Source organism: Pseudoxanthomonas sp. 97-1-1, from assembly GCF_057773125.1.
The window spans coordinates 57,672-115,342 of sequence record NZ_JBYMTJ010000003.1 but is presented as its reverse complement, the minus strand read 5'-3'; the positions used below and the strand labels follow the sequence as shown (position 1 = coordinate 115,342).

The following is a 57,671-nucleotide window of genomic DNA, read 5'->3' as shown; positions in this document are numbered from 1 at the left end:
ACCCCATTGCCGTACTTTTGCCAGCGGACAAGACCGGCATCATCCTTCAGAGCGGCGGCGCCACGCAGATTCGCTACCAGGACCAGCGTTGACTGGCTGATCCTGGAGGGCGGTGTCCAACGCGACAACCGGACGGTGCGTTGTGGTTGCCTGGGACCATGGTCCGCGCCCGCACTTGTGGACGCGGGACGACGATTCGGCAGTTCGTTGCCCGCCCGCGGAGCCGACCACTGCAAGAAGATGCATCTCAATATCCATCTAGCAAGCGTTGGACAGGGATCAACCCCTTGCAGCATCACGCCACTTGATCTGGGTCAATGGCGGGAGCGCTGGAGCTCCCTAGCATGGAGCGCAGCCGAGTCACTTGCATAAGCTGCGTTTCGCCATGAGCACTTCTCTCCCCACGAATGAAGCGGGCGTCAGCCGGTGATGCGGCTCGATGCGCTGGCCTTGGCCGGGACCCGATTCGCGATCGATCACGTCGATGACCGCATGGTCGCGCTGTTCTCCCGACGCCAAGGGCTGGCAGCCTTGGCGGGGAGGATCAAGGCACGTGCAGGCATCCCTTCCCTGGACGCTGCTCGCGAGCAGCAGGTGATCGTGCGGGCACGCGCCCGGGCACGGCGCTGCGGGCTCGATCCCGATCACGGCCAGATGCTGATGTCCTTGCTCATATCGCACGCCCATCAGCGGCAACGCGCTCCGGAATTCCAGGCATCCACTCCACAGGCGCCCACCATGTCCACATCCGACCTTCCGCACGTCACCGATCCCGTGCTGCGCCTGCTGCCGCCGCCGCGCTACTGGCGCCTTCTGCTGACACGTGTTCCCGACCCGTTGCAGCACATCGCGGTGCTCCGGCTGCTCACGCAGGCCCTCGCATCGCCCGACGCCAGGCGCACCCTCGCGCCGATCGCGGGGCGTCGCATTGGCATCGAGGTGAGCGATCTCGGGCTGCGGTGGGTTCTCACGCTGGATGGCGAACGGCTGCAGCCCAGCACTGAAGCCGCAGAAGCGACCGTTTCCGGTTCGGTCACCGATCTGCTGCTGCTGGCGAGCCGGCTGGAAGACGCCGACACGCTCTTCTTCCAGCGACGGCTTACCCTGACGGGCGACACCGAACTCGGCCTGCTACTGCGCAACCTGCTTGATCGTATGCCGTGGGAGAGCTTTCCGCTCGGGCCGCGCATCCTGCTGCAGCGGGGCGCCCGCCTGCTGCAGCGGGCACGCAGCGCCCACCGATCCCGCGAGGTGGCTGCATGAATGCGGCCGTTCGCCCGGCGTGGTCGCCCGACCTCGAGGAACGATACGCCGACGTGATGGAACGCGCTGGCAGTGGTGTGCCCTGCTTGGAATGGCCGCTCCATCTGCCCTGGATCGACGCCATTCGCAAGCTGAAACGCGAGCGCGGCGCGGTGATCATGGCGCACAGCTACCAGTCGCCGGAGATCTTCCATGGCGTGGCCGACATCACCGGCGACTCACTGGCCTTGGCGGAGGCGGCCGCCACCGTCGACAGCGACGTGGTCGTCATGTGCGGTGTCCACTTCATGGCGGAGACGGCGAAGATCCTCGCGCCGGAGCGGACAGTGCTCATTCCGGATCCCGAGGCCGGCTGCTCGCTGGCCAGTTCGATCACGCCCGAGGATGTGCGCGCCCTGCGCGCACGCCATCCTGGCACGCCGGTGGTCACCTACGTCAACACCAGCGCCGCCGTGAAAGCCGAGTCAGATGCCTGTTGCACGTCGGCCAACGCGCTGCAGGTGGTCGAATCGATGGGGGCCGACAAGGTGATCTTCCTTCCCGACCAGTTCCTCGGCCGCCATGTCGCTTCGATGACCTCCGTGGAATTGGTGCTGTGGGAGGGTCGGTGCGAGGTGCACGAGCGGTTCACGGCGCAACAGGCGAGGCATGCGCGCGCGCGATTCGACGCGCTGGTCATCGCCCACCCCGAGTGCCCGCCGGAAGTGCTGGAGGAAGCCGATTTCGTCGGCTCCACCACCGCCATGGGCAACTGGCTCGAACGCGAACGACCAGCCCGGGTCGCCCTGATCACCGAGTGCTCGATGGGGGACAACCTGCGCACGCGCTTCCCGGACATCGAGTTCGTGAAACCCTGCAACCTGTGCCCGCACATGAAGCGGATCACGCTGCCCGGGATCTTCGACTGCCTGCGCAACCTGCAGCACCGGGTGGAAATCGACGCGGAGACATCGCGCCGCGCCCGCGCCGCACTTGAGCGGATGCTCGCGGTGGGCAGGCGGGACCGACTGTGAACCCGTCCGCCAGCCGACTGGTCGTCGTCGGCACCGGTGTCGCCGGGCTGGTCACCGCGCTGTCCGCCGCGCCCAGGCCGGTGCTGCTGGTGGGCGGCTCGCCCCCTGGAAGCGGCGGTTGCACCGCATTGGCGCAAGGTGGGATCGCAGCGGCCATGGCGTTCGATGACTCCCCCGCCGAGCACGCGCGGGACACGATGACGGCTGGCGCGCATCACAATGACCATGATGCCGTTCACTACCTGGTGGGTGAAGCCGGCCTGGCGGTCCGCTGGCTACAGGCACAGGGCATCGCCTTTGATCGCGACGGTAACGGGCTTCAACTGGGGCGGGAAGGCGGCCACGGCTGTTCCCGCATCGTGCATGCCGGTGGCGATGCCAGTGGGCAGGCATTGTTGCAGGCGCTGACGAATGCAGCACAGCGGGCACACCACATCACGTGGCTGGCACCAGCTTGGCTGGAGGCCATCCGGCTATGCGAAGGGCGCGTGTCAGGCGTGGTTTTGGTCGTTCCCCATACTGGCTCGGCGCTGGAACTCGAATGTGCCGAACTGGTCCTGGCCACAGGTGGCTGCGGCGCATTGTTCGCGGCGACCACCAACCCGCCTACCGCCGACGGCAACGGACTCGCGCTCGCGCTCGCCTGCGGTGCACGCCTGCGCGACGCGGAGTTCATGCAGTTCCACCCCACGGCACTGGACGTGGAACAGGAAGGCGCGCTGCCCCTGATCACCGAAGCCCTGCGCGGTGCAGGCGCACGACTGGTGGATGACGAGGGATGCGCGCTGATGGATGCGCGCCACGCCATGGGGGACTTTGCACCGCGCGACCACGTCGCGCGACGGGTATGGGAATGCCGGCAGGCAGGTCGGCGCGTCTGGTTGGACGCCACCGCGCTGAAGGGCGACTGGGCGCAGCGGTTTCCCACGGTCTTCGCCCTGTGCGGACGGCACGGCATCGATCCGCATCATCAGCGCATTCCGGTGACGCCGGCCGCGCACTTCCACATGGGCGGCATCGCCGTGGACCTGGACGGCAGCAGCAGCGTGCCGGGTCTGTATGCCGTCGGCGAAGTGGCCTGCAACGGCGTGCATGGCGCCAACCGGCTGGCGAGCAATTCGTTGCTGGAGGGCGTGGTGTTCGGGCGCCGGCTGGGCCGTCGCCTCGCCGACATCCGCCTGCATGTCCCTGCGCACGGGCGCCAGCGCTGGGTCGATCGCGGCCCTGCCGCGGACAAGCACGCACTCGGCGAACTCCGGCAACTCGCAGGCTCGGCCCTGGGCCCGATGCGCCAGCGCGCGCGCATGAGCGACGCCATGGAACACCTCTCCTTCCATCCGGGGCTTCATCAGGCGTGGCAGGGAAAGCTCGTGATCCGTTTCCTGCAGGCGGCCCTGCAACGCCGGAAGAGCGTGGGCGCGCACTTCTGCGTCGATGACGCTGGCTGATCCCGACCCGCCTTTTCGGCAAGCTCCCGGTGCCGTCGCTCAGTCGAGCGCCGGTCCCGCCAGCGACGCCTTGCCCGGACGCCCGTGCCAGTAACCGTTCCGCGCGCCCAGCCGGGGCGGTGGGACCGGTGATCGCAACATCGCGTGGAAGTGTTCCACCACCCCGGCCATGTCATCGTGCTGCGGCGACAGGCGCAGGATGCCGACGCCACATTCCGCCAGTTCATCGCGTTCGGGCGCCATGTCGACGGTTTCCATGCCCTGCACCTGGATGCCGTTGATCACCATGAAGGGTTCGCCCTCGCGCGTGTCCAGCGGCAGCCCGTCCGGATGCTCGATGCAACGGAATCCGCACTGGTCCTTGGGGACGTCCGCGGCGCGTGCGGTGAAACACCTCGCCGAATAGGCCAAGGGCAACCGGCCCCATGCCATCGCTTCGAGCTCCGGCATCGGCTGTCCGTCGGCGTCCATGGCCGCGCGCAACGCCTTCAGCAGGTCCTGCCCTTGCTCGATGCCGGGCACCCAACGTCGGAGCCCGTCTTCGACCAGGAGCTGCAATGCGCGGTGGTTATAGACATTCAGCGTCGGCCCGCCCACGAAGGAGATGCCGCGCTCGCGACACACCTGCACGGCCGACAGGTCGTTCGCCTCGAGCAGGAAGCGGCCGTTGTCGGCGAGGCGCTGCACCACTCCCAATTCGGACTCGGCCTCGATCAGCGCCAGCGTCGACAGGACGACTTCCTTGCCGCTGTCGGCGAGTTCTTCCGCCAGCGACAGCCAATCGCGCGTGCGAAGCTCCCGTCGCTTGCTGCAGATGGTCTCGCCCAAGTAGACGATGTCGACGGGCCAGCCGGCGGCCTCGCGGTAGAAGGACAGCACGCGCTCGCGCGGCCAGAAGTACTGCAACGGGCCAAGGCTCAGTTTCATCGATTCAGTGCCATGCACGGTGGTAGGGCCCCAGAGTGGTCTGCCGCCCTTCCGCGTGGGACGCCAGGGTGTCCTGCCATTGCGGGCTGGCTTGCCATCCCTGCAGTGCACGCTGCTGCTGGTCGATCGCTTCGCGCCATACGCGGGTGACGGAGCCCACGTACGCGGCGCCGCGCTGGCGGCCCTCGATCTTCAACGCCGCCACCCCCGCCTGCGCCAGGCGCGGCAGCAACTCCAGGGTGTTCAGGCTGGTGGGTTCCTCCAGTGCATGGAAGATCTCCCCACCCACGTCGTAGCGCCCCTTGCACACCGTCGGGTAGCCCGCGGGCTCGGCGGGCGCGAACCGATCGATCAGCACGCCATTCAGGCGCACGGTGCGCCCCGCCTCGCCCTCTTCCCAGCGCACGAACGACGCTCGCGCTTCCTGCCCCTTCCCTTTTTGCACTCAAGCCTTGAACTCGCCAGTACCGCACCTTCGGAACCCTACCTGCACACGCAGGCGCTACGCAGACTCAAGAGCGCACGCATCGTGTACCAAACAGCTCGTACAGGATCGCACCACGTTGCGAGACAGCGCCGCTAAGAACCTTTGCCACTCAGGCACTGTTCGCGCGGCCAAAGCCGACAGCTGTGCCTCGATGACGATCGTCCAGAAGAAGAAAAGAGATATGCAGCCCAGCAGCGATGCCGGTGTCCGGAATCTCATAGCCAAGTCTCAGCTGAGTACTTATCGCCAAACGTTCCTGGTCTTGGCATCAACCCCTTGGATACCTTCTCTTGTCGTTGATCAGCGTGAGGCCAACTGACCGAGTTCGTCTCTCCGCTGCGGGTGGATAGGCGAGCCGCTTCCTTCAGGAAGTGGAGGCTGCCTGCTCAACACTTACTCACAGTCACAAAAAAATGGCCGCACGTTGTGCGGCCCTTTTCTGAAACGGCTTGAAGGTCTAGCCCCTTACAAGACCTGTACGGCGAACATTGACGAATCGCGATGCTCAGCTCGTGCCATCGGCAGCATGTCTACCCCTCCGTCGGAACCAAAGCCCGCCATGGCAGAAATGAGCCCTTCGAGTTGCCGGATATCGGGACTCGGGTCGCCATGCACGACAGGAATGTCACGCCTCCAATGCTCGCCCCAGCCGACATCGCCCGAGAATTGCCTATCCCACAGCGTTTCCCTATGCTCCCAACGCTCCAGCAGCGGCACCAAACCGCCTCCCGTCGTTGCCGGCGGATCCACGAGAGTCGGCTGACCGGTGCCACCCGTGATTGCTGGCTTACGACCTGTGTCAGCTGCGACGAGCGGAACTTCCTGGATGACGGCAACCCGCTGAATACCAATTTGGCCGTCCATACGGGCAGGCAGGCTTTGCGTCCCGCGGCCATGCCCCGGTGCAAGCATGGCACTGGCCGTATTCGACTCTTGGGCGATGAGAGCAGATGAATTACCCGAGGGCACTGCAGCAAAGCCCTGCGGCAGCGACGCGAGCAATCCTGGGATCTCCGATGCAGGAATGGCATACCCACTCCCCGGTTGCACGTAGCTGATGGCCTGATTGCCCCCGAGGAAGTGGCCCAGCACACGGACCTGTGAAGCCGCGCTCGCATCGACGCGGACTAGCAGGTCATCACCATCTTGATGGAAAGACAAGCGCTCACGCGCAATGCCATTGAAGAACACCCAGTCGGTGCCCCCACCGATATTGTCGATGGTGTCGCTACCCGAACCCGCAGAGTAGTAGTAGTCGTCGTCACCCGCGCCACCAATCAGCATGTCAGCGCCATCCTCACCCACCAGCGTGTCGTTCCCGTTGCCACCGATGAGGATGTCGTTGCCCGAGCCACTGAAGGAGCCGTTGCCGCCGGAGATGTAGTCATCGCCATCTCCGCCTTCGAACTTGTCATCACCACCGAAGCCGAACAGCGTGTCGTTGCCCGCCAACCCGCGGATCAGATCGCGCCCCGAGGTTCCGAGCAACTGCTCTCCCGACGCGGTCCCGGTGACTACATTGGAATAGTCATCGTCATTGCCTTCGTTGCCGCCTCCGCCGGGGTTGCCGCCGTCGTCCTCTGCCAAGGCATTGATGGCTGCGGTATTGAGCAGGCTGCCCGAGGCCGGTTGGACGAAGTCGATGGCGTAGTCCCCCCCCAAGAAGTGGTTGGTGACGCGGACCGTTGCACTGGCGTTGCCGTCGATCGTAATAAGAAGATCATCCCCCTCCCTTGAGAAGGCCAGATCGTCCGCCAGGATGCCATTGTTGAAGAAGACGCCGTCGTAGCCGCCGCCGGTGTTGTCGATCGTGTCCTGGCCTCCCCCGTAGACGTAGCTATCGTTGCCAGCACCACCAATCAGAACGTTTGCCCCGTCTTGGCCCGCCAGGGTGTCCGCCCCTGCCCCGCCCTCCAGGCGATCGTTCCCGGATCCGCTGCCACTGCCATTGCCGCCGGCCAAGTAATCGTCGCCGTCGCCGCCTTGGAGGGTGTCGTTGCCGCCCATGCCGAATAGTTGATCGTTGCCCGCCAAGCCCTTGACCAGGTCCTTGCCGGTGCCACCGACCAATTGCTCGCCCGAGGCGGTACCTTCGATCACCTGGTCGTACTCCCCACCGGTGCCACCGCCAGCCACGATCTGGTTGATCTCCGTGGTGGTCAGGTAGAAGCCGCCATCGGGCTGTACGTAGTCGATGGCGGCATTACCACCCAGGAAGTGGTTCAGCACACGCACCGATGGCGTGGTGGCGGCGTCGATGAAGATCAGCAGGTCGTCGCCATCGCGTGAGAAGGACAGGCGCTCCCGGGTCACTCCTCCGGTGAAGAACACGCCATCGAATCCACCATCGCTGTTATCGATGACGTCGCTGCCCGAGGTTTCGTCAAAGACATACTTGTCATCGCCCGTTCCACCGATCAGCGAATCGTCGCCGGCGCCGGCCACGAGTGTGTCGCTGCCGCCACCGCCATCGATCACGTTGGTATCGCTATTACCAGCAATGTAGTTATCCAGCGCATTGCCTGTGCCATCGATGGCACCTGCTTCCATCAGGAACAGGTTCTCGATGTTGGCTGACAGCGCATAGGAAGCGGTCGTCTGTACCTGGTCGGTGCCCGCGCCTGCCGCCTCGATCACGACATCGGCACTGTCATCGACGATGTAGACATCGTTGCCCGCACCGCCTTCGAGGAGGTCCACGCCCGCACCGCCATCCAGGTAGTCATTCCCGATGCCGCCCAGCAGCGTGTCTGTCCCATCACCACCAAACAGCGCGTCATCACCATCCAGACCATGCAGGAGATCATCGCCATCCCAGCCGCCCAGCGTGTTGCCCTCGGCATTACCCGTAATGGTGTTATCCAGTCCGTTGCCATTGCCAGTTGTGATGCCGGAGCCCAGGATCAGGTTCTCAACGTTGCTTTCCAGAACCAGGTTGGTCTCGAAGACGCGCTCCACGGTGTCATCGCCCTCGCCAGCGTACTCGTGGACGCTGTCATCCGAAGATACAGCGACGTAGTAGTCGTCGCCTGCGCCACCAGACAGGGTATCCGCACCTTCACCGCCTTCAATGCGGTTGCTACCCTCGTTGCCTTGGATGACGTTGTCGCCGTCATTGCCCGTGGCATTGAGATCGGCGCTTCCCAGCAGGGTCAGATTCTCCAGCGTCGCGCCTAGCGTGTAGCTGATGCTCGACTCGACCGTATCGGTCCCTCCGTCGGCGTTCTCGATGATCACGTCACCGGTCGAGTCAATGACGTAGATGTCGTCGCCCAAACCGCCGATCAGGGTATCCGAGCCAACGCCACCATCTAAGCGATTCCCGTAGCTGTTGCCGGTCAGGATCTGGCTTCCTGCGCCCGAGATTGCCTCATGGGCGTTACTGCCCTCAACCAGGATCAAGTGCTCGACATTGTCCGACAAGGTGTAGCTATACGCGGTCGATTCGACAGTGTCGGTACCCTGCCCCGCCAGCTCGACCACCACATCCGAACTGTCGTCAACCCGATATCGGTCATCTCCAACGCCACCGATCAGCTGGTCGATCCCGACACCACCATCCAGTACGTCATGACCCTCACCGCCCTCAAGCACATCATTGCCGGCGCCTCCGTCTAGCGTATCGTCGCCGGCAAGCCCGCGCAGGACGTTGTTGCCACCGTTGCCAACTAGCGTGTTATCAGCGCCATTGCCCGTGGCATCGATGGCCTCTGTGCCGATCAACTCAAGCCGCTCGACATGGTCTGGCAGCGCGATACTAATGCTGCTCCGTATGGTATCGGAACCAGAATTGACCATTTCTGTCACGACATCGCCCACGTCATCAACCACATACGTATCATCGCCGGCGCCACCCATAAGCTGATCCGCGCCGGAACCGCCATCTAGGTAATCACTTCCGTCCCCGCCGGACAAGACATCGTTGCCTGTTTGACCATGGAGCGCGTCATCGCCTGCACCGCCATCCAGGCTGTCGTTTCCACCATTCCCATAGAGCGTGTCGTCACCGTCACTACCGCCAATCGCATTATCCAGAGAGTTCCCATGGATAACATCGTTAAGCGCTGTACCAAGCAGCGACGCCTCATCTAGCTCTGCGGAACTGAGCTGCCACGTGATACCAGTTCCGGAATCAAATCGGAGGCCATAACTCGCCAGTTGCGTCAGAGGGTCAAAAAAGTCGGTCAGACGGATATGGTCATCCGGCGAACCCAGGAAGTTGAGTACGAGGGAGGTTCCGTCGCGTCGGAAGTAGATCTGGTCCAGGGGCAGCCCTGACACATAGATCGTACTCAGTCCTTGCGTGTCAGTAATGGTGTCCTGACCGTCTCCGGCGGAAAAATAGTAGTTGTCGTCGCCTTCCCCACCCTCCAGATGGTCATCATCCAATCCGCCGATCAGATGGTCGTTGTCGGCGCCGCCGCGCAACGTGTCGCTACCGGCATCGCCATTCAGAAGGTCGCTGCCAGCCTCGCCGTGGAGCACATCGTTCCCGGCACCGCCACTGATCGTATCGTTACCACTGCCACCATAGACAGTGTCGGTACCGTCTTGGCCAAGAAGCGTGTCGTTGCCCCCATGTCCGTGCAGCGTGTCATTGCCTTCGCCACCAGCGATCGTATCCGCAGTCTCGTACCCGCGCAGCACGTCATCTCCGCTCGTGGGAACGAGCACGAGCGACCTAATCGTTTCGAGGTTCCAAAGGGGTGCGCCTTCACCGAAGAACCTGATTTCATCGACGCGGTATCCCGCGTTGCCGTCATTCTGGAAGTAGTACTGGATGACTACCTTGTCAGAGGTTCCCGCAATGGTTAGTACCAGATCATCGTTGGAGCGGCGAACGGTCACCGCTGAGGGATCTATCCCCTCGCCAAACTGCAAGACGTCGTTACGACCACTGGTTTGATCGTAGTCGAAAATCGTATCTTGGCCATCACCCAAGTTGAATATGTAGGTGTCTGAACCCGTACCTCCTCTCAACGTGTCGTTTCCCGCACCTCCAGACAGCGTATCGTCGCCAGCGCCTCCGAAGAGCGCATCACTACCCGCCCCACCACTTAGAACGTCATCATCGGCGCCGGCATCAAGCGTATCGTCGCCATCTCCACCGTTGAGGACATCGTTGCCCGTGCCGCCCAAAAGATCATCGTTCCCAGCATCACCATGGATGGTGTCGTTGCCACCATAGCCCGCGATCTCATCATTTCCTTCCAGCCCGAAGAACACCTCGTCCGCAGAGGACCCATACAAGCCATCGTTTCCACTGGTGGCTTGCTGCGTGATCGCAGCAAGGATCTGGCTTTGATTCCAGAGCGTGCCGTTCTCGAATCGGAACTGCTCAATCACACCCTCCCGCAGGGCTCCTTCCGTACCTTCGAACACGTTGTTGATACGCAGCTCACTGGAGACACCATTTATCGTGACGCGCACAATAACGCTCGAAACATCGCGCGTCAGCGACAAGTGCTCCGGCAGGATCCCACCCATGAAATAGATCTGATCGCTACCTGAACTATCGAAGATTCGATCATTTCCATCGCCCGGCTTGTAAATATAGATGTCATCACCGGAGTGACCGTATAGGGTGTCGTCGCCCGCCTGGCCATTGATTGCATCTTTGCCGCTGCTTCCATACAGCACATCGGCATCGCTAGTGCCTATTACGGAGCTGACAACATCAATGAGCGGTGCAATTCCGGGGCGCAGCGCAATAAGCCCTAGATAGGCATCCTCGAGCTGGGCTCTCATCGACGGCGAATATGAAGCCAGCGCAGCTGACAATCTCACAAGATCGGTGATCCTCTCGACGTCGGGTTCGTCATGGGCTGCGATCATGTATTGCTTAAAGGCATTCCAGTCGACGACAACATTCCTGTAGCCAGAAGCGAATCCACCCAGGAATACTCCGGTATCTGCGTATTGGCTTTGCGCCTCGATCTGGGCTCCGACGTACTGCAGGAACTCGTTGAACTCGCCAGTAAGCAGGTTACCGGCTTCGGGACGAGGATTGGGGTCGTTGGGTGTGTACTGATTGGTATAAGGCCGTCCAGACAATAACTCTACAACCGCCAGCTCGCGCGCATCCACGAAGCCACCCCGGCTGTTCGCGACGATATCGGTTACGCCGGCCCACTGGAAAATGATACCCCTGAGCAGCGCAGTACGTTGGGCAGAATCCTGTTGATCGACATAGGTCACTACCAAATCGCGCAACGTTGCATCGAGCGCCATGGCTTGGCGAAGATCCATCAAATTGCCAAAAGCCTTCGCATCCGGAAGATCCATCAGTCCAAAAAGCACCTCAGGGGATACATCTACACCATTGATTCGACGTGAAGCATCAGACGTGAACCAGATGTCCGAGATGCTTGCGGTACTGCCATCGCTTCGAATGCCACTTCCAATCTGTCGATGGGCTTGGCCGTTTCCATCAACAAGGTTTGATGTTGTCCATTGGGTCCTGATGCTGGTAAGGCCGGCTTGCCCCAATGTCAGCAGCTCGCCGCTGTCTGTTATGCCGTTGCCATTTGCATCGCGCCACACCCGAAGCTCGGAGAATGCAGCGTCCTGGGAGTCGAGGAGGCCGTCCTGATTCGCATCCAGATCGGAAAGCGCCAAGAATCCATTTCCAGCCAAGCTTCCATTGGCTAGGCGGGTATTGTTGCCAAAGAGCTCACGCCCGCTGTCGATACGGCCGTTACCATTCAGATCACGAACTAGCAGGCCATCGTCACTGCCAGCCCACGCAGTCGACTCTAGCAATCCATTGGCGTCATGATCGAAGTATCGGTCACGGCTGTAGGAAGCGCTTTCGACGCCATCGCCATCCAGATCGATGACAAGCGGAGAGGCTCGGGTTTCAGCGTCACCCATATCCGGCTTCTCTTCATCATCGTCAGGCTCTGTTTCTAGGAAGATGCCAAGATCACCATTGGTGAATTGCTCAAAGGCCAGTCCATTGACTGTCAGGGTCTGCGTCTGCTCGTTGTACACGTAAAGCAGGTTGCCATTGCGGTACTCGTTTTCGGGATCCTCTTCCTTGCGCGTTCCACCCGTTAACTGACGGTTCTCGAAAAATACGGAACCCTTACCATCTTCATCCACAATAAGATCATTGCTGTCGGCCTTGTAGATGTCTGAACCTTCACCGCCTCTTAGCTCATCCTGACCTTCTCCTCCGTCAAGGAAGGTGCGACCGGCAGAGCCGTATAGAACATCGTCGCCTTTATCTCCATAAAGCTTGTCTTCGTCCGTGCCACTGGAACTGTCGGAGTTCTGACCGTAGATAATGTCATCACCATTTCCGCCGTGAATACTGTCTTTGCCGGCATCTCCATAAAGGTAGTCATCGCCCATCCCTCCATGGATCTCATCATCTCCATCGCCGCCACTGATTGAATCAGCGCCACCATTTCCTTCTAAGTAGTCTTTGTCATTCCCGCCATTGATAACATCGTCGCCAAGTCCGCCGTAAAGACGATCTGCAGCGTTGCCGCCGATCATCGCGTCGCTTTCATCGCTACCGAATATGATCCGGCGGGATCCGCTTCCAATGGTCGTTGACCAATTTGCGCGTACATTCGCAACGTAGGCATCTGCCCAACCCGAAGGCGATGATCCGGCCTGCTCCGCGGCGTATATTCCTACCGCCTGCAACGCGTCCTGGATGTACTCTTCGGTCATCTCACCTTCGCCCGTCTCCGGGTCGTAAAGCTCGAGCTGCCCCTCGGAATTCGAACTACTGTAATCAAGGCCATCGATGACAACGAAACGAAGCTGTTGGAGTGCATAGCGATAAGCGATACCTCCCGCACCTGGCAGCAATGCCCCGTACGAGAAAGAATCTACCCCCTGAACTTCCGAGCCGTATCCCGCCAGCCCCAAAGTCGCACCGATACCTTGCGAATTTGCAAGATGATTGATTCCCGCTGTGGTTCCTGGGCCGGGAAGCGGTGTGTAGCTTCTCCCCTGATACATGTCGTTCAAAGACTGCAACATGCTCTCCCCACCTCGATTTGTGTAGGTGACCAATAGAGAGTCTTTGAATACCTGAGGCAGTGAATTCCATTGCCCAGGATAGGCTTGATTGTCTATGAAGAACTTCTCTGCATATTCCTTGATGTAAATTGCATACAGGATTTCTGTGAGATTGGAGGTCTGATCCACAATTTCCGCCACAAGATCGTCATAGTTCCCAAGAAATCTCGAAAGCTGGAACTGCGGATATTTTGAGTGAAACCCAAGAACGATATCTATTGCTGTTTCGATCTTAAAATTTGATGCACCAACGTCGACCAATGCAACGTTTTGGATTCGATCAAGGATCTCGTCGCCAATTGAACTATCAGATTTCACGAGCGCGTAGTTTTCAGCAATTTCTTCATGCGTGTACGTTTGTGCGGCGCCATCAATGATCAGTTCTTGAGCATTTCGCCAAAAGCTTGAGTACGCGCTGTACTCTTCAACCATAGCCCCCGCTATCGCCCCTATCGACACCCCAACGGATTGCGCTGCATCAATGATCTTTTGTGCGTGAGAGCTTATGTACTGAAAGTCGTCTGCATCGTACTGCAGGGTCACGGTTGAATTCAGGTACTTAACGGTCGCCATGTCGATCTCCTATCGTCAGTGTCCATTGCAAAGGTGCATGTACCACGTTGCGTCCAGCTTCTTGTATACGCACTCTCCGGTTTTCCAATCCGAAGGGAAGCGATCCAGTGAGTCAACGATTCTCGAGGCGCTATTACCCCACCGCAGTTGCCCATTCACTACGCGCGGCTCGACAGGGAAGTTCCTGTATCCTTTCCACACGAGAGAGTGAGAAATTGTCAATCTTTCGTACTTTCTGCGCGGATACGGCGTCAGCTTTAGAACCCCATACCTGTCGATGTATTTGTATGAATCTTGGCTGCTTGAGTAGTCTTCTGCTCTCCTCCAGCCATTCATCTCAAGAACGCGCACTGGAATTGAGGGCGTGCTTCCGTCTGCAATTACTTGGTATATCCCAGCCTTCGCCAGCAGCTCCGCAGTGCCGGGCTGACTTCCCCATAAGTACTGGGACTTCCCATCCGGCTCTTCAAAATCTCTGTATCTTCGAGCAATTTCGTTGAACTCTTTCTCATGCTTCCAGAACCGATCAGCCATCTCGCCGTCCGATGGAAGGCCGGTGCGAACAAAGACCAGCAGATACATGCCTAGTGCCGCGACTGCCGACAGTAGCAGCGCACCTATGATGTATTTTTTTCTCACTTCCCAGTCTCCGTTACTCATAGCGAGCGGCGCTTTTGCCTCAACTTGTATTTCACGCAAGTCATGCGCTACAGAAGTATGTTTCGCTAGTCATTCCTTGGGCCAGGCAGTGCTTGGGGTTCTTTTCGACCACCACCATTGACACGGACCTGTCACCTTTCACGTAACGCCTCATTGCTGTGCTGTTTCAACGGGCTTAGCAAATAGTCAATCAGTCGCCGTTTTCCGGTCTTTATTTCAACGCTGAGACTCATTCCTGGTGTCAGCGCTACGCTCACGCCGTCGACCATCAGGCTGGCGTTCGTCAAACGCAGTCGTGCAGGGAAGACCAAGCCAAAATTCTCGTCTTGGGCCGCATCATGAGACACCGTCTCAACCACGCCCTCGAGGTAGCCGTAACGCGTGTAGGGAAAGCTCTCCACCTTGATCGTGGCCCGTTGACCCGGTCGAATGAAGCCGATGTCCTTGTTCAGAAGGGTGGCTTCCACCTCAAGGGATTCCTCGCTGGGCACCACGGCCATGAGTGCCTGTGCAGGCGTAACTACCCCGCCCACGGTATGCACAGTCAACTGCTGCACGTTGCCGTCCACGGGCGCGCGCAACTGCATCAGCCTGTCTCGCTGTTGTGTTTTGGCGACCTGAGGCCGGTACTGCCCCACCTGCTCACGTGCTTGGCGAAGACCTTCGAACATTTGTTGGCGCGTATCAGCCTCCAGCACCTGTAGTTCCTCACGCGCTCCGGCGAGTGCCGAACCTGTCTCCAACAAGGTCGCTCGCTGTGCCGTCAGCGAGCGCTCCATCTCGACCATCTCCTGCTTGCGCGCCAGGAATTCGTGCCGACTGACGTACTGTCCACCCAACAGCTTCTCCAAGTCAGCCACGCGTTCTTTTGAGATCGCCAGGCTTTGCTCCATCGGTGAAATCTGGGAGCGCACCGTGTTCTCCTGTGCCTGACGCTGGGCGATGCTTGCTTGTAAGCTCTGTCGCCTCGCCTGGTACTCCGCCAACTCGCTCGCTGCCAGCAACCACTCAGCACGCACACGATCATTTGGAAGACCCGGCTCCTCAGGAGCACCGGGAAGAAGACCCGAGTCGAGCGCCTTTGTCATTGCCTCAAAGCGAAGCGCAGCCAAGCGGGCATTGACCAGAGCGTCGCCCGCCTGCTCGAAATCTGCTCCGGTCGCGGTTGCATCCAGCTCGACCAGCACATCGCCCTTCCGTACCGCCTGTCCATCCCGTACCAAGATGCGGCGCACCACCGCGGTTTCGGCGGTCTGGATGACCTTTGTACGAGAGTTGACGACGGTCTTGCCAGAGGCGACCGCGACGATGTCCAGCTTTCCAAAGATCGACCAAAGCAGAGCCACACAGAACAAGGCCATGATGATCCGCATCGTCCAGCGCGCTGCTGGCGATGCCGGGCTCTCGACCAGCTCCAGCTGTGCGGGCAGAAAGGCTAGTTCGTCCTCCGACCGCTTCGGTGGGTCCAGTTGTGCCCGCACCTTCCATGCCGCTGAGAATGCCTGGCCATAACGGGCCAGGAACTCATAGGCCGCACCCAGGATGTGTTTCATGCGACACCTTGCTGGAGCTTGTAGAGGTGCGCGTACTGGCCACCCGGGCGGTCCACCAGATCTTCGTGACGGCCTGACTCCACAATCTTGCCTTTGTCTACAACGACGATCCGGTTGGCCATCCTCACGGTAGAGAGACGGTGGGCGATGATGAGAACCGTGCGCCCTTGGCAGATGGCCCGCATGTTCTGCATGACGGCATGCTCGGACTCGTAGTCGAGCGCACTGGTGGCTTCGTCGAAGATCAGGATGCGAGGATTGGTAACCAGGGCGCGGGCAATGGCGATGCGCTGGCGCTGCCCACCCGAAAGCCCCGCCCCGTTGTCGCCCACCTTGGTGTCGTAGCCTTCCGGCAGCTGTGTAATGAAATCGTGCGCACCAGCCAGTTGCGCGGCGTGGATGACCCTCTCCAGCGCCATGCCTGGATCACCCAAGGCGATGTTCTCGCGGATGCTCCGGTTGAACAGGAAGTTCTCCTGAAGCACCACCCCCAACTGCCGGCGCAGCCACGCTGGATCGGCCAGCGCCAGATCATGGCCATCGATCAGGACGCGCCCGCGCTCGGGCACATAGAGGCGCTGCACCAGCTTGGTCAGCGTGCTCTTGCCCGAACCTGAGCGCCCCACGATGCCGATGACCTCCCCCGGCGCGATATCCAGGTCGATGCCCGCCAAGACCTCTGCCGTATCCGGCCGGTATCGAAAACCGACGCCCTCAAATGTGACGCGCCCCTGGATCGCCGGCAGCGTCATGCGGCTACCGGGTACTTCGGTCCGGGTATTGAGGATGTCGCCCAAGCGCTGGACCGAGATTCCGACCTGCTGGAAGTCCTGCCAGAGCTGGGCCAGCCGCAGGATGGGCGCGGCAACCTGGCCGGAGAGCATGTTGAAGGCGATCAACTGGCCAACCGACAGATCCCCTTGGATGACCAAGCGGGCGCCAAAGAACAGGATGGCGACGCCTACCAACTTCTGCACCAGCTGGATGCCCTGCTGGCCCACGTTGGCCAGGCGTGCCACCTTGAACCCGGCACCCACGTAGCCCGCCAACTGCGCATCCCACGTGCGGGTCATACGCGGGTCTACGGCAGTGGCCTTGACCGTACCTATTCCGTTGATGGTCTCGACCAGGAAGGACTGGTTCTCGGCTCCCCGAGCGAACTTCTCGTCCAGGCGCTTTCTCAGCACCGGAGTAATGGCCGCCGACCACAGTGCGTACACGGGAAGGGACAGCACGACGATCAGGGTCAGCCAGAAGCTGTAGTAGAACATCACCGCCAGGAACACGCCGGTAAACAGAAGGTCCAGTACCGAGGTCAATGCTTGCCCGGTCAGGAAGTTTCGAATGTTCTCGAGCTCACGAACACGGGCTACCGTCTCGCCTACCCGGCGTGATTCGAAGTAGGCCAGCGGCAGGCTAAGGATGTGACGGAATAGCCGGGCCCCCAGCTCGACATCGATCTTGCTGGTGGTGTGAGAAAAGACATAGGTCCGCAGCCCGTTAAGAGTCACGTCGAAGACAGCGATCGCCACCAAGCCGATCGCAATGACTTCCAGTGTCGTCAGGCTCTGATGGACAAGCACCTTGTCCATGACAACCTGGAAGAACAGTGGCGTTATCAAAGCGAACAACTGGATGAACAAGGAAACGATGAAGACTTCGAGCAGGATCCGCCGGTACTTCACCACAGCGGGTACAAACCAGCGGAAATCGAACTTGGCAAGTTCGCCCAACACTGAAGCACGGGAGGCGACCAGCAGCAGTTCACCGGCGTAACGTTCGCCGAACTGATCACGCGATAGCACTTGCGGCCGTTGCAGGTTCAGATCCTGGATCAGAATTTGCTGATCGCTAGCTTTGGCAACAATGAAGTGCTGGCCATCAGGCTGATAGGCCATCGCTGGTAGTGAGACCTTGTCCAGGCGCTCTGCGGGGACCTTGGAGATTTTGGCCTTGAGACCCAAACGCTTGGCTGCGAGCAGGAGGCCTGTTTGGTCGGGCGGCTCATCTCCCAGACCATATTCGTGCTTCAAGTGAGCGACATCGGCGGCGATGCCGTGATACTGGGCAAGCAGCACCAGCCCCGCGAGCGCCAAGTCGACGCGCCGATGGCCTTCGTCGTCGGACGCTGGCTCGTCGACAAGAACAAGCGGGCTGCTTCCTTGAGCCATTACGGATTCCCCGAACCCTAAAAAGGCGCTTTCCTTACGCTCTCTGACTGAATCAGCTACCTGAGCGAACCTAGGGATACTGCTCGATCCCTGCGCTCCGTACATTACGTGGAGCTCACGCGGTACATCGTGATTTCTATCACGCTGTTATGTCAACGGTCTTCGCGGCATGCGACGCTAGTAAACGCACTTCCGTATATGTATTTACTTTTGCAATAGATAGCCATCCGCAAAAAAGAGAGAAGCCAACAGTCAGGGAGGGGGCTTACGCCCCCTCCCTTTGATCACACCTAGCAGTTGGCCATTCCGTACTCCACCCACTGGCAGTTCCGCTCCCGCCATGCCTGCATCGTTTGAGAGACGTGCCCCAATACGTTGCCTTGCTGGTCGATGCAGACGATCCCACACGTCATGCCTCCATGCAGGACATCGACGTTCCTGATCACAGTGGTGTGCGCCTTCAGATAGGCCTCATCCACTACCTCTCCATCAGCCAGTTCGCACTCGGCGTGTTCTGGGTAGAAGAGACAGCTTGCCGGATAGATCGGGTAGCCATTGGCGCTCACCTTCGTGGGTACGCCAACCAAGCGCCCAGGACTACCGCTCTGGGTAGCGGCCTTCACCTCCAGTAGATGAGCCTGGTACTCAGGTCCGTCAGGAGGAAACCCAGCAGGAACCTCAACCTGAGGTCCTACACCCGCTGACACCACCACCCTAGGCGCTGCCTGAGCAGGGTTGGCGGCCTCCTTAGTCACCGCGGATATGGCAGGCGCCACCGGTTCGCCGATGATGACCGTTTGCTCCGTGGACGGACTTTCCCGCTGCTCCTTAATCGGCACTCCCAGGCTTGCCGACAGTTGCTCACAGCCCGTAAGCACGAGGAGAGCCGAAGTAATGCAGAGCCTCTGAAGGAGGCCGATCCCCCTCGTTCGCATCAGCCCTGATCCCCGCTCGGCAGGTTGGGGGCGACCTTTTCCTGTATGACCTGGATCTGGCGAGCCTTGATCTGGCCGGACAGCAGTGGACTGATCACCATGTACGCCAGGATGGCCAATGCCGACAACCAAGCCTCGATAGCAAGGGTCCAGAAGAAGAGGAAGACGTGCAGCCCCCAGAAGAGGATCGGCGAAAGGATGCCAATGGCCTTGCGCAGTTTGATCCGGTTGACCACCACGTTGTTCTGGAAGTACGGGAGCGGGAAGCGGCCGTTCTTGAGGCTCAGATAGGCCCGCAGACTTACGGGGATGATGAAGAAGACCAGCGCAAGGCTGTAGATGAAAACGCCCATGTGTTTGCTACTCCTTTGAAGTGTGAAAGGTGAAGGGGCTGTGTCAGAAGCCCATGGCATAGCCGAGGATCGGGTTGAGCATCTTGGTCTGGTACTCAACCAAGACCTCGCCGTCGGCCTGATCGGTGTCGACCCGATAAGTGAAGTCCACGGATCGCTCGAGATCGTGGTAGGTGTAGGTGACGCGGGCATCGCATTGATAGCTGTCGACGTCTTCGTCGTAGGCCTGCGTGCGGATGTTGGAGATCTCGTAGGTGTCCAGGATCCCCATGAACTCCTCAGGCGTTCCCCGCTGGGTCTGAGGGGCGTACTTCTCCACTTCTGTCTCGATGGCTTGATCGAGGATGGAAAGCGTGTCCGCGTCACCGCAGTCTGGCGTGCCTCCTGCACACCCGGTCAAGAGGGCGGATGCCAGCGACAGACCAGCAAATATTGCTTTTTTCATGTCATTCCCCTGATTCGTTGACTCTCAAAGATTACCAATATATTGTGAAGACCGGCTAGCGCCAGCCACCTACGGTTGTCTCCCCCTTTCGGGAGAGCCGGGTTGGAGCCAGAGGTCGCACTGGGCAAAGTCTTGCGAGCGCTTCGCAAGCGGGTAGGGCTGTCTCAGGAGCAGTTGGCATTGGAAGCTGACCTCCAGCGCAACTACATCTCGCTCCTCGAGCGCGGCCTCAACTCAGCAAGCATAAAGACGCTTTTCAAGCTCGCCGCTGTCTTGAGAACAAGTCCATCTCAAATGCTGGCCCAAGCGGAAGAGCTTCTCTGAAGATGAGCCCGGCCCTGAAGCCGGGCTCTATGCTGCGCACCGAGCGGATCTCGACGCTAGATCCACCCCCGGGCCGCCATCGAGACCGCTCTATCAGCCGTTACCACGAAGTGGTCCAGCAGTCGAACCTCCACCATGCCCAAGGCACTCTTGAGCTGGGCCGTGACTGCCCGGTCTGCCGCTGAGGGTTCGGCGTGACCACTGGGGTGGTTGTGGGCCAGCACGACGGCCGCCGCATTCAGCGCCAGCGCGCGCTGGACCACCACGCGCGAATACACCTGTGCTCCGTCCACCGAACCGGAGAACATGCGCTCCACAGCGATGAGGCGGTGGCGGCTATCGAGGAACGCTACCTCGAAGTGCTCCCTTATCTCGCCGCCCAGTCGCAACCGGAAAAACGATTCGCACGCGGATACTTCCCCGAACGATTGGCCGGGACTCCCGGCCCGTCGTTCGAGAATCCGCAACGCACGTGCAATTGCCCGGTCCTCCCGCCTTCGGCTGGCTTCCTCCGGCAGGCCCATTCCGGCATCGGTGAGTGAGCTTGTTGCTGCTCTAGCCGCCGTCATGCCGCCCACCTCGTCACCTCCTCCCACGCGCGCTGTTTGATCCGGGCACCTTCCCCGAACCAGGCCGCATCCCGGCGATGGTCATCGCTCCGGGCCCGCCGATGGTGGTCGACGTACTCGGTGATGCCGTTTAGCAGCCCCCACGCCGTGCCCCGGCTGGATGCCAGCTGAGATCCCCGGCCTCCTCCCTCGATCAGCGCGCGCACGTTGGCTACCGCATGCTCGTTGACCACGGGGGCGGCATTGGGAACGGCGTACGTCAGGATGCGACGAAGCAGGGCCTCGGCCGAATCCGGATCTACAGGCCGTTCGCACAGTGCCTTCATCCGCTCAACGAAGCCGTCCCAGACCGAGACGGTGATCCCAAGCTGGCGCTTGACCCGCTCCGGATCGAACTGGCTGCGGTGCGGCACCTTGATGGCACCCTCCCCTTGGCCCACGGCAATCGCCAACGTGTTGTTGCAGACCACTCGAACCGAGGTGAACTGGGCGGTGGTGGCCAGCGTTCCGTCGCAGGCGGTGGCCAATAGCAGGTAGCCATTCACCCGGTCCCGGCCACGAAGCGTGGCGCTCTGCCCAGTACGGGCCAGTGCCCAGAACTTTCGACCTTCCCGCAGAACCCCGGCCGTCTCCAGCTCTAAGCCGTTGGTGGCGGTCAGGTCCCGGTAGAACTCCAGAATCTCGCCCGGCTGGACGACCCGGAACCGCTTGGAGACCACGGCCAGCGGCTTCTTGGTGTCGGAGCGGTACAGGACCTTGTTCTGGGGGAAGGCATTGATGGTTCCGATGTTGTGGCTGCCGGTGACATACCGGACCTCGGATTCTTCGATCTGCCAGTCCATGCCGGCTTGCTGCTTCCAGACCTCGATCGGCTGATGCCGGGCGAGCTTGTTGCCTACGCCGTGCCAGGGTTTCTGGCCGACGTAAGCCATGGTTTCAACCAAGTGCATTGTCGTTTCCTTGTAAGTGGACGGCATAAACACACAAGGCCCGGACGAGCCGGGCCTTGTGAGGGATGCCAGTAGAAGGGAATGGATCAGGGATCGAGGAAATCACCGCAGTTGCCGCAGGTGGCTGCCGCCGTGCATTTGACGATGCCGGCCAACACGGCCGTGGCTACGACCATGATGCAGTAGATCAGCTCGACCTTGTTTTTCATCATTGCGAACGTCTCTGGTGAGCACTTCGTTGCGGAGTGCTAGACGCGAAGCCAGTACGCACTGGGTTCACCGCAGTGATATAGGTTTGAAATTCCTTTTAATCCCTTTTTTCAAGGCGCGCACCCAACACGCCTTGCCGACATGTCGGCGCGGGACAGATTTCCAGTCTCCTGCGGCTTCTGGGATGCCAGGGCTAGTTTCGTTGTCCAACCCAACCAAGGCGAGCCGGGTGTAAAGTAATAAGGGGGAGATTTCCGGCTAAGGGATAGCAGGAGCCGATGATGGGGCGTCGCAAGGGGAACGGGGGCGGTATAGGCGCGTTGTTGCTGGGCGCCTTGGTGATCCTTTTATTGATCCCCAAAGAGGTCTGGATCGCGCTCTTCTGGGCTGCTGTAGTGGCCCTCCTCGGTTGGGTGGGCTGGCGCCTGTTTCGCAACTGGCAGTCTACCCAACAGACCTCGGTGCTGCCCCCTCCGCCGGAGGACACGGGTAAGACCCTAGCGGAAATCCTTGGGGAGTCATCGGGAAGTAACCCCCCGGCAACACGCCGCGCGGGTGGGCCCGCCCCCGTCCCGAAGGTCTCTGCTCCTCCTCCCTTACCCTCAACGCCCGCGATCACGCCGCCACCGCTCAAGCCGCAAGCCACGGCCGGTGCGCGCGAACCGGCCCCAGTCCGGACGACTCCTCCGCTTGGTGATTGGGCTGACAATCGGAACGCGGTGGCCGCAGCCAACCGTGTGCGCACAGACGAACTGCGCGCCAAGATTGCCGCGAGTGAAGCAAATCACAAGTCCCGGACGACTCAGCCTCCTGTAGCAGAATTCGCACAGTCGCCCGCCGTTGACGATCCAGCGCTGGATGCTGCACCCAGCGTGAGCTTGCAGCAAACACCCTGGGAGATTGAACGAGATCATGTTGCCAGCGAAAATCGCCAACGCGCCGAGAAGCTGCGAGCGAAGTTTCCAGATGTCCGCATCGTGTCGGAGGAATCAGTAAGACCTTCGCCCGCGCCCAAGCCGGACGAAGGCGCCCGAAAGGCGTTGGAGCCAGCCGGCTTTGTTCCGCCGGTGGCGCAGGCACCTTCCCCTCCTCCCCTGCCCTCAAGAACAGTTGAGCCGCCACCGATCAGAAGCCGGGTCACGAACCCTGTCGCTCCAGCCGCAGTTCCTTCCAGCCGTCCTGTTCCTGTGCAAGATCCCGTCCCGGTCCGCACGACCTCACCGTTGCGTGCACTGGTCGATCTGGCCAGCCCCATCCGGCAGCCGGCGCCGCCACGCTGGGTACCTTTTGGCGAGACGATCTCCATTCGCGGGCAAGAAATTGCTGGCGGCGGCTTCTACCTCGGTACACCGCGAAGCTATCAAGACAGCCGCTTGGCCGCGATTGATCCGACCCTACCCTTCTCGGGACAGGCAGATTGGCGAGGCGAAGGATTGGGTTACTGGCCAAGGTACGCCGGACTCAATGATCGCGAGCGCGGTACCTTCCTAGCATTTCTGAACTCAGAGCGCCGAGCAGCTACCGTCGGTATCGGCTACGTGTTCTTGTACTTCTATGGTCTGGAGTATCGTTTGCTGCGTGGACTAGCCGCCGGCGAAGATGGTAGAGCAGAGGGCCTGCGAATCTTGGACGAAGTGGCGCGGCTGCAACAGCACTATGGCAGTCACAGCTCCTTCGGCCCCTACAGCCAAAGACTCTTGACACTGGGACGCTTCAAGTTGGGGGTGCCGGATGAGGTCACCTACCCGAATAGCGGCTGGAGCCTGACCCAGCACATCAAAGCAGCCCGAATGGTCGCCCGCCACGAAGCATTGAGTGCGGATCTTGCTTTCGCTTGGGCTCAAGCATTAACCGATGAGGCACGGTCCACTACGTGGGATGTGGTTCGGCCGGAAATCAAAACCCGCTTTTGCCAACTGTATGCCCAGCGCTTCGGTGAGGGGCTGGTCATCAAGCCTGGACGCTCCAGACTCACCCTAAGTTATCGCTGGGCAGGTCCAGAACTGGGGACAGAGACAATCCAGACCGACCTGCCCGATATCACCCGTAGCCAAGCCCCGATCCGTCCTCTCGTCGCGCTCGTTCAACAGGCCATGGGTGAATTGGAGGCCCTGCGCCGGGTACGGCGTAGCAAGAACGGCACGCCGATGGCCGAACTGGCGGCCATGCCCCATGCACTACGTGGCAGCCAGGTTCCCGCCACGTTCCGCGCCTTGGCTTCAGAACTGGACGGCTTACTGGCAGATCAACCGGTTGCCTCCCTCGCCACTTCGCGACTGATCGCTGGTTGCGGCATGGACGTATCCGAGCGGCTGGGTAAGCGGGAAGCGACGTCCCTCATCCAAGCGTTGGAAGCCTTGGGTTTTGCTATGGAGCCGGATGTGCGATTTCACGGGCATCCACCCGCGCTCGAAGGACAAGTGATGTTGTTCCGCCTGCCGGAACATGCTGCGCGCACCCCCAGTGCAGCCTACGCGGCCGCACTATTGATGCTTCAAGCAGCCGTGGCCGTGGCCGGACAGGGCAGCGAGATCATTCAGTCCGAACTTGATGTGGCGGTAGCGGCCATCGAGCGTCAGTTCGCGCTGCCGGAGAGTGAACGACGACGCATCGAGGCCCATCTGCGGTGGCTGCAGCTCAACCCCATCACGTTGGCGCGTCTTGAGAATCGGGTGCGTCTGCTACCGGCATCCGAGCGCGAAGCTTTCGCGGGCGTGCTCCTGGAGATCGCGGCTGCTGATGGTCATGTCACCCCTGCCGAGGTGCGTGTGATCGAGCGCTTCTACCGGGCACTGGAGCTGGATCCTTCTCGGGTGCCAGCTGATCTCCATCATGCCAGCGTCGGCGGTCGTCCCAAGGCCAGCACAGGCGCTACGCTCAATGCCGATGTGATTGCCCAGAAGCTGGCCGAAACCGGCCGAGTGCAGTCGGTGCTGGCGCAGATCTTCAATGAAGCTGAAACATCGGCGGCCGCGAGTGGACCGTCGCCCACAACGCCGGTGGCTCATACAGCAAGTCCTGCGCCTACCCCGTCCCAGCCGCAGGAGCTGTCGATCCCGGGCCTGGACGCAGAACACATGGCGCTTCTGCAGCGCTTGTTGGACGCGCCCGAAGACCAATGGTCCAGAAGTGACTTCGAAGCTGCCTGCGAGAGCTTGGATCTGTTGCCCGACGGCGCTGCGGAGATGCTCAACGAAGCTGCCTTCTCGGTCGCAGGCGAGCCACTGTTGGACGGAGACGATCCGATGTACCTGAACGACTATGCGCGCGAGCAAATCGTGCAAATCCTGACCGATGAGAAGAAGCCAAGCCCATGACAACCGCCGCCCGAATCCCACCCCGCGACCGCGATGCCGTACTTCAGGCACTACGCGCCGGCGTAGTGCCGCGCCGCGGCCTGCAATACATCCAGGTTGGTCGCGCTCGCGAAGTCGAGGCGTTGATCAAGGATATCGATCGCATCAATGCTGCGGGCAGTGCAATTCGCTTTGTAATCGGTGACTTTGGCGCGGGCAAGACCTTCTTCCTGAGCCTGATACGCGCCGTGGCCCTTGAGAAGGGATTGATCACCATGACCGCGGACCTGAACCCCGATCGCCGCTTGTACGGCAGTGGCGGCCAGGCCCGGTCCCTGTACAGCGAACTCACCCGCAACATCGCCACGCGGACCAAGCCTGAAGGCGGCGCAATGGCCAGCGTCGTGGAGCGTTTCATTACCACGGCACTGCAGCAGTCCAAGAGCACCGGCGAGTCGGTGGAATCGGTCATCCAGCAGCGTCTTCAGTCGCTGACCGAGTTGGTAGGTGGCTACGATTTCGCCCAGGTCATTGAGTGCTACTGGCGCGGTCACGATCAAGGCAACGAGCAGCTCAAGGCCGATGCGGTCCGATGGCTGCGCGGAGAGTTCAACACCAAAACCGATGCGCGCCAGGCCCTAGGTGTGCGCACCATCATCGAAGACGATCAGGTCTACGACGGAATCAAGCTGCTTGCCCGGTTCATCCGACTGGCCGGCTATGGCGGCCTGCTCGTCTGCCTGGATGAGCTGGTAAACCTCTATAAGTTGCCCCACGCCACCGCCCGCAATACTAACTATGAGCAGATCCTACGCATCCTCAACGACACGCTGCAGGGCAGCAGTGAGGGCGTGGGGTTCGTCTTTGGCGGTACGCCGGAGACCCTGTTGGACGCCCGTCGCGGCCTATACAGCTATCAAGCCCTGCAGTCCCGGCTGTCTGAGAATGCCTTTGCCGCACAGCAGGGGCTACAGGATTTCGGTGGCCCGGTGATCCGGCTGGCCAACCTGACACCGGAAGACCTCTACGTGCTGCTGACCAAGCTGCGGCATCTGCATGCCAGCGGGGATGCTGCCCAGTACGCCCTGCCCGATGCCGCCTTGCCGGCGTTCCTGACCCACTGCAACCAGCGTATCGGCGCGGCGTACTTCCAGACCCCGCGCAATACGGTACGTGCGTTCCTGGACCTGTTGAGCGTGCTGGAACAACACGCTGATCTGGACTGGAACCATCTGATCGAGGAGTTGGAGGTCGGTCTGGAGACCAATACAGATCGCGATACCGAGGACGAGGGCGCAAGCCCTGGCCAGGCACGGGCTACCGATCCTGACGATGAGCTCTCATCGTTCCGGCTCTGAGCCTGCGATGGATCCGTTCGAGCTCCTACATCCCGGCATCCAGCGTTGGGTGTGGCAACAGGGTTGGCCGGCACTGCGGCAGATCCAGGCACAGGCCATTCCCTTGGTATTGGGCCGGCAGAGCGATGTCGTCATTTCGGCGCCGACGGCCGGCGGTAAGACCGAAGCTGCCTTCCTGCCGATCATGTCGGACCTTGCCCAGTTCGAGGGTCCTGGACTGCGCTGCCTGTGCGTCTCCCCGCTGCGCGCCCTGATCAATGATCAGACCCGTCGCCTGACCTCGATAGCCGAAGCAGTTGACCTGCGTGTGCAACCTTGGCATGGCGACGTATCCGCCGGGCGTGCCAGTTTTTGGAAGCGCCCAGCCAATATCCTGATCACCACGCCGGAGAGCCTGGAAGCACTGCTGATGCGCCGCGGCGCCCAGTTCGGCGGGCTGCTCGGAGAACTGCGCTACCTGGTGGTGGACGAGCTTCATGCGTTCTTTGGCAGCGAGCGCGGCGCACAGCTGCGCTCATTGCTCCAGCGGGTCGAGCGCCTGGTACCTCATCCCCTGCCCCGAATTGCGTTGTCGGCAACCCTGGGCGAGCCAGAGCGCGCAGGGGCCTTCCTGCGCCCACGCGGTGGCTTTCCCAGCCAAGTGCTGACCTCAGCATCCGATGGCGGCGAGGTGCGGCTGCAGGTACGTGCGATCCAGCAGTACAGGGAACAACAGGACGACCAGATCCCGACGATGGAAGCCGCAGGTCATGCGGTAGAGCAACTCCTGGCGCAGATCGCCCGGCAGCCGGTTAACGAACATGTGGCCCTTCCGGCGCCCCCCGAAACGTTTGAAGAGCTGGAAGACAGCGAGCAGGCCCCGGCCGACCGTTACACGACCGCCCTGAATGAAATCTCGAACCACCTGTTCGAGCGTCTGCGAGGCGAGAGTCACCTGGTCTTCGCCAACGCACGGGCCCAGGTGGAAATCGTCGCGGACCAGTTGCGCGAACGGGCAGAGGCCAAAGCGCTGCCCAACGAGTTTTTCCCGCACCACGGCGCGCTTTCGCGCGAGCTGCGCCTGAGCGTGGAAGAGCGGTTGCGCGATGGCAAGCTCCCTACGACGGCGGTATGTACTTCCACCCTGGAAATGGGCGTGGACCTGGGCGATGTCGTGTCGATAGCCCAGATCGGCCCCGCCCCGTCGGTGGCGGCGCTCAAACAGCGCATTGGCCGCTCCGGACGCCGTCCGGGTCAGCCCCAGATCCTGCGGCAGTACGTTGTCCTGCCCGCACTGTCCTCGCGCAGCCATGCGGTGGACTGGCTGCGCCTGCCTTTGCTGCAGGCCATCGCCGCCATCGAGCTGATGCTGGCTGGTCGATTCGAGCCGCCGACGCAGGGCGACCTGCACCTGTCGACGTTGGTCCAACAGATCCTGTCCTTCATTTCCCAGAGCGGTGGTGGCTGCTCGGCCGCCGAGTTGTATCGTGAGCTATGCCAACGAGGGGCCTTCTCGAATATAGATCAGCCCACGTTCGCCGACGTGTTGCGCTCCCTGGGTAGTGCCCAGCTCATCGAGCAGGTCGACGATGGAAGCCTGTTGCCGGGTGCGGTCGGTGAGCGGCTGATGGAGCACTTCAGCTTCTATGCCACCTTCTTCACTCCTGAGGAGTACCAGCTGCTATGCAATGGCAAACGGCTGGGCACCCTACCGGTGATCGAACCACTGGTGCCTGGACATCTGATGCTTTTTGCCGGCCGGCGCTGGCGCATACTGGAGGTCGATACACAAGCTCGCGTTGTGCTGCTCGCACCCGCCAAGGGCGGCAAGCCACCTACTTTTGGTGGAGGCGGTCTAGCAGTGCACGGTATAGTTCACCAGCGGATGCGTGAGCTTCTGGAGCAGTCCTCAATACCGGTCTACCTGGATGCGGTGGCCCAACAGGGGTTGTTGGATGCTCGGGAGGCCTACAGCCTGTTCGGCTTTGCCGAGAGTCCTCTCATCGCCTCCGGCGATGCAGTCCATCTGGCCCATTGGGCCGGCGACCGTGTTGGTGTGACGATCGCACTGTGGTTTCAATGGCTAGAGATCGAGGCCGTCAATGCTGGGCCTTTTGTCGAAATCAACGGCGTGTCTGAAGTAGACGTGCCGCGCGTGCTCGAGGCCGCCCTTCAGCGTGTTCCGGCCGACACGATGATTCTGGCGGCAGAAAAAGAGGGCTTGGAGCGCAACAAGTTCGATCATTTCCTGCAGCCCGAGCTACTGGTCAAGGGCTATGCGGCTGCCGAGCTCGACCTGGAAGGCGCACTGGAGGTGATCACGCAATGGCATGGCGCAATAGTGCCTGGATCGCCCCACGCGACGTGATCCCTCAGCGCACTCGCCAGATCCGCGCATTGAGCATAGCGACCGCTAGCCATGCTCAATGCTTGTAGGCCAGAATTCTTTCGATCCCATGGAAGTGGAAAACTAAGGATGGCAACTGAAGTTCGACCTTATCTGAAGCTGAGAGTGGCGGAGCTGGAGTCGATCTTTGAGGCTTCGGCTTCAGATCCGGCTATCTGCCGGGACCTGATCGCTGAGCTTCGTCATCGCAAGACGGACAGGGCTGTCGCCCTGCTCGCGCGCGTGTCGATGGCAACCCATGAGACGGCCGCTGCACCTGCACCGCCGCGCGATACTTCCGAGCAGAAGACCCGTCCCCTTCCAGCTCCCCAGCAGCCCAGCGAGCGACCGGCGGCTCCCGAGACCACAACAGCAGTTCCGCCAATTCAGCGCGCGCCAGCACGTCCCGCACCGCCGGTAACGAATTCACCCGGTGCCATCCTGTCCGCTTGGACGGCACTGGAAGCACTGTCTCCGCAAACCTATCGGGAACCGGCCGATCTGGCCAACGGAGACAGATACAACGTCGCGCCACTTGATGCCGGCACGCTGCCCTGGGAGCTTGGCGAGCGATCGCGACCGAACTATCAACTCTATTACCAGATTGTCCTTGGCAGCATTCGCGTGGATCGCGCTACGAATGAGCTGATCAAGACCTTCGGCCAGGACGAGGAGTCGACCAGCAAGGCCCGAGAACGTGCGGCTCTGGCCGCGGTACTTATCGACCGCCAGGGCATGCTGGTACAGGACAATGCCGTAGCGGTATCGAGCTTCGGCTGGGCTCTGCCCATTGCGCTGTCCGGCGATCTAGACAGCCTCGGCAGTTGGCCGGATGCCGAGCGGAACCTGGTGGAGGGACTGACCAAGCAACTGGGCGGCGCCAGGGATTCAGAGTCTTCCTCCCCGCTGGACCTGGCCACCATCAACAAGGCATTCCAATGGCTGGTCCAGACACTGGGACTGCCGCCGGATCTCTATGAGTCGCCACAGTTCGCTGTGCGCGTGTACCACTATTACAAGTCGAAGAACCCTCCCGAAGTCGCGCTGCTCAATTCGTTCTATCTAACCGACCTCACGCGTGCATCGACACTGCTGACCCAAGGCAGGCCGGGGCAGGCGCTCGCGCGTTTCATTGGTCAGCAGACCGTCACGCCCAGTCCAAACCTTCTGGAGCGCCATGATCTGATCGAGGCTTTGATCGCACCCGAGAAGATGCCGCCTGCGCGCTGGCCCGCGCCGGGCGGGCACCCCCTTGTGACGTTGCAACAAGCCGCCGTCAATGCCGCGCGCAGTGAGTTGGCCGGCAAAGGATCCGGCATTGTGGCCGTCAACGGCCCTCCTGGAACCGGCAAGACCACCCTCCTGCGCGACGTTGTCGCCGCGTGCGTCATGGATCGCGCGGACGCATTGTGCAAGTTCGACGATCCATTGACGGCATTCAGGACTACCGGCCAGAAGATATCGGCGGGCGATCGGGCGTTTCTCCACCTTTACAGCCTGGATGACTCTCTCAAGGGCCATGAGGTCGTCGTTGCCTCCAGCAACAACAAGGCGGTGGAAAATGTCAGCAAGGAGCTACCAGCCCTGAAGGCCGTCGGCAGGGACATCAGCTACTTCAGGACGGTTTCAGATGCCCTGCTGGTTGGCCGGAATGAGGATGGTCAACCTGCAGAAGGTGAACCCAGTTGGGGCCTGATCGCAGCCGTGCTCGGCAACGCACTTAACAGAGCTGCATTCCAGCGCGCGCTGTGGTGGGACGATGATCGAAGCCTGCGCCTCTATCTAAAGGCAGCAAAGGGTGATGCTGTCGTTCGCGAAGAGAAGGATCAAGCTGGCCAAGTCATAAAGCGCACGGTGCCGCGCGTGGTCAGCGCCGAAGCTCCACCCTCGCCTGAGCAAGCCAAAGCCAGCTGGCAGGTGGCGCGCAAGCATTACAGCACCCTGCGCAAGGACATCACGCAGCAGTTGGGCGTGCTGGAGACCGTCCGTCAGGCCTGCCTTGCGCTGGAACCGGCCCGCTCGGCCAAGAACGCAGCCCTGAGCCGGCAGATGGCCGCCGCCGAAGTCCATGCCAATTGCGAACTCACTATCCATCGCACGGCCGACAACTGTGAGCGGGCAATCCAGGCCCACGCGATCGCGCATCGCCAGGAACAGAAGATGCTGGTCGACCGTCCGTCATGGTGGCACCGGCTTTTCAACACTCGGCGCATGCAGCAGTGGTATCAAGCACATGTTCCGCTGGTGGCCGCCGTAGCTTTTGCGCGTGATCGTAGGGCAGAAGCCACCCAGGCCCATGAGCGAGCGACCGAGGCATTGCGCGAGGCGAACGCGGCCCTGCAGTCCAGCAAGCAGACGCTTGAGGCCTCCTCCAAAAAGCTCGCAGCACTGGAATCCACCATCGAGGCCCAACGACAGAAACTGGGCGATAGTCTGGTCGATGAAGATTTCTTCAAGCAAAGCCACGAAAGCTGGAATCTAGCCTCTCCCTGGCTCCCGAAGGCACTGCACGAACAACGGGAGAACCTGTTTTCTGCAGCTCTGGCGCTGCAGAAAGCGTTCATCGATGTAACCGCACAGAAGGTATCCCACAACATCGGCGTTCTGATGAGCGCAATGCACACCGGCGCTTTCCAGGACAAAGAAAAGAAGGCGCTGCTTCCCGACCTGTGGGCTACCCTCTTCCTTGTGTGCCCAGTCGTATCGACCACCTTCGCTTCGGTTGCCCGTATGCTAGGAGACATGGCGCCGGAATCGCTTGGCTGGGTCATGATCGATGAAGCAGGACAAGCTACGCCACAATCGGCGGTGGGCCTGCTGATGCGCGCCAAGCGAGCCATCGTAGTGGGTGATCCGCTTCAGATTCCCCCAGTAGTATCACTACCGCATCGACTTACTCTGGAGGTGGCAAAGTACTTCGGCATCGACGCGGGTGAGTGGCTGGCACCGGAGGCTTCGGTACAGACAGTGTCTGACCACGCTTCCCGATTCAGGGCCGTGTTCGGTGCCGATGTGGCGGTCAGGGAAGTGGGTCTACCGCTGCTGGTGCATCGACGCTGCCAGAATCCCATGTTCGATATCTCCAATCAGATCGCTTACGACAGACAGATGGTGTATGCGGCCGGACCGGCGCCGGGTGGACGCGTGCGTGCGGCGATTGGCCCATCTGGGTGGTATGACGTGGACGGCTCTGCAGAAAGCAAATGGTGTCCCGAAGAAGGCGAGCTTGTCGTGGGTTTGTTGCGACAACTGGCCGCAGCGCGCGTGCATCAGCCGGACATCTACGTCATCACTCCCTTCAGGGTCGTGGCTTTCGAGATGCGCAAGCGCATAGCAGCAGAACCAGATCTGCTCAGGTCCCTCGATGCCGATCCAAGGCAGTGGCTGCAGGACCGAGTGGGAACCATCCATACGTTCCAGGGCAAGGAGGCGGAGGCCGTCATCGCGATACTGGGCGCCCCCATGACGGCACAACACGGAGCACGTCGCTGGGCCGCAAGCTCGCCCAACATCTTCAACGTCATGGTTTCTCGTGCCAAGGAGGCGCTGTACGTCGTGGGTTCGCATGCAGCATGGTCAAGTGTGGGGCACGGATCGGCGGTGGCCGCGCACTTGCCCATCACAAAGCCACGCTAGCGGAGTGAACTTAACTCTGCGCTTTAAATAAAGGGACTGCAGGCCGGTGTGGCCCGGCTTCAGGTTGACTTAGGGGGCAACCCATGTCGGGGTTGGATGGGCGGCGATGCGCTGTCGGGCAGCACGATGGTTGCGCGCAGACCGCCTCCCTCTCGCTGGGAAAGCCGCAAGGTGCCGCCCAGCGCCTGCGTGAGCTGCTGGGCGATGGCCAGTCCCAGGCCCGTCCCACCCGTGGAGCGGCCACGCGAAGGCTCAAGCCTGTGGAATGGCTTCAGCGCCGCCTCCAACTGGTCGGCAGGGATGCCAGGGCCACGGTCGAGCACATCGATGCAGGCACGCCCCTCGTCATCGACGCGCAGCTGCGTCTCCGCACTGCCGGCATGGTTCAGTGCGTTGTCGATCAGGTTCTGCAACACACGCCGCAGCACCTGCGGGTGCGTATCGCGTGACGCGAGCGTGCCGTGCAGCAGGTGCACCGGGCGACCCGCATCCTGGTAGTCGCCTGCGATGCTCTCCAGAAACGCCGTCAGGTCGAGACGGATCGCGGGCCCCAGTGCCACGCTCGCGCTGCGCGCATAGTCCAGGCCCTCGCGGACCAACTGGCTCACCTGGTCGATATCACCGAGGAGCTTGTCCTGCGCGCTGCCGGCTTCCATGGTTTCCACGCGCAGCCGCATGCGGGTGATCGGGGTCTGCAGGTCATGCGAGATGGCGGCCAGGATCTGCGTCCGTTCGGTGACGTGCGCCGTGACGCGCGCCTGCAGCGCATTCAACGCCTGTGCCGCCTGCGCGACTTCCCAGGGCCCGTCCTGCGGAAGGGGAACGTTGTTCCCTGCAGGATCCATGCGTTCGGCGGCACGGGCGAGCCTGGCGAGCGGACGCGTCGCCAGGCGCACGGCAACGCCCACGCACAGCAACAGCAACACCACCTGGGCGGCAAGCACCCAGGGCAACCATGTCGCCACCGGCATGGGCGCCGGTGTGACCTCGATGGTCAGCGGCTGCCCGTCGCCCAGCGTCAGCTCCACCTCGTAGCGCTCGGGCGTGGTGGAAACGGCGCGCGGCCGCAGCGCGTAACGCTGGTCCAGCGCATCGTCGATCAGTCCCGTCACCTGGCGGGAGCGCTCCGTGGACAGCGGCGCGCCGGCATGGGCGGGCCGCAGGAGATAACGGTAGGTCCGTCGCTCCAGGCGGGGCGTCCATGCGGCACGCTGGTCGGCAGGGAGATGTTCGAGCAGCGCCACGCTGACGGGTACGTCTTCATACAGGTTCCTGAGCATCATCGAACGCGTGGCGTCCATGCGTTCTCCGAACAGCAGCGCGAACGACAGCGCATGCGCGAGCAGCAGGCCCGCGCCGAGAATGAGGATCAAGCGCGCGCGCAGCGTGCGCGGTAGCCAGCGCGGCGACCGGAAGGCGTCAGGGGTCATGCGTCCCCGCTTTCCAGCACCACGGGCTGACTGAAAACGTAGCCTTCACTGCGTACCGTCTTGATGTAGGTCTGTTCGCGCGCACCATCCCCCAGCCGTTGCCTCAGCCGGCTGACCAGCAGGTCGATGGAGCGATCGAAGACCTCGGCATCCCGTCCCTGCGTGAGGTTCAGCAGCTGATCGCGGCTGAGCACGCGCTGCGGATGGTCGATGAAGACGCGCAGGAGCCTGAACTCCGCGCCGCTCAGCGGATATGCCGTGCCCTGCCCGTCCAGCAGGTGCCGTGCGGCGGTGTCCAGTCGCCAATCGCCGAAGCGGATCCACCGGCTGGCCTCGGAGACCTGGAGATTCGGCGGCAACATGCGCGCGCGCCGGATCACGGCGTTGATGCGTGCGAGCAGCTCGCGCGATGAGAACGGTTTGGTGACGTAGTCATCCGCTCCCATCTCCAGCCCGATGATCCGGTCCGTTTCATCATCGCGCGCCGTCAGCAGCACGACCGGCACGGCGCGGTGCTTGCCGGCACGCAGGTTCCTGCACAGCGCGAGACCGTCTTCGCCGGGCATCATCACATCCAGCACGACCAGGTCGACGTCGCTGGTATCCAGCGTGGCCCGCATCTCGCGACCGTCCGCCGCCAGGCTGACGCGCAGGCCATTGCGCCGCAGGTAGTCACCGACCATCTGGCGGATGTCGCGATCGTCGTCGACGACGAGGATGTGATCGGTGTGGGACGACATGCGTGGGGCTCCGGGACCAGGGCGACGGGATGATCCGCCTTTCGCGACGGATGGTAGCGCCTGCGGGTGGCCGGACAGAGCCCCGGCGACGCCGGCTTTGTATCGGAATGTATCAACCGGATCTTTCGCGGCTTTGGGTGACAAATCGGCGGGCCGCGCGACACGTGGTGGACAAGCGGAAGGCGTGCAATGCACCCATCGCCGGCGGAGCTCCCGCCGGCACCACCCGAGGGACACGATATGCACGCTTCAGACGCTTCTTCACCCAAGGTCGCACTGGTATTCGGCGGCTCCCGCGGCATTGGTGCCGCCATTGCCCGCCGCCTGGCCCGCGAGGGCCACGCCGTCGCGCTGACCTACGCCGCGCGTGCCGACAAGGCGGCGGAAGTCGTGGCCGCGATCCAGGCGGAAGGCGGGCAAGCCATCGCCCTGCAAGCGGATGCTGCGGACCATCACGCGATCACGGCGGCAGTGGCTGATGCCGAGGCCCGGCTCGGCGCGTTGCAGGTAGCGGTCGTCAATGCCGGCATCTACGAAGGCAGTCCGCTGGACCGGTTTCCGCTTGAGACGCTCGACCGGATGTTGGCGGTGAACGTCCGCGGCGTGTTCCTGGCGATCCAGGCGGCCGCGACGAAGATGGCCGATGGCGGTCGCATCATCACGATCGGCAGCAACACCGCGCAGCGCAGCGGGTCGGTGGGCAGCAGCGTCTATGCGATGACCAAGTCCGCCGTGGCCACGCTGGTGCGGGAACTGGCGCTGGACCTGGCGCCGCGCCGGATCACGATCAACAACATCCAGCCCGGTCCCATCGATACCGACATCACGGCCGGTTTTCTCGAACACCTGATCCGGCGCAATCCGCTGAGACGCGTGGGTCGTCCGGAAGAGGTCGCATCGCTCGCCGCGTATCTCGCCAGCGATGACGCCGGCTACATGACCGGAGCCAGCCTGACGATGGATGGCGGCTACGCCATCTGACCCACGCGCGCAGCGCCCTCCCTTTCCTCGACCACTCCCTGGAGGATCCACCATGTCCACGTCCATCCCCTCGCTGCCTACATTTTCCCGTCGCGTCACGCGCCTGCTTCCCTGGCTTCTGGCATCGGGGCTGCTGCTGAGCGGCATCGCCCACGCCGCGCCGCCGACCCGAGCGCCCATGTCGACGCCGCCGTCCGCGCTGGTTGCCAACAAACAGGTGGATGCAGGCGATCTGCGCATCGGCTACGCGGAGCTCGGGCCCGCGAAGGGCGAGCCCGTCATCCTTCTGCACGGTTGGCCGTACGACATCAACAGCTATGCCGAAGTCGCGCCCCGGTTGGCCGCGCGCGGCTATCGCGTGATCGTGCCGCACCTGCGCGGATACGGCACCACCACCTTCCTTTCCCCGGATACGCCGCGCAATGGACAACCCGCCGCGCTCGCTTCGGACGTGATCGCGCTGATGGACGCATTGAAGATCCGGCGTGCCACGCTGGCAGGCTACGACTGGGGTGCGCGCTCGGCGGACATCGTCGCAGCCGTATGGCCGGAACGGGTCAAGGCGCTGGTCTCGGTAAGCGGCTACCTGATCGGCAGCCAGGAAGCGAACCGCAAGCCCCTCCCGCCTTCGGCCGAGTTGCAGTGGTGGTACCAGTTCTACTTCGCGACCGAACGCGGGCAAGCGGGCTACCGCCAGTACACGCAAGACTTCGCGAGGAAGATCTGGGAACTGGCCTCGCCGCAGTGGAAGTTCGACGACGCGACGTTCGCCCGCAGCGCCGTCGCGCTGGACAACCCGGACCACGTGGCCATCGTGATCCACAACTATCGCTGGCGCCTGAGCCTTGCCGAAGGCGAGGCGAAATACGCCGCGCTGGAGCAGCGCCTGGCCCAGGCCCCGGTCATCAGTGTGCCGACGATCACCATCGAAGGCGATGCGAATGGCGCACCGCATCCGAAGCCGGATACCTACGCGACCCGCTTCGTCGGCAAGTACGAGCACCGCACGTTCACCGGGGGCATCGGCCACAACCCGCCGCAGGAAGCGCCCGCCGAATTCGTGCAGGCGGTCGTCGACGCCACGCGGCTGTAAAGGAAGGGAAGTCCCCATGATCGACTATGTCCTGGCCACGCTCGCCGGCATGGCCACCATCCTGTCGCCCTGCATCCTGCCTGTATTGCCGATCGTGCTCGCCACGGGAGCGGGCCGCGACCGTACCGCGCCCGCCTGGATCATCGCCGGTTTCGTCGCGACATTCGCCGCCAGCGGCATCCTGCTGGGAGTGCTGGCGGCATCGTCGGGCGAGCTGCAGGCCAGCATCCGCACCGGCTCCATCCTCGTGCTGTTACTGGCCGGCCTGGCCTGTTTCTGCCCGGCACCGTTCGAGCGCGCCGTCACGTGGGCGCAAGCGCAGTGGCGACAGGTAAGGCCACACGGCAGCGCCTTGCCGCAGGTGGGCGGCCGTCCCGGCGCGCTGCTCGTCGGCGCTTCGCTGGGGCTGGCGTGGACACCCTGCGCCGGCCCGGTACTGGCGTCCGTGCTCGCGCTGGCCGCCAGTTCGCAGGCCCCGGCCAAGGCCAGCGCGCTGCTCGGGCTGTATGCCCTGGGCGCTGGCGTTCCGATGCTCTCGATCGCCTATGGCGGTCGCTGGATCAGCGCACGGCTGCCGTTCCTGCAACGCCATGCCGACCTGCTGCGCACAGGCTTTGGCGCGATCGCCGTCGCTGTCGCCGTCCTGCAGCTGTTCCAGTACGACGTGTTCGTCTCCGCCTGGGCCACGCAGTGGCTCCCTCCCCTCTCGCAAGGACTCTGATCCCATGAAGAAGCTCTCATCGCTCGCCACCCTGCTGGCCGCCTGCCTGTTCGCCGCGGCGTGCTCTCCCGCCGTGCAGGCCGATCCCGTCCAGCCCACGCTGGCCGCGCCCGCGCCGATGGCGCCCGATTTCACCGGCATCGACAACTGGGTGAACTCGCCGCCACTGAGCCTGCGCGACCTGCGTGGCAAGGTGGTGCTGGTCGAGTTCTGGACCTACTCCTGCATCAACTGCGTCCGCGTGATGCCGCATGTCAAACAGTGGCATGCCAAGTACCGGGACCAGGGGCTCGTGGTCATCGGCGTGCACACGCCGGAATACGGCTACGAGAAGAAACTGGGCAACGTCCGGGCAGCGGTACAGCGATTCGGCATCACGTACCCGGTGGCGCAGGACAACGGGTACGAAACCTGGAATGCCTATGGCAACCGCTACTGGCCGGCCATGTACCTGATCGACCAGCAGGGTCGCATCGTCTACCGGCATTTTGGCGAAGGGCAGTACCAGGAAACCGAAGCGAGGATCCGCTCGCTGCTGGGTACCGGGAAGACTGCGCGGTAGCAGGTTGCCGATGCAGGCCGGCGTAAGCGGGCCTGCATCGGCCATGACCGGATGCGTGTGCCGGAGGGACAACGACGGTCAGGATGGCAGTGGAGGTTTCAACGCGGCGCGGTTTCCCGCGCGCGACGCTCTGTCACCAGCTCGCCGCCATGCCCCCAATTGTCGGTATCGATCTCGTCTATGACGATATGGGTCAGGTCGGGTTGCTTGCCGAGCACGCGCTCCAGCGTGTCGGTGATCTCGCGCACCAGTTGGCGCTTCTGCGCCTGCGATGTGCCATCGCGGGTAATGCGGACATGGACGAAAGGCATGACTGTTCTCCTGTGGGAATCATGGGGCCGCGCGAAGCAGCCCCGTCCGGATCACCAACGACCGGTGGACATGCCGCCATCGACCGGCAGCACGACGCCGGTGGTGAAGGTGGCATCGCCCAGATACAGCACGGCCTCGGCGACTTCCTCGACCGTGCCGATGCGCCCGGCCGGCTGCAGTCCCTTCAGGAAATCGTGCATCTCGGGCGCGTAGAGGGGCGTATCGATGATGCCGGGCGCCACCGCATTGACCTGGATGTTGTGCGGCGCCAGTTCCAGCGCCAGCGCGCGCGTGGCCTGGTTGATGCCACCCTTGATCAGTACCGGCAGGACGGCCGGCACCGATTGCAGCGGCTGCCCGGCAATGCTGGCGGTGATGTTGATGATGTGGCCGGCGCGACGTTCGCGCATGTGTGCCGCTGCGGCCTGGGCCGTGAAGAAAAAGCCCTTCAGGTTGGTATCGACCAGCGCCTGCACATCATCGGGCGCGTACTCGGCGAACGGTCGGGCGATGAAGATGCCGGCGTTGTTCACCAGGATGTCGACCTGGCCGAAGCGTTCGATGGCGGCGTCGACCAGGCGGCGGGCGGTATCGGGGGCGGCGATGTCGCCCGGCACCAGCAGCAGATGGGCGGGCTGGCCGAGCTGGGCGGCGGCAGCCTGCAGGCGATCGAGCGTGCGTGCGTTGGCGACGACGTTATCGCCGCGCTGCAGGTAGGCGCGGGCAATGGCGAAGCCGATGCCGCTGGAAGCGCCGGTGACGATGACGGTCTTGGTACTCATGGGATTCCTCGGATGGTGGGGTGCCTTTTCGGCGTGACGGCACTCTATTCCCGCCCCATCCGGCGATAAATCAGCAAGAATGCATTTCACCTGTTACCCGGTGTAAGCAATGCAGCGACGATTCGACGACATCCTGGTCGGCAGCCTGGAACTGTTCTGCCTGGCCGCCGAAACCGGCGGGTTCACCCGCGCGGCCACCGCTGCCGGCGTCACCCCAGCGGCGGTCAGCCGCTCCGTGGCGCGCCTGGAAGAACGGCTGGGCGTGCGCCTGTTCGTCCGGACCACCCGCAGCATCCGGCTGACCGATGCCGGGCGCGCGTATCTGGTGCACTGCCGCCAGGCGCTGGACCAGTTGGCGGAAGCCGACCGCGAAGCCTCCGGCGAGCAATCCGAACCTGTCGGCCGCCTCCGCATCAGCGTGCCGACCACCTATGGGCACTATCGCCTGCTGCCCCTGCTCGCCGAATTCCACCGCCGTCATCCGCGCATCCAGGCCGACGTGCACATCGGCAATCGCAATATCGACTTCACCGCCGAGGGGTTCGACCTCGCGGTGCGCGTACGCAAGCCGCCCGAGTCGGGCCTGGTCGCCCGCCACCTGGAAGATGCCGAGCTGGTGCTGGTCGCTTCGCCGGACTATCTGCGACGGCGTGGTGTGCCGGAGCGGCTGGGCGATCTGGCCGGACACGACTGCATCCAGTTCGAGCTGCCCAGCACCGGGCGACGCATCCCATGGCTGTTCAAGGACGGCGCCACCGAGATCGAGGTGGAGACGGACGGCCCGTTCCTGCTTTCGGAGGATGTGCTGGGTGGCGTCTCGCTGGCATGCAACGGCGCCGGCGTGTTCCAGGCCTATCGCTTCACGGTCGAACGCGAGATCGCGCAGGGTCGCCTGCAGGAACTGCTGCCCCGCCACGGGGGCCGCAGCCGTCCTTTCAACCTGCTGTATCCGCACGGCCGGCACATGCCGCTGCGCGTGCGGGCCTTCATCGATTTCCTGCTCGGATCACTGCGCGCCGGCCCGCACCTGGCTGGATAGCCGCGACGACACGCGGGACGCAGACCGGTTCGTTGCGGCCTGTAAGCGAACCGGGCGCGGACAACTACGCTTACAAAAGTGCCGGTGCGCGGACACAGCCGGGATACGCAAGCGGCGTGAAATGGCCTCCCATCTACCGGAGGCCCACCATGAAGACCACGAAGCACGTCCTGATGACCGCCACGCTGGCGGCGCTCGCCGGCACCGCACTGTGGGCGGCAAGCGCCCAGCCCGCAGGCATCGCTCGACACGAAGCGCTGCGCCATGACCTGGACGTTCCCGGACAGGAAGCGGTGCAGGTCCGCGTCGACTTCGCGCCGGGCGCCGCTTTCGGCATGCACACGCACCCTGGCATCGAAGTCGCCTATGTACTGGAAGGTACGCTCGAGTACACGTTCGAGGACAAGCCGCCGGTCACCCTGAAAGCCGGACAGTCCCTCTTCATCCCGGCCGGCATGCCGCACGCGGCACACAACCCCGGCCAGACCGGCGCAGCGGAACTGGCGACGTACCTGGTCGAAAAGGGCAAGCCGATCGTCGCCCTGCGCAACCAGGCGCGCTGAGCGCAGCAAGCCGAAGCGCCCCATCAACGCGTATCGGAACCCGCACCATGAACACCGCACTGAAACGCAAAATCGCCTTTGCCCTTTCGATGGGCGTCGTCACCACCGGCATCATTTCCTTCGCGCTGCTCGCCCTCAACCTGGGCTTCCCGCAGGGATTCGTGTCCCTGTGGCTGCGCTCCTGGGGCATCGGCTACCTCATCGTGATCCCCGCAATCCTGCTGATCGGGCCGCGCCTGCAGGCGCGCATCGATCGGCTGATCACGTGACCGGACTGGCGCGAAGGCACGACGCGCATCCGCAATCGGGATCCGCTCCAGCACGCACGACATCCCCGTTGCCGGGCAGGCGCCACGCCCGACGACGCTCTCTCCATGGCGCACCTCTCCCCAACATCCAAGGTATCTCCATGATCAACAACATTGAAAACGTCGTTTACACCGGCAAGACCCGCACCACCGGCGGGCGCAAAGGCGCCGCACGAAGCGATGACGGCCGCCTGGCCATCGAACTTTCGCCGCCGGGCAGCAACGGCCCCGGCACCAATCCCGAACAACTGTTCGGTGCGGGTTGGTCGGCCTGCTTCCTCGGCGCGATCGGCAAGGCCGCGCAGGCGGCGAAGATCGCGCTGCCCGCCGACGCCGCAGTGGAGGCCGAAGTGGACCTCGGCCTGACCGGTGACGCGTACTTCCTTGCCGCGCGCCTCAACGTCAGCCTGCCCGGCGTGGATCGCGATGTCGCCCGTTCGCTGGTGGAGACCGCGCACCAGATCTGCCCGTACTCCAAGGCATCGCGCGGCAACATCGATGTCGAGATCAACCTGGCCTGACCTGCCCGCTGCGGTACCCGCACACCGGGTGCCGCGGCCTCGAACTCCTGAAACATGGCGTGGATTCCCGGGACAACGGCGTCGCGGTGATTGCGGTCGCATCGCCCAACATCGGCGCGCGCCGTCTCACCAGATCGAGGCATGATCGGGTCGAAAGCGGACTTCCCTGGCGTGTGGCATAGCCCTATCCGGGCAAACGCATCTCGATCCCTCAGCTTCCAAGCACCGCTCCGTTTGCACGCCAGACGGCGTAATTCAGCGCGGACGCAAAGGTGATCCAGAGCAGATAAGACACCATGAATGCGCCCGCCAAGGCCCTGATCTTCCAAAACGCACCCACCGTGAACGCGACGAGGACCCAGAGCATCACGATGTCCGCGAACGCAAGCGCGCCCTGTTTCCAGCCGAAAAACAGCCAGCTCCACAACGCGTTGAGGAAAAGCTGAATCACGAAGCTCGTCAGCGCTGTCCGATGCCGTGCCCAGCCGCCCTTGCGCCAGACGAGCCAGGCGGCGACCGCCATCATCCCGTATAGGACGGTCCAGACCGGACCAAAGAGCCACGCTGGCGGCGCCCCGGCCGGCAGCGTCAGCGAGGCGTAGAACACGCTCGCCTCCACCGAGGCCAACGCGCCGACGCCTGCGGCGAGGTAACACGCTAGCAGCCAACCCACCAACCCCCATGCTTGCCGGCTACGCGTCATCTGTTTCTCCCTCGTATCGAATGTGTTGAACACTCTGATGGGCATCCTGCGCTAGCAACCCGAGAACACGTGACCGAAGTACCGCCGTCACCGCGTGCTGGCAGATTTACCGCCTGCGTGGTCACGGGCAGAGGCGGCCGCGCTCCACCGCCTCGCCGCCCACAGCAGACCCGGCAGGGCTATCGCCCACGTCACCGCGAGCCAGGCGGTGCCCTTCCCTAACGGGTCTGCGAATCGCACGGCGCCCCACCCTCGTTCGGCGGCCAAGTAGGCCAGTGGTGCGCCGATACCCCCGAAGAGCACGCCGATCCACAGTCGTCGCTGCACACTGCGCATCGCGACGTTGAGAGTGACCGCGAGCGAGCCCCACAAGGCCATTGTCCACGCCGGCGGCAGCACCCCTCCGTTCGGCAGGGGCACGGCATAGCGGAGCCAGCCCTGGGACGCAGCGATGCCATCCACCGCCAAGCCACACACCAGCGCCACGCCGACCAATTTCAGTTCCACGCGCGGATAGCTCGCGGTGACCACATGGAAGCCGACAAACACCGCCGCCGCGAGCACACCCGGCCACCCATGGCCGTGTGATGCAGCGATCACTGCCATGAACCAGACTGCCTGATTGCCCACGACGTTGACTAGCAACCGCGGCCATCGCGTGCCGTCCGTCGGCCGCAATGGCGCTGTCGCCACGCCTGCGTCCTTCACTGGCGTCCGGGAGCGTCGCGCGCCCCGGCCATCACCGCGCACCGATGACTCAAGGTGCCGGCTCGTAGAAGTACGTCTGCACCCGCGCCGTGCCGATCGGCAAGCCTGCCTGGAACGCGTCGACGTTGAAGACCGCATTCAAGGCGGCCGCCGCGTCGGCGTTGAGGGTCAGCTGCACGTTGTCCAATTGTACGGATCCGGCGCGGGCGTGCAGGCCGCGCACCACCGGTGCACTCACAAGTCCGATATCGAACAGAGGTAGCCGACCGAACACACTGTCGTTGACCTTCACCAGACCAGTGAGCACGGGGGCGACACCGGTGGTATCGATGGTGTAGCTGCTCAGGTTGACCTCGGTTCCACCGGCCCGCAGCGTCAATCCGCCGGCATGATCCACTTCGCCCTTCAGGGTGCCGAGATCCAGTTCACCTCCGGGGATGGGGAAGGATGCCTGCGCGCCGCGCAGCCGGGCGGGATAGCTGGCACGCACCGATACGCCGAGCGAGGTAAGCGCACCCACCAGATCACCAGACAACTGGACGCGGGTGTCGCCGCCCAGTGTGTTGACGGTGGGTGCTGCGCTGGCGGACAGGGGAATGAGCGCACCAGCAGCAAGTGTGTAGCACCAGATTCGAAGCGTGGTCATGATCGAGTGTCCTGTGATGTAAGTACTCAGGGGAAGAACCTTCAACACCGGCGCGCGGGACAGCGGTTAGCACGATATGCGGCGCAGACGGCGCGCAGCGTCTGACGAGAGATATACGTCGCCCCATGCACGTCGGATGCGGCAGCCGGAACAAACCGTGGCAGTGCCGACAAACGGCAGATGCGTACAGCAACGTGGACGCGGCGTGAGGAGCTCTGAAAGTGCGCTTACGTCCAGCGCCTCGTTGAATCCACATCCACCCTTCTTGCGTAAAGCACGTGCCTACAGTGGGTAGGCGTCACCCGTTCTGATGGGAGAGGCACATGCAGATCAAACTTCTTGGCGCTGCCTTGCTGATGGCGGCAGGACCGGCATTCGCGGCAGGTCCCGAGCAGGGAAAATTCTCGATGTCGGTATTCGGCGGCGCCGACTTTCCGGTCAGCGGCGACGTCCACTCCGGCGCCGTGGCGCCGGTGCCGGATCTCGGTCCGTTGAATCCCGCACTCGCAGGCGTCAGCGCGGAGTTGCGCATTCGCTCCCGTAGCCACGACCAGATCTACGGCACGGCCAGGTCGTTGGGCCTGGAAGTGGGCTATGGACTGAGTGACCGGAGCGAAGTATTCCTACAGGCTAGGGAAACCAGCGCCGATGATGGTCGCGTGCGCGTCGGTGCCGCCTACGTGCCGGCGCTCGATACCGAGCTCGACGTCTTCGGCAAGTTCTCGAGCTATGACGCGTACACGTGGGAGGTAGGTTACCGGCACTTCTTTGGCGACGGCGGCCGGTTCAGGCCATTCGTCGCGGCGCGACTGGGCGCGACCGAAACCGATGTCATCCGGGCCACCTTCGAGATTCCCGACGCCGCGATCACGATTCCGGATGCGCCGTTCTACGAGAAGGGCTGGGCGCTGAGCGGCGGGCTCGAGGCCGGTGCGCAGATCGCGTTCACCGAGCGCTTCAGCATGACACTCGCCGCAGGGGTGAACTACATCGACGATCTGTCCGACGACGATTCCGCGATCGCCGGACTCGGCCTGGCGGCCATCAACGATACCGGCAGCCGCGTCTCGATGCCGCTGTCCATCACCGGCCGCTGGGACTTCTGAGAACGTCCAACGGCGGGCACGATCACGTGCCCGCCGCCCACGCCTGACGTCAGCAGCGAGGATCAAGCTGCAGGGACTCACCCTGCTGCCAGCGATCCCACATCAGCGCCTTCTGGATGTCGGTGTAGTAGATCCTCTTCCTGCGCTTCATCCGCAAGACTCCTACTGCCTGAGCAGCCCATGTGTTGCATCGATCATATGAATCCGCGGCCACAAGCAGACATCTCCCAACGCCAGAGTGAGCCCACGTCGGGTAGTGGAGGAAAAACAGGGGCGAGCGCATTTGACCGTTTCTACTCCGGAACGTAGCGGCGTCGGCTTTAACCGGCTCCCAGACTGCCAACTGTCTGTTTCCGCAGTGAGCCCGGCGCCCCTCGTACCTGAGCCACAACACTACTCCGGCAGGTTGGAACGGATCAGGTCCACGGTTTCAGCAAGTTGCCTGGTGGAAACCTGAACGCGCTCTCGACGTTGTGCATCCCCGCGGGGATCGTGTGACGTACCCCGTATGCGTCCTGCGCCATCGAAGGTCGCGAGTTGAGGTGGGCCCACGCCCCAGTCACTGCCCTTCTGTCGGGGGACGACATGGAAATGGAAGTGCGGTGTTTCCTGTCCGCTGAAGACTCCGTTGTTCTGGAACGTCAGTATTCCCAGCGGCCGATACGTCTTGAGGAGCGCTTCTGCGACTCTTTTGGCCGAGACCATGATGGCCGCGCATTCCAGGCCAGAAAGATCGAGCAGCGTCGCGACATGCCGACGGGTGATGACGCAGCACTGGCCAACTTCGAATTGCCATGGATTGATCACGGTCAGGGTATGTTCGCTCTCATCGATGACTTTCCATCTTTCTTCGCGCGCCGCCACGCAAAGGTCGCACGGCTCTCTTGTGGGAAGTTCGATCATTTGCCCTCTCCGGTTGAGCTGATGTTTCGCAGGCGGCCGATGCATGGAACAGACCGCACCGCGAGCGGCATCGGCCTGGATGGATCACCAAGCCACACTCCAGCGACGCCTCGGCCTCGCGCTCGATGCGCCGGCACACGGTCTCGAAGCAACCAGCCCCCTGGGTTGTCGGTCCCTTGCAGGACACGTCGGCAACACTGCAATTGGCCGGTTACACGACTTGCCCACAGCGTAGCGCATGGTGGGCTGTGACGAGGACGCGGCTCGATCCTGAGACCGCCGATCCCGACTACCTGCCGTGGCGAGGCGGCAAACGGTAACGGTCCGTCGAACCCCGGTTGAATCCGGTTCCAGGCGTAGATGCCGCACCTGTCCAGTGGGCATTCCAGTCCGACGTCTTCGCGTGCGAAGGCACTCCTGGCCGATCACCGTGCCCCGGGAAAAGGGCCGGCACCGGATGGCGCGAGGTCCCCGCGTTTGCGATGGAGGCGACCGAGCCACATCGCCAGTGCGGCCCATGCCAGCGCCAGTGGGACGGCGACGCCCGCGAGGCCGCCCACGGCCCACCCAGCTCCCGCCAACGTTCTTTCCATCTGCGCGCCCAAGACATCACCCATGCGATACACGAACGTGTCGATGAAGGCCTTCGCCTTGTATTTGTCATTGCGCGGGACCACGGTGAACAGCATCTCGCGCGCAGGCCGGGCGACGCCACGCTGCACTGCCCTGTTGGCGGCATCGAGCAGGAACAGAACGAGGAGGGCGCCCTGCGCCGCCAGGCTCGCGAACCCGAGCGCGGTGGCCAGTGGCAGGAGCACCAGCGCGTGTCCTGTGTCGACACGCCGGGTGAACCGGGTCGCCATCGCGAGCTGCAGCGCGAGGAAGACCACCTGGGTCCACATGTCGATGCGTGCCAGCAGCGCCGCCATCGCATCAGGCTCTGCCGCGACACCCGCAACCAGTTGCAGGCGGGTGAGATAGACGAACGTCGCCATCATCGCCATCAGCATCACATAGCCCGCGATACCAGCGAGGTAGGGCGACCGCACCACCGCATGCAGGCCGTCCCACGCACCGCCGCCGATCGGCGCGAGGTCATGCGATGGGTGCGCCTCCCCCTCCATGCGCGCTTCCATGGGACTTGGCTTGATGCGCGCCAGCCGCCATGCGGCCAGGGCACCCAGCGACAGGAACAACGCCGAAACCGGCAGGAGGTGGATGGCGCCGAGAGGTTCCGCGAGCCGGGACGTCAGCCAAGGACCGAACACCGCGCCCAGCGTGCCGCCGATCGCGATCAGTGCGAACAAGCGAGCGCTTTGCTCGCGGGTGAAGTGGTCGGACACCAGCGCCCAGAACACCATGGTGCCGAACACGTTGATGACGCTGAACCAGACATAGAACGCCTGTCCCCCTCCCTGAGCGATGGCGAACGGGGCGAACGTCAACAACACCCAGAACACCACCAGCGTCAGGCAGAAGAAGCCGTAAGTCGCCGCGACGAACAGCGGCCGTCGAAGACGACCCACCAGGAAACCGAACACGGGATTCAACGCCAGCGTCACCACCGCGGTCGTCATGAACAGCCACCGGATGGTTTCCACCCCGCGCACCATGCCGATGGCGTCGCGCACCGGCCGGAGCAGCATCAGGGCGGTCAGCACGAAGAAGAATCCACACGCGGCGGTCACTACCGGACCGGCTTCGCTCCGGCGTACGTCGAAGAGCGTCTTCATCCAGCGCAGTGGCCGCCCCCACGATGCGCGGGGGATGGACCCGGTCATGCGAACCTCCTGCGACGCCCCGTTGTTCCGTGCGCCCCGTGGATATCCGCGCGGCGCGGCATCAGGACGTTGCGCGGTGTCCGCCACCCTGGTCGAAGACGGATGCCGTCAAGCGTTCCGATGCCTGCCACAAGCGCTCCGCCACGTCGGTGTCCCTGGCCTGCGGAGGAATCGCGGCCAGCCGCGGGTGACCGCGCGTCTCCCCGAGTTTGTCCGGCCCGTAGTACGCGCCCGCTGCCGCACCCGGCGCAGTCGCGGCGAACAGCGGCGGCAAGGCACCCTGTTCGGCGGGCTGGAAGAGGAACCACAGGTATCGCCGCGCCATTCCCGGCACGCTGCGGGCGCCCGCTCCATTGGGTAGGAGGTCCGTGCGCGAGATGCCCGGATGCGCCGCGATGCTCTGGATGCCCCACCCTTCCTTCGCGCTGCGGCGCTGCAGTTCGAACGCGAACATGAGGCAGGCGAGCTTCGACTGGCTGTAGGCCGCCATCGGCGTGTACCGGCGCTTGGATTGCAGGTCGGCGAAGTCGATCGCTCCATTCCTTGCCGCCACGCTCGACAGGCTCACGACGCGCGCTTCGCGACCCTGTCGCAGCAGCGGCAGCAAGTGCGCGGTCAGCGCGAAATGCCCCAGGTGATTCGTGCCGAACTGGAGCTCGAATCCATCGGCGGTTTCCCGCCGTTGCGGCGGTGCCATCACCGCCGCATTGTTGACCAGCAGATCGAGACTGCCGTGCGAGCGGCGCAGGGTGTCGGCGAACGCCTCGATGGACTCCAGGCTCGCCAGGTCCACGGCACCGAAACGCACGTGCGCGAACGGGACATGCTGGCGCACCTGCTCGACTGCCGCCGCTCCTTTCAGAGGATTCCGGCCCGCCACGATGACGTTGGCGCCGGCCCGGGCCAGCGCGAGGGCGACCTGGAAACCGATGCCGCCGGTGCCCGTGACGACGGCGGTCCGCCCGATCTGGGAGGGAATGTCTGATGCTGTCCAGCCTGTCATGTCGATCACCTCGAAGGTTGTTGGGGGTAAGGGGGGGTCGATGCGCGCGCACCACGGCTCCGGGGCCGGCATGGTCAATGGGGACGCATGCCGTACCCCGGCGCGCGACCCTGTCTAGAGCGAAGCTTCCATGAGGCCACTGATCATGCGTCGCCCCCAGGCGCCGTTGACGAAGATCCACGTCACGAACGCGATGAAGATGCTGGCGGCGACCATCAACGTCGCGGACCCGATCCTGGCCAATGTGCCCTGGCTACTGCGATGCGAACGGACGACGTGCTCGGCAACGATGAGGTTGGGGATGTAGAAGAAGAACGCCATGACCATGTCGAACCACCCCGTGAATCCCCTTCCCGTGCCGGCGCCGCCGGCCACGAGGAACCACGCGCCGTATTCCATCCGGTAGAGCCAGGAGCCGACGGTCAGCGCGAACAACCGGATGGCCCAGGCACGGTGCTGCGTGACGCGGCCGGCACGGGCATGGAAGAACGCCAGGCCCGCGCACATCACCATCAAGGCCCCGTAGAGACCGAATCCGATGTCCATCACCGGACCTCCCACCGTGCCTTTCGCGAGGATGAACGCGAGTCCGCCGACACCCGCCAGCGCGGCCGAGACAACGTAGAGACGACCGAGCCAGCGGTGCAGCGCAGGAACGCTCCGCCGCAGACTGCCGATGAACTGCACCGGTCCAAGCAGGAGCAGCACGGCACCCGCCACGAAATGCACGCCGATGGCGCCGATGGCCATCGACGATGCCCTGTCGTAGAGACCGGGCAGGGATTCGTTCCACCGCTCGCCCGCGCCCGCCAGCAGGACGCCGCCGAAGAACGCGACGATATACGCGGCAAAGACAAGGCCACTGACCCAGCTTGTGGTGAACAGCAACGCCGTGCTCCATCGCGATGCGGCGCCCTGCACGACATCGGTGCCAGCGGACCCGAACGGTCTGCCCGATTTCCTGCTCATGTCCATGCGCATGTTCCTGTCGCGTGTTGTGTGCTTGCGAGGCGCAAGGAAGCTGCTTGAGCCTCACCACCCTCGCCATGCGTGCCTGCGCCGCACCGACTGCGTGCTGCCGATGCGTCCGCGATCAGCGGCCGCGCGTCGGGAAACGCGTGCCCGTGATCTCTTCGGTCAGGTCCCACAGACGGGCCGCCGTCGCGGCATCGCGGGCGACGGCCGGAACCGTGGCCACGCCCAGGGGGCCGGCGATTTCGTTGGGGCCCGTCGGTCCGTAATAGACCCCGCCTTGCGCAGTGGGTGCGGTGGCGGCGTACAACGTTGAAATGGCCCCCATCGCTGCGGTCTGCAGATGCGCGCGGTTGCTGGACCACTGGCGTCCCTGTTCGCTGTCGAGTCCGGGGCCGCGGGCGACCAGTTCGGTCACTGCGACACCGGGATGGGCGGCCATGCTCTGGATGCCCCAGCCGCCGGCCTCGCTGCGCCGCTGCAGTTCGAACGCGAACATGAGGCACGCCAGCTTCGACTGGGCGTAGGTCGCCATCGGCACATAAGCACCGGTGGACTGCAGGTCGTCGAGGTTGATGGAGCCGCGATGGATGGCGATGCTCGACAGCGTGACCACGCGCGGCGCGTCGCTCTTGCGCAGCAGCGGCAGCAGCTCGGCGGTCAGGACGAAGTGTCCGGCATAGTTGGTGGCGAACTGCATTTCCAGTCCGTCCACGGACGTGCCGCGCTCCGGCGGCGCCATAATCGCCGCGTTGTTGATCAATCCATCCAGTCGCGGCAGCGTGGCGCCCAGGCGCTTGCCCAGGTCGCGCACCGATGACAGGTCGGCCAGGTCGACGGCTTCGAACTGCACCTGCGCATCCGGAACGTCCTGCTTGATTCTGTCGATCGCTTCGCGCCCGCGCTGCGGGTTTCGTGCGGCAATGACGACACGGGCACCGGACGACGCCAGCGCCTTCGCGTCCTCGAATCCCATGCCGCTGGTGCCGCCGGTGACCAGGAAAATGCGCCCCTTCTGCGAGGGCATGTCGGCCGTGCTCCAGGTCGGCGGCGGCGGCGTTTGCGCGATGGCATCCGTCGCCATCACGCTGCCCAGCAGCAGGCCGAAGGCAGCGAGCCGCCCCCGCCATGTCGACGTGGTGGCGGAGCCGGACGGGACATTTCGTTCAGTGATCATGGGTGTTTCCTTGCAGTGGGGTTGGGGGTGGTCGTGGGAAGGCATCAGAGGTGCCTGCTCAGGTCCGGCACTTCATGAAGGTCGGGGGAGTTGCATCCACCATGTTTCAGCCCTCAGGGTGGGCAGTGGTGGGACGTGGAGCGCGCTGCACAGGAGGCATCGCGTCGTGCTGCGTGGAAGGAGTCGTTTCATCCGCCATCACCGATGCGGCGCGCCGTGCATGCGCGCGCCCCAGCCAGATTCCGATCGCGGCCCACGCAAACGCCAGCGGCACGACCACGCTGGCCAGTCCGCCCAGGGCCAGCCCCAGCCGACCGAGCGCACCTTCGGTCTGCGCACCGACCACATCGCCGGTGCGGTACATGAACGTATCGACGAAGGCTTTGGCCTTGTATTTTTCCTCGCGGCTCACCACGGTGAACAACGCCTCGCGCGCCGGTCGCGTGATGCCGCGCTGCACGGCGCGGTTGGTGGCCTCGAGCAGGACCAGCACGACGAACGACCCGTAGATCGCCAATCCGATGAAGCCGAGCGCGGTGGCGACCGGCAGGATCGCCAGCGCCACGCCGAGACCGAAGCGCTGGATGATCTTGCCGGTCAGCGTGAGTTGCAGCACCAGCACGGCGACCTGGGTCCACATGTCGATGTTGCCGAGGATCGCCGCGCGCGCATCCATGCTGTCCGACACCGCCGCGACCATCTGCAATCGGGTGAAGTAGATGAACGTGGCAAGCACGGTCATCAGCAGAACGTAGCCCGCGATGGCGGTCAGATAGCGCGACCGGAACACGGCCACGAGGCCGGCCCACGCACTGCCGCCGATGCGTTCGGATTCGGCAGCGAACCGGGGCGCGTGGACAGCCGCGTCGGCGGTCGCGCGATCCGGCACCACATGCACCAGCAGCCATGCCGCGAACAGCGCCACCAGGAGAAAGCCGCCGGCGACCAGCAGCAGGCTGGGTGTGCCGAGGGGCACCGCGAGTTGCGACGTGAGCCACGGCCCGAGTATCGCTCCGAGCGTGCCGCCCACCGAGATCAGTGCGAAGAAGCGCTTGCCCTGCTCGCTGGTGAAACGATCGGCCAGCAAGGCCCAGAACACCATGGTCACGAACAGGTTGAACACGCTGAACCACACATAGAACACCTGGCCGCTGCGCTGGCCGATGGCACCGGGTGCGAACATCAGCAGCGCCCAGAACCCGACCAGGCTGGCGATGAAGAAGCCGTAGGTCACGCCGATGAACTGCAGTCGCCGCAGGCGTCCGACCAGCCAGCCGAACAGCGGATTGACCGCCAGCGTCGCCACGGCCGTACCGACGAACAGCCAGCGGATGCTCTCGATGCCGCGCTCCATGCCCAGCGCATCACGCGCTGGCCGCAGCAGCATCAATGCGGTCAGTACACAGAAGAAGAACACCGCGCCGATCAGCACCGGCCCGACTTCCTCGCGGCGGAGATTGAACAGGGTCTGCAGCAGGCGCGGGCGGCGCGATGCGGGCGACGTTGTCGTAGAGGGGGGCATCGAGGGATCCTGGGTCGAGAGTGCCGGATGGCCGGGTCGTCAGCGGGAGGGACGATCCACTACCGGGAGGGACGCGCTCATGCGGTCGGATCCCGAGGGAAACCGGGTGGCGCTGAGGGCTTCGCTCAGCGTCCACAGGCGTGACGCCGCCTGCGCATCCGTCGCCGCCTCGGGCACGCGGGCGAAGCCAAGCGGGCCACGCAGTTCCACCATCCCGATCGGCCCGTAGTAACCGCCGCCACGCGCATCGGGTGCAGTCGCGGCATACAGCGTCGGCAATGCGCCGCGCGCGGCCGGCTGCAACACCAACCTCATCACGCTGCGGCGTACGAAACCGTTGTTGACCTGCAGGTTGGTGCGCGCCACCCCCGGATGGGATGCGATGCTCCGGAGGCCCCAGCCCTGCGCATCGCTGCGACGCTGCAGTTCGCGGGCGAACATCAGGCACGCCAGCTTGGACTGCTGGTACGCGCCCGCGGGATCGTAGTCCTGTTCGAACTGGAGATCGTCGAAGTGGAGCGCGCCGCGGCGGGCGGCGATGGTGGACAGCGTCACCACCCGCGGGGCATCCGACTTCCGCAACAGCGGCAGCAGCTCCGCGATCAATGCGAAGTGGCCCAGGTAGTTGACCGCGAACTGCATCTCGTAGCCGTCAGTGGACGTGTCGCGTTGCGGCGGCTCCATGATGCCCGCGTTGTTGATCAGGCCATCGAGGCGCGGCACCGTCGCATTGAGGCGGGTGGCCAATGCATGGACCGACGCCAGATCGGCGAGGTCCAGTGATTCGAAGCGGATACTGGCATTCGGCGTTTCCTTGCGGATGCCCGCGATCGCGGCTTCACCTCGTTCCGGGTTGCGCGCCACGATGATCACCTGCGCGCCCGCCGCCGCCAGCGCCTTGGCGCTTTCGTAAACGATGCCGCTCGTTCCACCCGTTACCAGGAACACCCGTCCGAGCTGCGACGGCATGTCGGACGTGCTCCAGTCCGGCCCGGGCGCATCCTGTGCGACCGAGCCACTTGCCGCGCAGGCGGAAAGAAGCAGTGCACCGACCGATGCCAGGAGCGTCCGCCACCCGACACGTGCCGGTCGCGACGTGCGCCTGGGCGTGACGATCGCCGTGGTCGTTCGATGGTGAAAGGGAAGACGGGACGCAAGCCGGTTGAACATGGGCGGCACCTCACGGTGAAGAGATGGTTCGGGGAGAGGCCTGCGTGAGAGCAGCAGGCACTGCAGTGTCAGAGGCCGCGATTAAGATGCGTTTAAGGCGCACGGTGGCGTCGCTGCGTCGCGCAATGCGTGCGATGGAACGCTTCGGGGTGGGCATTAATCCGGTCTTAAAACCGGCGGACGACTATCGCCGGTCGCTTCGCAGACCGCCTCCACCATGGACACGATCCTCCTCGTCGAAGACGACCACATGCTCGGCCGGGCATTGACGGCAGCACTCGGGCAGGAAGGGTGGCGCGTGGTGCGCCACGAGGACGCGCGATCGGCGCAGGCCGCGCTCGTCGACCACGGTTTCGTCGCCGTGCTGCTCGATCTCGGCCTCGCGCGCGGTTCCGGACTGGATGTGCTGGCGACAATGCGCGAGCGCCACGACGCGACGCCCGTCCTGATCATCACCGCGCGCGACCAGCTGAGCGACCGCATCCGCGGCCTCGATGCGGGCGCGGACGACTACATTGTCAAGCCGTTCCAGCGCGGCGAAATGCTGGCGCGACTTCGCGCGGTGCTGCGCCGCACGCGCGGCAAGGTGACGCCGGTACTGCGTTGGCGCGACGTCGAGGTGGACCCCGGCGCGAGCACCGCGTATCTCAACGGCAAGCGCATCGGCCTGAGCGCCAACGAGTTCCGCATCCTGCAGGTGTTGTTCGAGGCGCGTGGCCGCGTGCTGAGCCGCGACCAGTTGCAGGACTGCCTCTGCCGCGGTGGCACGGAGGTCGGCAGCAATGTGGTCGCGGTCTACGTGCACCAGCTGCGGCGGAAGCTGGGTGATGGCGTGGTGGTGACAGAAGTCGGTCTCGGTTACCGCGCCGGGGACGAAGCGTGATGCGCGCGCTGCGTACGCGGCTGCTTGTCGCGATGGCTGCCGTCCTGCTGGTTGCCTGGTCCACGGGGTTCGCGCTGCAGTATCTGGACATGTCCGCGCGGCAATGCGGCGAGGCCGATGGCATGTTGCGCAATGTCGCCGAGCAGATCCTGCAATCCCTGCCCTCGGACATCACGGCCGCCGGCCAGCAGGCGCCGTTCGAACTCGATACCGCCTCGATGCCCGCGAACGGCAAGTTCGCCGCGCTCGGCTTCCAGGTCTGGGAGCACGGCACCGGCCGGCGCCTGATGTCGTCGCGACCGGCGCCGGAGCATGCGATGGTCGCGAGCCTTGTGGACGGCTTCTCCGAGGTCACCATCGCCGGTGCCGCCTGGCGCGTGTTCGCCGTCAGCGACGCGCAGCATCGGGTGCAGGTGCAGGTCGGCCTGCCGCAGTCCGCATTGCAGGCGGAGTTGCGGAAGTGGCTGGGCGCGAGCCTGGGCACGGCGCTTCTCCTGCTCTGCGCCATCGGCCTGGCGATCTGGTCGGTGATCCACTGGTCGCTGCGGCCGGTGCTCGTCCTCAGCGACGCCATTGCGACGCGGACATCGCTGGACCTGGCGCCGATTCCCGAACGCGGCCTGCCGGATGAGTTCGCGCCGCTGATCCGGGCGTTCAACCAGTTGATGATGCGGCTGGCACAGGCGCTGCAGCATGAGCGCGCCTTCCTCGGCGAAGCGGCGCATGAGCTGCGCACCCCGCTGGCGGCGCTGCTGGCCCAGGCGCAGGTGTTGCAGAACGCTGACGACCGCGACGACGCGCGCGACGCCCTCGATCACCTCATCGCGGGCATCGAGCGCACCTCGAGGCTCGCGCAGCAACTGCTCGATGCAGCACGGGTGGACGCCGGTGTCGCCAGCACCCGCGCGCAGGACGTGGACCTTGCGCTGGTCGCCGGGATGGTGGCCGATGAGTTCGGCCTGTCTGCAGCGCGGAACGGTCAGTCGATCGAGCTGGATGTGGGCCATGCCCCCGTGCACGGCGACATCGACGATCTGGGGATCCTGCTGCGCAACCTGATCGACAACGCCCTGCGCCACGGCGGGCCGGGTACGCGCGTGCGCGTCGAAACGCGGATCGGGAGCAGTGGATCGGAACATGCGGCCACCCTGGTCGTGGCCGACGATGGCCCCGGTATCCCCGAAAGCGAACACGCGCGCATGTTCGAGCGGTTCTCCCGTGTCGGTCGCGGCCATGGCGTGCAGGGCGTCGGCATGGGCCTGGCGCTGGTGGAACGGGTGGTCGCATCGCACGGTGGCCGGCTGCACTGCGGTACCGGACTGGATGGCCATGGCTTCGGCATCGAGATCCGGTTTCCCCTGGCGGCGACACAACGTCATGCCGCCCCCGCAACCATGTAGCGGACATTCGGATCACCCTGCCCCGTCCCGGGGATGGAACGAGCAGCAGCAGCGGGGCACCCCGCACTCTGGCAAGAATCCCAGCTCGTGGGCGGCGGGGTCCGAGGCCCGCTGCCGCAGCTTCCGCCTCACGCACTGACCCCCTTCACGTCAGCGTCCCGACGTGCATGCAAGGATGGGCTCCACGTCGGTTGCCCCGCCCTCACAGGATTTCCGATGCCCCAGGTCTGGAGGGTCTTCAGCCACTGGTTGCGCCTGCGTCGACGCTTGTGGCGATGGCGCCGCGCGGCCACCAAGAAGCCCCTGGGTGCGGAAGCACCCTTGCGCTCGCAGCTGTTCAACGTCGAGCAGATGGAAATGCACGGCCGCGCGCTGGCGCGCGCGCACCGGATACACACGCGTCCGGGGCCGGAACGGCTACTTGACCGTCTGGGCGAGAACGAAGGCCTGCTGGATGACGTCTGCGCACTGCTCACGCGGATGGTCCAGGACGACATGCGCATCACGCCGGCCGGCGAGTGGTTGCTGGACAACTACTACCTGGTGGAAGAACAGGTACTCACCGCGCGGCGGCATCTGCCCAAGGGCTACAGCCGCCAGCTTCCCTCGCTGAGCCAGGGTCCTTCATCCGGCCTGCCGCGCGTCTACGACCTCTCGCAGGAAGCGATCGCGCACGGCGACGGCCGCATCGATGCGGAAACCCTCAGCCGCTTCTTCGCCGCCTACCAGTCCATCACCCCGCTGAAGCTCGGCGAGCTCTGGGCCATCCCGATCATGTTGCGGCTGGCGCTAATCGACAATCTGCGCCGCATGGCGGTGCGCGTGATGCGCGATGGCGCCGACCACAGGCTGGCCAGCGAATGGGCCGGGCAGCTCAACCGCACCGCAGCGGAGAGCCCCAAGGACGTGGTGCTGGTGATCGCCGACATGGCGCGCTCGGATCCACCGCTGACCGGCGCGTTCGTTTCCGAACTGATGCGCGGCCTGCAGGGGCGTGGCGGCGTGTCGTCCATGCCGATCACCTGGCTTGAACAGTGGGTCGCCGACGGCGGCCAGCGCATCGAGGAACTGGTCCACCTGGAAAGCCAGCAGCAGGCGGCGGACCAGGTGTCCATCAGCAACAGCATCGGCAGCCTGCGCTTCCTGGCGAACATGGACTGGCGGGAGTTCGTGGAGGACATGAGCGTGGTCGAGCGCACCCTGCGCGAAGACCCAGCCCGCACCTATGCGCTGATGGACTTCAGCACGCGCGACAGCTATCGGCATGTGGTCGAGAAGATCGCCCGCCTGGCCGACGTCGGCGAGAAGGAGGTGGCGGACATCGCCCTGCAACTGGCGCAGTCCGCCGCCGCGTCCGATCCGATGGGCTACCAGGCCCATGTCGGCTTCTATCTCGTGGACGACGGCGTTGCCCGTACCCAGGCTGCGGTGGCGGAGTTCCTCGCCGGCGGGCGACGGGTACGCCTGCGTCCGCGCCGCATTCCCCTGCTGGCCTATCTGACGCCCATCGCCGCGATCATCGGACTGTTCACCTACGGTCTGCTGACGGCCGGATCCCCCCTCCAGGGCGTGCCGATCTGGCTGTTGACCGCACTCGCCCTGCTCGCTTTCAGCGAACTGGGCATCGCGCTGGTGAACTGGGCGGCGACCTTGCTCGTACCGCCAAGGCCGTTGCCCAGGATGGATTTCTCCAAAGGCATCCCGGCGACATCGCGCACGCTGGTGGTGGTGCCCAGCATGCTGGGCAGTGCAGAAGGCGTGGACAGCCTCGTCGAGGCGCTGGAAGTGCGCTTCCTGGCCAATCGCGACCGCCACCTGCATTTCGCGCTGCTCACCGATTTCCTGGATGCGGACGATGCCTCGCTGCCGGGCGATGCCGCCCTGGTCGCGCGTGCGGCGGAACGGATCGAACAACTCAACCGGCGCTATGCACCGGAGCGGGCGGAGGTTGGCGGCGGCGACCTGTTCTTCCTGTTCCACCGGCCACGCCAGTGGAATGCGCGCGAGCGGCGCTGGATGGGCTACGAACGCAAGCGCGGCAAGCTGGCGGCCCTGAACCGGCTCCTGCGCGG

At 63.6% G+C, this 57,671-nt stretch carries 47 protein-coding genes (2 of these 47 cut by a window edge); 21 read left to right on the top strand and 26 right to left on the bottom strand.

Annotated features, from left to right (window positions below):
• The 4 genes from AC3DET_RS12355 to AC3DET_RS12340 form a co-directional block, all read left to right on the top strand.
• Positions 1-92: the end of a WD40 repeat domain-containing protein gene (locus tag AC3DET_RS12355; RefSeq protein WP_488391809.1), read on the top strand. The gene continues 901 nt to the left of window position 1, outside the view; the window shows 92 of its 993 coding nt (coding positions 902-993); its start codon lies beyond the left edge, outside the window; it ends in the stop codon at positions 90-92.
• A 337-nt stretch (positions 93-429) separates the two neighbouring features.
• Entirely contained in the window at positions 430-1,263 is an 834-nt protein-coding gene (gene ubiT / locus AC3DET_RS12350) for a ubiquinone anaerobic biosynthesis accessory factor UbiT (RefSeq protein WP_488392150.1), read from the top strand.
• Positions 1,260-2,276: a quinolinate synthase NadA gene (gene nadA / locus AC3DET_RS12345; RefSeq protein WP_488391808.1), complete on the top strand. Its 1,017-nt coding sequence runs from the start codon at positions 1,260-1,262 to the stop codon at positions 2,274-2,276. The genes ubiT and nadA overlap by 4 nt, the downstream gene beginning before the upstream one ends.
• Positions 2,273-3,724, top strand: coding sequence for an L-aspartate oxidase (locus tag AC3DET_RS12340; protein ID WP_488391807.1), 1,452 nt, complete (start codon positions 2,273-2,275; stop codon positions 3,722-3,724). Before nadA ends, AC3DET_RS12340 begins: the two co-directional genes overlap by 4 nt.
• Before the next feature lie 39 nt (positions 3,725-3,763).
• Here the strand turns inward: AC3DET_RS12340 and AC3DET_RS12335 are convergent, their stop codons facing one another.
• From AC3DET_RS12335 to AC3DET_RS12295, 9 genes are all read right to left on the bottom strand, one after another.
• Positions 3,764-4,651, bottom strand: coding sequence for a U32 family peptidase (locus tag AC3DET_RS12335; protein ID WP_488391806.1), 888 nt, complete (start codon positions 4,649-4,651; stop codon positions 3,764-3,766).
• A 4-nt stretch (positions 4,652-4,655) separates the two neighbouring features.
• Positions 4,656-5,057, bottom strand: coding sequence for a peptidase U32 family protein (locus AC3DET_RS12330; RefSeq protein WP_488391805.1), 402 nt, complete (start codon positions 5,055-5,057; stop codon positions 4,656-4,658).
• A gap of 546 nt (positions 5,058-5,603) precedes the next feature.
• Complete coding sequence (locus tag AC3DET_RS12325) at positions 5,604-13,748, bottom strand: calcium-binding protein (RefSeq protein WP_488391804.1); 8,145 nt, start codon at positions 13,746-13,748, stop codon at positions 5,604-5,606.
• A gap of 15 nt (positions 13,749-13,763) precedes the next feature.
• A complete protein-coding gene (locus AC3DET_RS12320; RefSeq protein ID WP_488391803.1) occupies positions 13,764-14,330 on the bottom strand; it encodes a hypothetical protein in 567 nt (188 codons plus the stop codon).
• Between the two features lie 209 nt (positions 14,331-14,539).
• Positions 14,540-15,961, bottom strand: a complete 1,422-nt coding sequence (locus AC3DET_RS12315; RefSeq protein ID WP_488391802.1) for an HlyD family type I secretion periplasmic adaptor subunit — start codon at positions 15,959-15,961, stop codon at positions 14,540-14,542.
• Entirely contained in the window at positions 15,958-18,132 is a 2,175-nt protein-coding gene (locus AC3DET_RS12310; RefSeq protein WP_488391801.1) for a type I secretion system permease/ATPase, read from the bottom strand. The genes AC3DET_RS12315 and AC3DET_RS12310 overlap by 4 nt, the downstream gene beginning before the upstream one ends.
• A 290-nt stretch (positions 18,133-18,422) precedes the next feature.
• The gene (locus AC3DET_RS12305) at positions 18,423-19,067 is read right to left on the bottom strand and encodes a hypothetical protein (protein ID WP_488391800.1); all 645 of its coding nucleotides are present in this window, start codon (positions 19,065-19,067) and stop codon (positions 18,423-18,425) included.
• Positions 19,067-19,420, bottom strand: a complete 354-nt coding sequence (locus AC3DET_RS12300) for a hypothetical protein (RefSeq protein WP_488391799.1) — start codon at positions 19,418-19,420, stop codon at positions 19,067-19,069. The genes AC3DET_RS12305 and AC3DET_RS12300 overlap by 1 nt, the downstream gene beginning before the upstream one ends.
• A 43-nt stretch (positions 19,421-19,463) precedes the next feature.
• On the bottom strand, positions 19,464-19,865 hold the full coding sequence (locus AC3DET_RS12295) for a hypothetical protein (RefSeq protein ID WP_488391798.1): 402 nt from the start codon (positions 19,863-19,865) through the stop codon (positions 19,464-19,466).
• Positions 19,866-19,940: 75 nt separating this feature from the next.
• On the opposite strand from AC3DET_RS12295, the gene AC3DET_RS12290 reads away from it, so the two are divergent.
• The gene (locus tag AC3DET_RS12290) at positions 19,941-20,189 is read left to right on the top strand and encodes a helix-turn-helix domain-containing protein (protein ID WP_488391797.1); all 249 of its coding nucleotides are present in this window, start codon (positions 19,941-19,943) and stop codon (positions 20,187-20,189) included.
• A gap of 56 nt (positions 20,190-20,245) precedes the next feature.
• On the opposite strand, the gene AC3DET_RS12285 is transcribed toward AC3DET_RS12290, so the two are convergent.
• From AC3DET_RS12285 to AC3DET_RS12275, 3 genes are all read right to left on the bottom strand, one after another.
• Positions 20,246-20,713, bottom strand: coding sequence for a JAB domain-containing protein (locus tag AC3DET_RS12285; RefSeq protein ID WP_488391796.1), 468 nt, complete (start codon positions 20,711-20,713; stop codon positions 20,246-20,248).
• A 41-nt stretch (positions 20,714-20,754) separates the two neighbouring features.
• On the bottom strand, positions 20,755-21,708 hold the full coding sequence (locus AC3DET_RS12280; protein ID WP_488391795.1) for a DUF932 domain-containing protein: 954 nt from the start codon (positions 21,706-21,708) through the stop codon (positions 20,755-20,757).
• 86 nt (positions 21,709-21,794) lie between these two features.
• Entirely contained in the window at positions 21,795-21,917 is a 123-nt protein-coding gene (locus tag AC3DET_RS12275) for a hypothetical protein (protein ID WP_488391794.1), read from the bottom strand.
• A gap of 720 nt (positions 21,918-22,637) precedes the next feature.
• Between AC3DET_RS12275 and AC3DET_RS12270 the strand changes: the two genes are divergently transcribed.
• The 4 genes from AC3DET_RS12270 to AC3DET_RS12255 all read left to right on the top strand — a co-directional run bounded on the left by AC3DET_RS12270 (position 22,638) and on the right by AC3DET_RS12255 (position 32,573).
• Positions 22,638-25,235, top strand: coding sequence for a tellurite resistance TerB family protein (locus AC3DET_RS12270; protein ID WP_488391793.1), 2,598 nt, complete (start codon positions 22,638-22,640; stop codon positions 25,233-25,235).
• Positions 25,232-26,572, top strand: coding sequence for an ATP-binding protein (locus AC3DET_RS12265; protein ID WP_488391792.1), 1,341 nt, complete (start codon positions 25,232-25,234; stop codon positions 26,570-26,572). Before AC3DET_RS12270 ends, AC3DET_RS12265 begins: the two co-directional genes overlap by 4 nt.
• A gap of 7 nt (positions 26,573-26,579) precedes the next feature.
• Entirely contained in the window at positions 26,580-28,919 is a 2,340-nt protein-coding gene (locus tag AC3DET_RS12260) for a DEAD/DEAH box helicase (RefSeq protein ID WP_488391791.1), read from the top strand.
• Between the two features lie 108 nt (positions 28,920-29,027).
• Positions 29,028-32,573 carry a DEAD/DEAH box helicase gene (locus AC3DET_RS12255; RefSeq protein ID WP_488391790.1) on the top strand — a complete coding sequence of 1,182 codons (3,546 nt, stop codon included), beginning with the start codon at positions 29,028-29,030 and terminating at the stop codon, positions 32,571-32,573.
• 59 nt (positions 32,574-32,632) lie between these two features.
• On the opposite strand, the gene AC3DET_RS12250 is transcribed toward AC3DET_RS12255, so the two are convergent.
• Together AC3DET_RS12250 and AC3DET_RS12245 are read right to left on the bottom strand one after the other, a co-directional pair.
• Complete coding sequence (locus AC3DET_RS12250; RefSeq protein WP_488391789.1) at positions 32,633-34,003, bottom strand: sensor histidine kinase; 1,371 nt, start codon at positions 34,001-34,003, stop codon at positions 32,633-32,635.
• The gene (locus AC3DET_RS12245; RefSeq protein WP_488391788.1) at positions 34,000-34,743 is read right to left on the bottom strand and encodes a response regulator; all 744 of its coding nucleotides are present in this window, start codon (positions 34,741-34,743) and stop codon (positions 34,000-34,002) included. Before AC3DET_RS12245 ends, AC3DET_RS12250 begins: the two co-directional genes overlap by 4 nt.
• A gap of 240 nt (positions 34,744-34,983) precedes the next feature.
• Between AC3DET_RS12245 and AC3DET_RS12240 the strand changes: the two genes are divergently transcribed.
• Genes AC3DET_RS12240 through AC3DET_RS12225 form a run of 4 tightly spaced genes read left to right on the top strand, consistent with a single transcriptional unit; the run spans position 34,984 to position 38,100 of the window.
• Positions 34,984-35,724 (top strand): SDR family NAD(P)-dependent oxidoreductase, encoded by a 741-nt coding sequence (locus AC3DET_RS12240; RefSeq protein ID WP_488391787.1) that lies wholly within the window; start codon positions 34,984-34,986, stop codon positions 35,722-35,724.
• A gap of 52 nt (positions 35,725-35,776) precedes the next feature.
• On the top strand, positions 35,777-36,817 hold the full coding sequence (locus tag AC3DET_RS12235; protein WP_488391786.1) for an alpha/beta fold hydrolase: 1,041 nt from the start codon (positions 35,777-35,779) through the stop codon (positions 36,815-36,817).
• 16 nt (positions 36,818-36,833) lie between these two features.
• Complete coding sequence (locus tag AC3DET_RS12230) at positions 36,834-37,538, top strand: cytochrome c biogenesis CcdA family protein (protein WP_488391785.1); 705 nt, start codon at positions 36,834-36,836, stop codon at positions 37,536-37,538.
• Positions 37,539-37,542: 4 nt separating this feature from the next.
• On the top strand, positions 37,543-38,100 hold the full coding sequence (locus AC3DET_RS12225) for a thioredoxin family protein (protein ID WP_488391784.1): 558 nt from the start codon (positions 37,543-37,545) through the stop codon (positions 38,098-38,100).
• A 98-nt stretch (positions 38,101-38,198) separates the two neighbouring features.
• On the opposite strand, the gene AC3DET_RS12220 is transcribed toward AC3DET_RS12225, so the two are convergent.
• Both AC3DET_RS12220 and AC3DET_RS12215 read right to left on the bottom strand, forming a co-directional pair.
• On the bottom strand, positions 38,199-38,411 hold the full coding sequence (locus tag AC3DET_RS12220; protein ID WP_192202304.1) for a tautomerase family protein: 213 nt from the start codon (positions 38,409-38,411) through the stop codon (positions 38,199-38,201).
• A 51-nt stretch (positions 38,412-38,462) separates the two neighbouring features.
• Positions 38,463-39,194 carry an SDR family NAD(P)-dependent oxidoreductase gene (locus AC3DET_RS12215; RefSeq protein ID WP_488391783.1) on the bottom strand — a complete coding sequence of 244 codons (732 nt, stop codon included), beginning with the start codon at positions 39,192-39,194 and terminating at the stop codon, positions 38,463-38,465.
• A 109-nt stretch (positions 39,195-39,303) separates the two neighbouring features.
• Here AC3DET_RS12215 and AC3DET_RS12210 point away from each other — a divergent pair, with 109 nt between their 5' ends.
• The 4 genes from AC3DET_RS12210 to AC3DET_RS12195 all read left to right on the top strand — a co-directional run bounded on the left by AC3DET_RS12210 (position 39,304) and on the right by AC3DET_RS12195 (position 41,625).
• Positions 39,304-40,233, top strand: coding sequence for a LysR family transcriptional regulator (locus AC3DET_RS12210; RefSeq protein WP_488391782.1), 930 nt, complete (start codon positions 39,304-39,306; stop codon positions 40,231-40,233).
• Between the two features lie 149 nt (positions 40,234-40,382).
• Positions 40,383-40,796, top strand: a complete 414-nt coding sequence (locus AC3DET_RS12205) for a cupin domain-containing protein (RefSeq protein ID WP_488391781.1) — start codon at positions 40,383-40,385, stop codon at positions 40,794-40,796.
• A 47-nt stretch (positions 40,797-40,843) separates the two neighbouring features.
• Positions 40,844-41,065, top strand: a complete 222-nt coding sequence (locus AC3DET_RS12200) for a DUF2798 domain-containing protein (RefSeq protein WP_337731783.1) — start codon at positions 40,844-40,846, stop codon at positions 41,063-41,065.
• Between the two features lie 140 nt (positions 41,066-41,205).
• Entirely contained in the window at positions 41,206-41,625 is a 420-nt protein-coding gene (locus AC3DET_RS12195; protein WP_337731784.1) for an organic hydroperoxide resistance protein, read from the top strand.
• A 211-nt stretch (positions 41,626-41,836) separates the two neighbouring features.
• Here AC3DET_RS12195 and AC3DET_RS12190 read toward each other — a convergent pair whose 3' ends face one another.
• The 3 genes from AC3DET_RS12190 to AC3DET_RS12180 form a co-directional block, all read right to left on the bottom strand.
• The gene (locus AC3DET_RS12190; protein WP_488392149.1) at positions 41,837-42,328 is read right to left on the bottom strand and encodes a TspO/MBR family protein; all 492 of its coding nucleotides are present in this window, start codon (positions 42,326-42,328) and stop codon (positions 41,837-41,839) included.
• 87 nt (positions 42,329-42,415) lie between these two features.
• A complete protein-coding gene (locus tag AC3DET_RS12185) occupies positions 42,416-43,174 on the bottom strand; it encodes a DUF2878 domain-containing protein (protein ID WP_488391780.1) in 759 nt (252 codons plus the stop codon).
• On the bottom strand, positions 43,086-43,682 hold the full coding sequence (locus AC3DET_RS12180) for a hypothetical protein (protein WP_488391779.1): 597 nt from the start codon (positions 43,680-43,682) through the stop codon (positions 43,086-43,088). Before AC3DET_RS12180 ends, AC3DET_RS12185 begins: the two co-directional genes overlap by 89 nt.
• A gap of 323 nt (positions 43,683-44,005) precedes the next feature.
• Here AC3DET_RS12180 and AC3DET_RS12175 point away from each other — a divergent pair, with 323 nt between their 5' ends.
• Positions 44,006-44,788: an autotransporter outer membrane beta-barrel domain-containing protein gene (locus AC3DET_RS12175; RefSeq protein WP_488391778.1), complete on the top strand. Its 783-nt coding sequence runs from the start codon at positions 44,006-44,008 to the stop codon at positions 44,786-44,788.
• A 393-nt stretch (positions 44,789-45,181) separates the two neighbouring features.
• On the opposite strand, the gene AC3DET_RS12170 is transcribed toward AC3DET_RS12175, so the two are convergent.
• The 7 genes from AC3DET_RS12170 to AC3DET_RS12140 form a co-directional block, all read right to left on the bottom strand.
• Entirely contained in the window at positions 45,182-45,691 is a 510-nt protein-coding gene (locus AC3DET_RS12170) for an HIT family protein (protein ID WP_488391777.1), read from the bottom strand.
• A 425-nt stretch (positions 45,692-46,116) separates the two neighbouring features.
• Entirely contained in the window at positions 46,117-47,472 is a 1,356-nt protein-coding gene (locus tag AC3DET_RS12165) for an NTP/NDP exchange transporter (RefSeq protein WP_488391776.1), read from the bottom strand.
• Between the two features lie 61 nt (positions 47,473-47,533).
• Complete coding sequence (locus AC3DET_RS12160; RefSeq protein WP_337731836.1) at positions 47,534-48,475, bottom strand: SDR family oxidoreductase; 942 nt, start codon at positions 48,473-48,475, stop codon at positions 47,534-47,536.
• Positions 48,476-48,589: 114 nt separating this feature from the next.
• The gene (locus tag AC3DET_RS12155) at positions 48,590-49,444 is read right to left on the bottom strand and encodes a DUF2306 domain-containing protein (protein ID WP_488391775.1); all 855 of its coding nucleotides are present in this window, start codon (positions 49,442-49,444) and stop codon (positions 48,590-48,592) included.
• Positions 49,445-49,568: 124 nt separating this feature from the next.
• Positions 49,569-50,624 carry an SDR family oxidoreductase gene (locus AC3DET_RS12150; protein WP_488391774.1) on the bottom strand — a complete coding sequence of 352 codons (1,056 nt, stop codon included), beginning with the start codon at positions 50,622-50,624 and terminating at the stop codon, positions 49,569-49,571.
• A 106-nt stretch (positions 50,625-50,730) separates the two neighbouring features.
• Positions 50,731-52,146, bottom strand: a complete 1,416-nt coding sequence (locus tag AC3DET_RS12145) for an NTP/NDP exchange transporter (RefSeq protein ID WP_488391773.1) — start codon at positions 52,144-52,146, stop codon at positions 50,731-50,733.
• A 39-nt stretch (positions 52,147-52,185) separates the two neighbouring features.
• Positions 52,186-53,190 (bottom strand): SDR family oxidoreductase, encoded by a 1,005-nt coding sequence (locus AC3DET_RS12140; RefSeq protein WP_488392148.1) that lies wholly within the window; start codon positions 53,188-53,190, stop codon positions 52,186-52,188.
• A gap of 343 nt (positions 53,191-53,533) precedes the next feature.
• Here AC3DET_RS12140 and AC3DET_RS12135 point away from each other — a divergent pair, with 343 nt between their 5' ends.
• The 3 genes from AC3DET_RS12135 to AC3DET_RS12125 form a co-directional block, all read left to right on the top strand.
• Positions 53,534-54,199 (top strand): response regulator transcription factor, encoded by a 666-nt coding sequence (locus AC3DET_RS12135; protein WP_488391772.1) that lies wholly within the window; start codon positions 53,534-53,536, stop codon positions 54,197-54,199.
• Entirely contained in the window at positions 54,199-55,599 is a 1,401-nt protein-coding gene (locus AC3DET_RS12130) for a HAMP domain-containing sensor histidine kinase (protein ID WP_488391771.1), read from the top strand. Before AC3DET_RS12135 ends, AC3DET_RS12130 begins: the two co-directional genes overlap by 1 nt.
• A gap of 216 nt (positions 55,600-55,815) precedes the next feature.
• A protein-coding gene (locus tag AC3DET_RS12125; protein WP_488391770.1) for a glycoside hydrolase family 94 protein crosses the window boundary here: on the top strand, positions 55,816-57,671 show its 5' portion. 6,847 nt of this gene lie beyond the right edge of the window; 1,856 of the gene's 8,703 nt are visible here — the first part of the coding sequence; its start codon is at positions 55,816-55,818; its stop codon lies off the right edge, out of view.

Coding starts and splice junctions, on each gene's coding strand:
- ubiT (WP_488392150.1), top strand. CDS start 430: ATGCGGCTCGATGCGCTGGCCTTGGCCGGGACCCGATTCGCGATCGAT.
- nadA (WP_488391808.1), top strand. CDS start 1,260: ATGAATGCGGCCGTTCGCCCGGCGTGGTCGCCCGACCTCGAGGAACGA.
- AC3DET_RS12335 (WP_488391806.1), bottom strand. CDS start 4,651: ATGAAACTGAGCCTTGGCCCGTTGCAGTACTTCTGGCCGCGCGAGCGC.
- AC3DET_RS12325 (WP_488391804.1), bottom strand. CDS start 13,748: ATGGCGACCGTTAAGTACCTGAATTCAACCGTGACCCTGCAGTACGAT.
- AC3DET_RS12320 (WP_488391803.1), bottom strand. CDS start 14,330: ATGTATCTGCTGGTCTTTGTTCGCACCGGCCTTCCATCGGACGGCGAG.
- AC3DET_RS12315 (WP_488391802.1), bottom strand. CDS start 15,961: ATGAAACACATCCTGGGTGCGGCCTATGAGTTCCTGGCCCGTTATGGC.
- AC3DET_RS12310 (WP_488391801.1), bottom strand. CDS start 18,132: ATGGCTCAAGGAAGCAGCCCGCTTGTTCTTGTCGACGAGCCAGCGTCC.
- AC3DET_RS12305 (WP_488391800.1), bottom strand. CDS start 19,067: ATGCGAACGAGGGGGATCGGCCTCCTTCAGAGGCTCTGCATTACTTCG.
- AC3DET_RS12300 (WP_488391799.1), bottom strand. CDS start 19,420: ATGGGCGTTTTCATCTACAGCCTTGCGCTGGTCTTCTTCATCATCCCC.
- AC3DET_RS12295 (WP_488391798.1), bottom strand. CDS start 19,865: ATGAAAAAAGCAATATTTGCTGGTCTGTCGCTGGCATCCGCCCTCTTG.
- AC3DET_RS12285 (WP_488391796.1), bottom strand. CDS start 20,713: ATGGGCCTGCCGGAGGAAGCCAGCCGAAGGCGGGAGGACCGGGCAATT.
- AC3DET_RS12280 (WP_488391795.1), bottom strand. CDS start 21,708: ATGCACTTGGTTGAAACCATGGCTTACGTCGGCCAGAAACCCTGGCAC.
- AC3DET_RS12275 (WP_488391794.1), bottom strand. CDS start 21,917: ATGAAAAACAAGGTCGAGCTGATCTACTGCATCATGGTCGTAGCCACG.
- AC3DET_RS12265 (WP_488391792.1), top strand. CDS start 25,232: ATGACAACCGCCGCCCGAATCCCACCCCGCGACCGCGATGCCGTACTT.
- AC3DET_RS12260 (WP_488391791.1), top strand. CDS start 26,580: ATGGATCCGTTCGAGCTCCTACATCCCGGCATCCAGCGTTGGGTGTGG.
- AC3DET_RS12255 (WP_488391790.1), top strand. CDS start 29,028: ATGGCAACTGAAGTTCGACCTTATCTGAAGCTGAGAGTGGCGGAGCTG.
- AC3DET_RS12250 (WP_488391789.1), bottom strand. CDS start 34,003: ATGACCCCTGACGCCTTCCGGTCGCCGCGCTGGCTACCGCGCACGCTG.
- AC3DET_RS12245 (WP_488391788.1), bottom strand. CDS start 34,743: ATGTCGTCCCACACCGATCACATCCTCGTCGTCGACGACGATCGCGAC.
- AC3DET_RS12240 (WP_488391787.1), top strand. CDS start 34,984: ATGCACGCTTCAGACGCTTCTTCACCCAAGGTCGCACTGGTATTCGGC.
- AC3DET_RS12235 (WP_488391786.1), top strand. CDS start 35,777: ATGTCCACGTCCATCCCCTCGCTGCCTACATTTTCCCGTCGCGTCACG.
- AC3DET_RS12230 (WP_488391785.1), top strand. CDS start 36,834: ATGATCGACTATGTCCTGGCCACGCTCGCCGGCATGGCCACCATCCTG.
- AC3DET_RS12225 (WP_488391784.1), top strand. CDS start 37,543: ATGAAGAAGCTCTCATCGCTCGCCACCCTGCTGGCCGCCTGCCTGTTC.
- AC3DET_RS12220 (WP_192202304.1), bottom strand. CDS start 38,411: ATGCCTTTCGTCCATGTCCGCATTACCCGCGATGGCACATCGCAGGCG.
- AC3DET_RS12215 (WP_488391783.1), bottom strand. CDS start 39,194: ATGAGTACCAAGACCGTCATCGTCACCGGCGCTTCCAGCGGCATCGGC.
- AC3DET_RS12210 (WP_488391782.1), top strand. CDS start 39,304: ATGCAGCGACGATTCGACGACATCCTGGTCGGCAGCCTGGAACTGTTC.
- AC3DET_RS12205 (WP_488391781.1), top strand. CDS start 40,383: ATGAAGACCACGAAGCACGTCCTGATGACCGCCACGCTGGCGGCGCTC.
- AC3DET_RS12200 (WP_337731783.1), top strand. CDS start 40,844: ATGAACACCGCACTGAAACGCAAAATCGCCTTTGCCCTTTCGATGGGC.
- AC3DET_RS12195 (WP_337731784.1), top strand. CDS start 41,206: ATGATCAACAACATTGAAAACGTCGTTTACACCGGCAAGACCCGCACC.
- AC3DET_RS12190 (WP_488392149.1), bottom strand. CDS start 42,328: ATGACGCGTAGCCGGCAAGCATGGGGGTTGGTGGGTTGGCTGCTAGCG.
- AC3DET_RS12185 (WP_488391780.1), bottom strand. CDS start 43,174: ATGCGGTCTTCAACGTCGACGCGTTCCAGGCAGGCTTGCCGATCGGCA.
- AC3DET_RS12180 (WP_488391779.1), bottom strand. CDS start 43,682: ATGACCACGCTTCGAATCTGGTGCTACACACTTGCTGCTGGTGCGCTC.
- AC3DET_RS12175 (WP_488391778.1), top strand. CDS start 44,006: ATGCAGATCAAACTTCTTGGCGCTGCCTTGCTGATGGCGGCAGGACCG.
- AC3DET_RS12170 (WP_488391777.1), bottom strand. CDS start 45,691: ATGATCGAACTTCCCACAAGAGAGCCGTGCGACCTTTGCGTGGCGGCG.
- AC3DET_RS12165 (WP_488391776.1), bottom strand. CDS start 47,472: ATGACCGGGTCCATCCCCCGCGCATCGTGGGGGCGGCCACTGCGCTGG.
- AC3DET_RS12160 (WP_337731836.1), bottom strand. CDS start 48,475: ATGACAGGCTGGACAGCATCAGACATTCCCTCCCAGATCGGGCGGACC.
- AC3DET_RS12155 (WP_488391775.1), bottom strand. CDS start 49,444: ATGAGCAGGAAATCGGGCAGACCGTTCGGGTCCGCTGGCACCGATGTC.
- AC3DET_RS12150 (WP_488391774.1), bottom strand. CDS start 50,624: ATGATCACTGAACGAAATGTCCCGTCCGGCTCCGCCACCACGTCGACA.
- AC3DET_RS12145 (WP_488391773.1), bottom strand. CDS start 52,146: ATGCCCCCCTCTACGACAACGTCGCCCGCATCGCGCCGCCCGCGCCTG.
- AC3DET_RS12135 (WP_488391772.1), top strand. CDS start 53,534: ATGGACACGATCCTCCTCGTCGAAGACGACCACATGCTCGGCCGGGCA.
- AC3DET_RS12130 (WP_488391771.1), top strand. CDS start 54,199: ATGCGCGCGCTGCGTACGCGGCTGCTTGTCGCGATGGCTGCCGTCCTG.